Genomic DNA, 56401 nt, shown 5'->3' on the forward strand with positions numbered 1-56401 from the left:
GTCTATCGATGTGGAGCGCGACAGGCCCCCTCTCCTGGAAGGAGAGGGTTGGGGTGAGGTGTGGGACCTGTCCGGAGATGTCACACACCTCACCCTGTCCCTCTCCTTCCAGGAGAGGGGACCCGCGGGTACGGGATGAGGGGTAGCGATTAGGCCCCGGTCGAGCGTCCGTCGACAGTGCGAAGGTGTCGGCGTGGAGCGCAACAGGCTCCCTCTCCTGGAAGGAGAGGGTTGGGGTGAGGTGTGGGACATCTCTGGAGAGTTCGCACACCTCACCCTGTCTCTCTCCTTCCAGGAGAGGGGACCCGCGGGTACGGGATGAGGGGTAGCGACTAGGCCCCGGTCGAGCGTCCGTCGACAGTGCGAAGGTGTCGGCGTGGAGCGCAACAGGCTCCCTCTCCTGGAAGGAGAGGGTTGGGGTGAGGTGTGGGACATCGCTGGAGAGTTCGCACACCTCACCCTGTCCCTCTCCTTCCAGGAGAGGGGACCCGCGCTGCCTGCGCGAAGCGTAAGAGTTGGCGCCTTCATCACGGCAGCGCCTCGACGCTGCCGGCGCCTCCCGTGCGCCGACCGGTGATCCGCCGCTCGAGGCGGTCGAACGCCAGATAGATCACCGGCGTGGTGAACAGCGTCAGCACCTGGGAGACGATGAGGCCGCCCGCGATGACGATGCCGAGGGGCTGGCGCAGCTCCGCGCCGACGCCGGTGCCGACGATGAGGGGCACCGCCGCGAACAGGGCGGCGAGCGTCGTCATCAGGATCGGCCGGAAGCGCAGGAGGCAGGCCTCGTAGATGGCGTCGCGGGGACTCAATCCCTCCTCGCGCTCGGCCTGGAGCGCGAAGTCGATCATCATGATGGCGTTCTTCTTCACGATGCCGATGAGCAGCACGATGCCGATCACCGCGATGATGTCGAGGGGCATGCCGAACAGCATCAGGCCGAGCAGCGCGCCGATCCCCGCCGAGGGCAGCGTCGACAGGATCGTGATCGGGTGGATGAAGCTCTCGTAGAGCACGCCGAGCACGATGTAGACGGTAACGATGGCGGCGATGACCAGGAACAGCTGGTTCGACAGGGCCGACTGGAACGCGAACACCGAGCCCTGCGGCACCACGCGAAAGCTCGGGGGCAGGTCGATGGCCTTCCCCGCCGCGTCCACCGCCGCCACGGCGTCGCCGAGCGCCGCGCCGGGCGCGAGGTTGAACGACACGGTGGTGGCCGGAAACTGGCCGAGATGGGAGATGAGCAGGGGTGCGCGCCGCTCGCTGACCCGGGCCACGGCCGAGAGCGGCACCTGACCGGACGCCACCGTGGAGGACGGCAGGTAGATGTGGTCGAGGCTCTCGATGGTGGTGTGGAGCGCCGGATCGGCCTCCAGGATCACCCGGTACTGGTTCGACTGGGTGAAGATCGTCGAGATGATGCGCTGGCCGAAGGCGTCGTAGAGGGCGTTGTCGACGGTGGCCGGCGTGATGCCGTAGCGCCCCGCCGTCGCCCGGTCGATGGTGATGTAGGCCGCCAACCCGCTGGCCTGGAGATCGCTCGCCACATCCATCAGCAGCGGCGAGGTCTGGAGCTGTCGCACGAAGCGCGGCACCCAGGTCTCGAACTCCGTGAGGTTCGGGTTCTCGAGGATCACCTGATACTGGGTCGCGCTCACCGCCGTGTCGATGGTGAGATCCTGCACCGATTGCAGGTAGAGGCGGATGCCGGCGACGCCCGTGGTCGCGGCCTTGATCCGCGCGATGATCTCGCTCGCCGTGGCCGTCCGCGCGTCGTGGGCTTTGAGGTTGATGAGGAACCGGCCGGAATTCAGGGTCACGTTCTGGCCGTCGACGCCGATGAACGACGACAGGCTCGCCACGTCCGGGTCTTGCAGGATCAGGCTCGCCAGCTTCTGCTGGCGCTCGGCCATGGCCGCGTAGGACACGGTCTGGTCGGCCTGGGTGATGCCCTGCACGACGCCGGTGTCCTGCACGGGGAAGAACCCCTTGGGTATCACCACGAACAGGTAGGCGGTGAGCGCCACCGTGCCCAGCGTCACCACCAGGGTCAGCCCCTGGTGGCGCAGGACCACCCGGAGCATCCGGCCGTACCCCGCGATGATTCCGTCCATGGAGCGGCGCGCCGCACGACTGATGAAGCCCTCGCGGCGGGCCGCCTGCCCGGCCGGCTCGTGCTTCAGGAGGCGCGCGCACAGCATCGGCACCAGGGTCAGCGACACCACCGCCGAGATCACGATGGTGGCCGCCAGCGTGATGGCGAATTCGTGGAACAGGCGCCCGACGACGTCGCCCATGAACAGGAGCGGGATGAGGACGGCGATGAGCGAGACGGTGAGCGAGATGATGGTGAAGCCGATCTCGCGGCTGCCCTTGAGGGCGGCTTCGAGTGGCGAATCCCCCTCCTCCACATGGCGGGCGATGTTCTCGATGACCACGATGGCGTCGTCCACCACGAAGCCCGTCGCGATGGTGAGCGCCATGAGGGAGAGGTTGTCCAGCGAGAACCCGTAGAGGTCCATGATGGCGAGCGCCCCGATGAGGGAGAGCGGCACCGACAGGCTCGGGATCAGGGTGGCGGAGACGCTGCGCAGGAACAGGAAGATCACCAGCACCACGAGGCCGATGGCGAGCGCCAGCTCCACCTGCACGTCGTGGACGGAGGCCCGGATGGTGACCGTGCGGTCGGTGAGCAGGCCGACCGAAATGGCGGCCGGGAGCGTCGCCTGGAGCTGGGGCAGCAGCTTCTTGATCTTGTCCACCGTCGCGATGACGTTGGCGCCGGGCTGGCGCTGGATGTTGAGGATGACCGCCGGGGTCTCGTCGGCCCAGGCGCCGAGCTTGGTGTTCTCCGGGCCGGCGACCACGTCGGCCACGTCCGAGAGCCGCACCGGGGCGCCGTTCTTGTAGGCGATGATGGCGTCGTCGTAGGCCTTCGGGTCGCGGATCTGGTCGTTGGCGTTGATGGCGTAGGACTGGGTCGGCCCGTCGATGGTGCCTTTGGGCGTGTTGACGTTGAGGTTGGTGATGGTGGTGCGCAGGTCGTCGATGTTGAGGCCGTAGGCCGCGAGCGCCCTTGCGTTGAACCGCACCCGGATGGCGGGCCGCTGGCCGCCGCCGGTGCTGACGAGGCCGACGCCCGCCACTTGGCTGATCTTTTGCGCGAGCCGCGTCTCGGCCAAGTCGCGCACCTCCGTGAGCGGCATGGTCTTCGAGGTCAGCGCCAGGGTCAGGATCGGCGCGTCGGCCGGATTTACTTTGGCGTAGATCGGCGGGGCCGGCAGGTCGGCGGGCAGGAGGTTGCCGGCGGCGTTGATGGCCGCCTGGACCTGCTGCTCGGCGATGTCGAGGGGCAGATCGAGGCTGAACTGCAGGGTGACGACGGAGGCCCCGGCAGAACTCTGCGACGTCATCTGGTTGAGGTTGGCGAGCTGCCCGAACTGGCGCTCCAGGGGTGCGGTGACCGCCGAAGTCATCACCTCGGGGCTGGCGCCCGGATAGAACGTCTGGATCTGGATCGTCGGGTAATCCACCGACGGCAGGGCCGAGACCGGCAGGTTCAGGTACGACACCATCCCGACCATGAGGATCGCCAGCATGAACAGCGTGGTGGCGACGGGGCGCAGGATGAAGAGGCGGGACGGGTTCATGGGGTGCGACCCATGCCGTGGATGGCGACCGCGACAGGCCCCCTTTCCTGGAAGGAGAGGGTTGGGGTGAGGTGTGGGACCTTTTCGGAGAATCCGCACACCTCACCCTGTCCCTCTCCTGCGAGGAGAGGGGACCCGCGCTTACCCAAGCGTCGTGTGAATGCCGGAGCCGACGGCAGGACTCCGCACCTGCTCAGGGGTGGCGAGCTGGGGGGAAAACTCATTGCGCGGCCGGGCGCTGGCGGCGGCGTTCGCGCTTCTGGGCGTCGGGGGCGACGGCATCCGCCTTCGCCGCCTCGGCTTTGGAATTCTCCGGCTTCGTGGCCGGACCGGCCGCGCCCGGCGGGCGGGTGCCGTCGTCGGTGATGCGGACGGGAGCGCCATCACGAAGACGGTCGGTGCCGTCGACCACGACGCGGTCGCCGACAGCGAGCCCGGCCGTCACCACCGTGCGGGGGCCGTCGGCCTCGCCCAGGGTGATGGGACGGACCACGACCTTGTCGTCGCCCTGCAGCAGGTAGACGTAGGTACCGGGCGTGCCGCGCAGGATCGCGGCCGTGGGGACGATGGGGGCTTGGCGCACGGTGTCGACGGTGAGCTTGGCGTTGACGAACTGGTTCGGGAACAGGGCGTCGTCGGCATTGTCGAACAGGGCGCGCAGCTTCACCGTGCCGGTGGTGGTGTCGATCTGGTTGTCCACGGTGTCGAGGGTGCCGGTGGCGAGCACGTTGGCGTCGCCCCGGTCGTAGGCCGAGACCGCGAGCTTGGCGCCCGCGCGCAGGCGCTTCATCACCTTCGCCACATCGTCCTCGGGCAGGGTGAACACCACCGAGATCGGGTGCAGCTGCGTCACCACCACGAGGCTCGTCGAAGCGGCGGTGATGTAATTGCCCTGATCGACCTGGCGCAGGCCGACGCGGCCCTCCACCGGCGAGACGATGCGGGTGTAGGTGATGTTGAGCTTCTGCTGGTCGACGAGGGCCTGATCGGCCGCCACCGTGCCCTCGTTCTGCTTGACCAGGGCCGCTTGGGTGTCGACGTTCTGCTTCGAGATGGAATCCTGCTGGGACAGGCGCTGGAAGCGGGCGAGATCGAGCTTCGAGTTCTGCAGCAGGGCCTGATCGCGCATGAGCTGGCCCTGGTACTGGGCGAGCTGGGCCTCGTAGATCCGGGAATCGATCTGGGCGAGGAAGTCGCCCTTCTTCACGGTCTGGCCCTCGCGGAACCCCACCTCCATGAGGTAGCCGCTGATCTGCGAGCGGACCGTGACATTGGCGAGCGGCGTGACCGTGCCGAGGCCGGCGAGGACGATGGGCACGTCGCCGGCCGCGATGGTGGCGATGCCGACCGCCTGGGCCGGCTCGCCGTGGCGCCCGCCGCCGCGCCCGCCCTTGCCGCGCGGCCCGGCCGCCTCCGTCGCGCCCTCGGGCTTCGGCGCGAGATAGTGCCGGTAGCCGTAATACCCGCCGCCCGCCAGGATCAGCACGAGGACGAACCACAGCCAGCCGCGCCCGCCCCGGGTCGGCGCGGCGCGGGTCTCGGCCGGAGCGGTGTAGTCCCGCGCGGTCTCGGTACGGATCGGGGAGTTCTCGTTCATGGTGTCACAGCATCATCGGGCGGGGCGCCCTCGCGGACCGGCACTTCACGTCGAAGACGGCCACCGAAGATAGGCGCGCGCCGCCGCGCCCGACAGTTCGGGGCGACGTCGCACCCGGACGGGGGACGCGGACATCCCAAAACCTTTGGCAGCGCGGCATGGAGCCCCTTCTGGCGAGCCAATACGACGCCAGTACGGCACCCGCGTTTCCCCCGTGTTGCTGTCCGGCCCCGGGACAGAATTCAGGGCCGCGTCGCGGGATCGTAGGCGCGCACCACGGCGCGGTACTCCGCGTCCACGGGCGTCACGGGAACGAGGTGGCGCAGGCCCAGGCCCAGGAACGCCGTGGCGAGGGCGAGGAGGAAGCAGGTGCGGACTCGCATGGCGTCTCGTCCTGCCACAGGGACCGGGCGTCGGCACGCGAAAAAGGCCGTCGCTGGGGACGACGGCCTTCTCGGGAAGAAGAATCGGGACAATCGCGTCTTTGGGAAGACATCGGACCGGAGCGGTGATCACCCACCCGAAACGAGGGGGCGAAGTCCCAGGCGTGCCATCGCCGCTCCGGCCGTGATCCGAACGTAAATCACGGCTGATGAATGTCAACAATCGTCAGTCGAAAGGGCCCGGCCAGGGGATGTGCAGGTGCGCGGCCGCACATTTCTCGCAAGGCGGCCGTCGTGCTACGCATCCCGCCCTTCGCGCCCGCGCCCCCGATCCTTGCGTGACTCCGGACGATATGAACCCCGTCTTCGCGAACCTGCCGACGACCATCTTCACCGTCATGTCGGGCCTCGCCCGCGACCTCGGGGCGATCAACCTCGGCCAGGGCTTTCCCGACGATCCGGGCCCCGAGGACGTCCGCCGCAGGGCCGCCGAGGCCGTGCTCGACGGCGACAACCAGTACCCGCCGATGATGGGCCTGCCGGCCCTGCGCGGGGCCATCGCGGCGCATTACCGGCATCATCAGGCCCTCGACCTCGACCCGCAGACGGAGGTGATGGTGACCTCGGGCGCGACCGAGGCCCTGGCCTCCGCCCTGCTGTCGCTCATCGCGCCGGGCGACGAGGTCGTGCTGTTCGCCCCCCTGTACGACGCCTACCTGCCCCTGGTGCGGCAGGCCGGCGGCGTGCCGCGCATCGTCAACCTTCGGCCGCCGCACTTCCAGCTGGAGGAGGAGGCCCTGGCGGCTGTGTTCTCCGACCGCACGAAGCTCGTGGTGCTGAACAACCCCCTCAACCCGAGCGCCACGGTGTTCGCGCGCGAAAACCTCGCGCTCCTGGCGCGGTTCTGCACCCGCCACGACGTCACGGCCGTGTGCGACGAGGTGTGGGAGCACATCGTGTTCGACGGGGCGGCGCATGACCCGCTCATGGCGCTGCCGGGCATGCGCGAGCGGACGGTGAAGATCGGCTCGGCGGGCAAGATCTTCGGGCTCACGGGCTGGAAGGTCGGCTTCGTCATGGCCGCCCCGCCGCTCCTGCGCCGCGTGGCGAACGCCCATCAGTTCCTCACCTTCACCACGCCGCCCTGCCTGCAGGAGGCCGTGGCCTACGGGCTGGGGAAGTCCGATGCGTACTTTTCGGAGATGCGCGCCCGCTTCGCCCGCTCGCGGGATCGGCTGAGCGTCGGCCTCACCGCGCGCGGCTTCACGGTGCTGCCCTCGGCCGGGACCTACTTCCTCAACATCGACATCGCCCCCTTGGGGTTCGAGGACGACGTGGCCTTCTGCGAGGATCTGGTGCGGCGCCACGGCGTCGCCGCGATCCCCGTGAGCGCGTTCTACGACGCGGACCCCGTGCGCCACATCGTGCGCCTGTGCTTCGCCAAATCCGACGCGACCCTGGACGCCGCCCTCGACCGGCTCGGGCAGGCCGCCGGGGGAACCACCTGGAGGGCTGCGTGATGTGCGCCGGCATTGCGGGCGGACGCGGCCGGGGCCACATCCCGGGCCATGATCACACCGCGCATTCCCCGGAGCCCGGCCATGGATTTTTCGCAAGAGGCCGGAGTCGCGACACCGTTCCGGCCCAAGGCCGACGACCGCGAGGCGACGCTCCTGCGGCTCGAGGCCTTGGCGCACCTCATGGACTCGGCCTTCCTCATTCCGGGGATCAACCGCCGGGTCGGTCTCGACGCCGTTGTCGGCCTGGTGCCGATCATCGGCGATGTCGCCGGCATGCTCGTCGCGTCCTACGTGGTCAACGAGGCGCGCCGGCTCGGCGCCCCGCGCTGGCTCGTCGCCCGAATGATGGCGAACGTGGTGTTCGACGGGGCGCTCGGCATCGTGCCCATCGCCGGCGACCTGTTCGATGCGGCCTTCAAGGCCAACCGCCGCAACGTCGCCCTGCTGCGCCGCCACCTCGAGAAGACCGGCGGCCTGCGCCCCAACGAGATCGAGGGCACCGCCGTGCGCATCGACGGCTGACGAGGGGTCCGGCTCATCGGTTCGAGCGGGCGTGCATGACACATCTCACGGGAAGCACGGGTCCCCACACCTTCCAGGAGAGGGACAGGGTGAGGTGTGCGAGCTTTCCGGAGAATCCACACACCTCACCCCAACCCTCTCCTTCCAGGAGAGGAAGCCCGTCGCGCTCAACGCCGACGGCCCGTGGCTTTCGAGAACAGCCCTGGGGCGATGGGGCGACTCCGGCAGCCCTTCGCAAAGGTGAGAGCTTTTGCGGGCTGAAGCGAGCGAACGCATGCCATCTGACGCTTCGGCAGGCCGGGCAGGGCAACCGATGAACCAGGTCGCCCTGTCCCCCGTCGCGGCCCCCGTCCCGCCCATCCGCACCGGCTGGCTCTCGCCCCTGTCGCGGCGGCGCCTCGCCAACTTCCGGCGCAACCGCCTCGGCTTCTGGTCGTTCGTGATCTTCACCGCCCTGTTCGGCACGAGCCTGTTCGCCGAAGTCATCGCCAACGACCGGCCGCTGGTGGTGTCCTACAAGGGCGAGCTCCTGTTTCCCGTCCTCATCGACTACCCGGACGAGAAGTTCGGCGGGTTCTACGCCCGGCCGAACTACCGCTCGGCGGAAACGCGGGCCGAGATCGCCGAGAACGGCTGGGCGATCTGGCCGCCGATCCCGTATGCCTACGACACCATCATCGACGGGCTGCCGACCCCCTCGCCTTCGCCGCCGACCTGGATGCTGACGGAGGCGCAGTGCCAGTCCGTGGGCAAGCCCTGCCGCGATCTCGAGAAGCACTGGCTCGGCACCGACAACACCACCCGGGACGTGCTGGCGCGGATCATCTACGGCTTCCGCATCTCGGTGCTGTTCGGCCTCATCCTCGCGGTGATCTCCTCGGTGATCGGCGTGATCGCCGGGGCCGTGCAGGGCTATTTCGGCGGCTGGGTCGACCTCGCGCTGCAGCGCTTCATCGAGGTGTGGAGCGGGATTCCGACCCTCTACCTCATCATCATCATCTCGGCCTTCATCGAGCCGGGCTTCTTCGTGCTGCTCGGCATCCTGCTGCTGTTCTCGTGGGTGTCGCTCGTCGGCGTCGTGCGGGCCGAGTTCCTGCGCGCGCGCAACTTCGAGTACGTGCGCGCCGCCCGGGCCCTCGGGCTGTCGAACATCCGCATCATGAGCCGGCACCTCCTGCCCAACGCCATGGTGGCGACGCTGACGTTCCTGCCGTTCATCCTCAACGGCTCCATCGGCACGCTCACGTCCCTGGACTTCCTCGGCTTCGGCCTGCCGCCGGGCTCGGCGTCCCTCGGCGAATTGCTGGCGCAGGGCAAGGACAACATTCAGGCGCCCTGGCTCGGGCTGACGGGCTTCCTCGTCGTCGCCGTGATGCTGAGCCTTCTCGTCTTTGCCGGCGAAGCGGTGCGCGATGCTTTCGATCCGCGCAAATCCTTTCGATGAAATCCAGCCCCTCCGGGCAGGGTCCAGGCTTATTCTTCCGAACACTGCGAATTTTCGAATTCAAATGTGCGCGAATTCATGATGGACGAAAGCGTACCCTTCGTACAGCCCTGCAAGAAACCTGCCCGGCCGTCGGGATGCGAATCTATCCTTCGAGAAAAGAAACAAATCTCTAAGTATTCCGCGCGATCCTGACGGGGAATGTTAGCGACCGGTTTCGGTATCATGCTCCTGAAAACCCCCTCGGACGCGCCGAGCTTCGATGCCGCCGCCCGCGACGCGGCGTCCGAGGACGGGCTCGCGCGGATCACGGCCCTCGCCGCCGGGTGCCTCGGGATGCCGATGGCCTGGATCGCCGTCGGCACGGGGCGGACACGGACGGTCCGGGCCGCCTACGGGTTCGACGGCGACGCGGCCGGGCCCGGCACGGCGGCCCAGGACCCGTGCGCCACCGCGCCCCTCGTCGGTACCGGGGGACGACGGCTCGGCGACCTCTGCGTCATGAATCCCCGCGCCCGCGCGCCCCTCGACCCCGCGCGGACCGGCCGACTGGAGGCCTTTGCCGGCCTCGTCGTCGATCACCTCGAACGGGAGGACCGGGCGGGAACGGACGGGATCGCCCGGGGCCTCGCGGGGGCGGCCGCCTACGCCTTCCTGGCGGTGGACACCGCCGGCACCATCACCTTCGTCAACCGCGCGGCCGAAATCCTGTTCGACTACGGACCGGGGACGATGATCGGGCAGGACGTCGAGATCATCATCCCCCCGTCGTTCCGGAAGATGCACGGCGAGCGCTTCGCCGGGTTCGTCGCCCGCGCGCCGTCCCGCCTCGTCGGACGGACCATCGAGATCACCGCGCAGCGCCGCGACGGCGCGACCTTCCCCATCGAGTTCTGCCTGTCCACGTGGCACGAGGACGGGCGGGTCGGGATCGGCGCGATGATGCGCGACATCAGCGAATGGCGCGCCCGCGACGAACAGCTCCTGCGCATGGCTCACCACGACAGCCTCACGGGCCTCGCCAACCGGGCCCGGTTCGCCGAACGCCTGAAGGCCGTTCTGGCGGAGGGCCATTCGGCTACGGTGATGCTGCTGGACCTCGACGGCTTCAAGGAGGTCAACGACAGCCTCGGCCACGCCACCGGCGACGCCCTGCTCCAATCGGTCGCCGTGCGCCTGCCCCTCTGCGTCGCGGCGGACGTGACCGTGGCCCGGATGGGCGGCGACGAGTTCGCGATCCTGCTCGGCCCCTGCGGCGACCCGCGCGTGGCGGCCGCGACCGCCGCGCGAATCCTCGACGTCTTCCAGGCGACGTTCCAGGTCTCCGGACACACCTTCCATGTCGGCCTCAGCCTCGGCGCCGCCGTCGGGCACGGGCCCGAGACCGACGCGGAGACGCTGATCGCCGATGCGGACCTGGCTCTCTATCAGGCCAAGCGCGACGGGCGGCGGTGTTTCCGCCTGTTCGAGCCGGCCATGCGCGCCGCCGTCATCGCCCGCCGGACCCTGCACGACGAACTGAGCCACGCCCTGGCGGCGGGCGAACTCGTGCTGCACTACCAGCCCCAGGTGGCCTTCGACACCGGCCGGGTGGTGGGCGCCGAGGCGCTGCTGCGCTGGGTGCATCCCCGGCGCGGCCTGCTGCTGCCGGGCGCGTTCCTGTCCGCCCTCGAGGCCCACCCGATGGCGGCCGGCATCGGCCGCTGGATCATCGAGGAAGCCTGCCGGCAGGCGGCGCAATGGCGGGCGGCGGGCCATCCGCCGCTCCGGGTCGCCGTCAACCTCTTCGCCGCCCACCTGCAGGCCGGGACCCTCGCGGAGGACGTGATGCGGTCGCTCGCGCGCTACCGGCTGGCGCCCGCCACCCTCGAACTCGAGGTCACCGAGCGGATCGCCCTCCAGGCCGACGACGCGGTGCTGGAACCGATCCGGGCCCTGCACGCCCACGGGGTCGCGGTGGCGTTCGACGATTTCGGCACGGGCTACGCCTCCCTCTCCTCCCTCAAGCGCTTCCCCCTCACCCGCCTCAAGATCGACCGCAGCTTCGTGCGCGACGTGCTCACCGACCGGCACGACGCCGAGATCATCCGCGCCATCCTGGGCATGGCCCAGAGCTTCGGCCTCGAGGTCATCGCCGAAGGCATCGAGGGACCAGACCAGGAGGCGATCCTCCGGGCCATGGGCTGCCACGAGGGCCAGGGCTACCTCTACGGCAAGGCCATGCCGCCCAACGCCCTGGCCGCCCTGATCCGCGCGCGCGGCGCTTCGGGACGGTGCGCGAACGTGGCCTGAGGCCGGACGGCGACGGGTTCACCTCATGCCCCGCCCGCGTGGCGGCGCGGCGGCGAAGGCAGGCTGAGCTGCGGCCCCTTGCGTGCTCCCTTGCGGTTTCCCCTTGCAGAGGCCCCTTGCAAAAGCCGATCGTCCCCTGTTTGGACAGGTGCGGCCTCCCACGATGCGATCGGACCCTGCCCGGATGACACACAGCGTCAGTGATCCTCCGGTCCGGGCGGTCACCGCAGCGGCGCGGGCCCGGTCCGCGAGCACCGGTCGAACACCGGGTCCGGCGGCGCCCGCCCGCAGCGACGCGCAATGATCGTCCTCCGCGCCGCCGGCTTGCCCGGGCGCCTCGCCCATCGGCTGGTCCTCGCCCTCGCGCTCCTCGGGCCCCTGCTCCTGGCCGCCCTCGGGGGCGCGACGGCGCAGGACCGCCCGCGCACCGACCTTCGCCGGGCCCTGGCCGAGATCGCGACCGAACTGCCCCTTCGGCAAGCCGACTTCAACGGACTCTCGACGCTCCGCGACCGGGCCGAGGCCCTCATGGCGGAGAGCCGGGAGGTCCAGGCGCAGGGCGCGGCGGCCCTGGAGCAGGCGCGGGCGGCGCGGCTCGACGCCGGCAAGGTCGAAGCGGAGCGGGACGCCGCCATCCGCGCGGCGGATGCCGCCCTCGGGGTCGTCGAAGGGCAGGTTCAGGACGACGCGAAGGTCGCCGCCGAGATCGAGGCGGTCTGGAACAGGATCACGGAGGCGCGGCGCACGCTGTTCTCGAAGCGACTGCTGGCGCACAGCGCGAGTCCGCTCGCGCCGGCCTTCTGGAACGAACTCGTCAACCGGGCGCTGCCGCAGGTCGGCGGCAAGCTCGGCGCCCTCGGCGCCGCCATGGCGGCGGAGGGCGAGGACGACCTCGCGGTCAACGTCGTCATCGTCCTCATCCTGATCCTCGCCGGGCTGCTGCTGACCTGGGTCACCCGCAGGGTGAGCCGGCACGTCCTCGCCCGCTGGCAGCGTTTCGCCGTGGCGGCGGATGTCAGCCCCCGCCGCCGGGCCGCCGTGCACGCGCTCATCGACGTGACGCTCACCGTCTTCACGATCCCCCTCGCGATCGTGCTGCTGATCGTCCTCAACGACGGCATCGACTTCACCCCCGGCAGCCTCGATTCCATCGCCTTCCGGGTGCTCGGCGCCATCGCCGGCATCCTCATCGGATCGGGCGTGCTGCGGGCCATGGTGGCGCCGCGCGACCCGGCCCACCGGCTGCTCGCCGTCAGCGACAGGACGGCCGAGATCGTCGCGCGCACGGGGCATGCGCTGATCCTCGTCTACGCGGCCGACCTCATCTTCGGCGAGTTCGCCATCGCGGCCCATTTCCGGGTCGTCCTCAGCGAGGCCTCGACCATGGTCATGGTCACGGTGTGCGGCGCGCTCCTGGCGCTGGCCCTCCTGCGCCTGAGCCAGGTCGAACCGCCCGTCGCGGCGGAGGCGATGCCGGCGGCGACCTCCGCCGCCACCCTGACCGTGCTGACGCCCCTCGTCTGGGCCGCCGTGGCGGCCTCCGTGGCGGCGATGCTCGCCGGCTTCACCGCGCTCGGCGGCTTCCTCATCGGCCGGCTGATCGTCACCGGCCTGCTCCTCGCCCTCGGCTGGGTCGTGCTGATCTGCGTCGACGCGCTGTTCGTGACCCGCGGCGACATCGAGGGCAGCCCCCGGCTCGCGCGCCTGAGCCGGGCCCTGGCGGTGCAGCCGGATACCCTGGCGCTGGGCTCCGTCGTGATCTCGGGTGTGCTCAACATCGTCGTCGTGACCGCGATGGTCTTCGTCGTCATCGGGCCCTGGAACCTCGCCTACGGCGAGTTCAACCCGTTCCGGGACGCCTTCCTCGGCTACAAGCTCACGGATGTCCGAAACCTCGTCGGCGCGGCGGGCTTCGCGGCCCTGACCGCCGTCGTGGGCGTGGTTCTGACCCGGGTCGGGACCGGATGGCTTGATCGCAAGGTGCTGCCGCAGACGCGCCTCGACGCGGGCGCGCGCTACTCCGTCATCACGGTGGTCGGCTATGGCGGCCTCGTGCTGACGCTGCTGCTGGCGCTCGGCCAGCTCGGCGTGAACCCGCAGAGCCTCACGGTGATCGCCGGCGCGCTCTCCGTCGGCGTGGGATTCGGGCTTCAGAGCATCGTCTCGAACTTCGTCTCGGGGCTGATCGTGCTCGCCGAGCGCCCGATCCGGGTCGGCGACATCGTCTCGGTCAAGGGCGAGGAGGGCCGGGTCAAGAAGATCAGCGTCCGCTCGACCCTCATCGCCACCGGCGACCGGACCGACCTCATCGTGCCGAACACCGACATCATCACCTCCATCGTCCGCAACAAGACGCTGACGGACGTGTCGCAGCGCCTGCGCCTGCCGATGGTGTTCGACCGGGACACGGATCTGGGGCTCGTGCGCGACATCCTCATCGCGGTCGCCGCGCGGCACCCCAACGTGGCGGACGAGCCCGCGCCGGTCCTGCTCCTGATGAAGCTCGGCGAGACCCTGGAGGTCGAAGCGCGCCTGTTCCTCCACGACGTCGCCCTCGGCGACGCGACCCGCAGCGAGGTGAACCTCGTCCTGCTCGAGTTCTTCCGCCGCTCCGGCATCACCCTCGGCGCCGGCCCGAGCCCCTGAGGTTTGCGCTCCCGGCCCTGCTTCCAGCGCGCGGGGGCCGTCTCACAGGGGCCGGGTGCCGCCGGCGAGCAGCCAGCCCCTGGCCCGCTGGAGCAGGGCCGGGCGGACCCGGGCGACGTCGTCGCCATCGACGAGGGGCGAGGTCGAGAGGGCGGTGAGGTAGGCCGCCTCGCGGTCCTGGCAGGCGTGCAGGGACGCCTCGGCCGCGCGGGCGCGCGAGGTGAGCGCGGCCTGCAGGGTGAAGGTGCGGTGGAGGCAGCCCCGCCAGGCGGCGTGCCGGTCGGCGACCGCGCCGGCCTGGGCCGGGGCCACACCCGGAAGTCCGAGCGAAACCGCGAGGAGAAGCACGCGCGCGGCGCCGGACCGGGTCGTCATGGAAATCGCTCTCCGAGTGGCGGCCAGTCTCGCGGACGATGCTGAATCAATCGTCACAGCGGCCGTGGACGGGGCGTGCCGTTTCGGGACGGCCTCCGGGTGGCTCGCTGAAGGCCGGGCCGACGGCGCGGGTTGCCAACGGAGCCCCGACGCGCCAAGGAGGCCGCCGCGAGGCCACCTCCTCCCCCGATCACGGGGCACAGGTCCGGGACGGCCCGGCGGCACGCACCCCGCGTCTTCCGGGACAATGCCGCCGCGCGGCGGGGGGCGGGACAGGAAGCGGAGCGCCGCCATGGCCTGGATCGTTCTCGTCGCCGCCGGCCTCCTCGAAGTCGTGTGGTCCTTCGCGATGAAGCAGTCGGACGGGTTCTCGCGGCCCTGGCCGACGGCGATCATGGTGGTGACCATGGTGGGCAGCGTCGGCCTCCTGGCCCTCGCCATGCGCACCCTGCCGCTGGGCACCGCCTACACCATCTGGACCGGGATCGGCGCGGTCGGCGCCTTCGTCGTCGGCATCGTGGTCCTCGGCGAGGACGCCAGCCCGGCCCGCATCGTCGCGGCGGTGCTCATCGTGTCGGGCCTCGTGACGATGAAGCTCGCGAGCCCGCAGTGACCGCCCGGGGGCATCGGCTTGTCCGAAGGCCGGTGTCCACCTTTCGGGCCGATGCCTCAGCGGTTGGCGGTGGTGACCGGCGAGGTGGCGCGGCCGAGGGACACCCAGGACTGGGTCTCCTGGCTCTCGCGCTTGATGAAGGTGTAGCCGGTCTGGCGCCAGGACTGGACGGCGCTGGTCTTGTTGTCGAGGATGAAGTCGCCCCGATCGGTGATCAGGGTGAGGACCGCATGCCCCTCGCCCTTCTCGTCGATGACCACGGTCATCCGCATGGCCCGGCGCGGCAGGCCGGCCTCGGCCAGCAGCTTGCGCTTCAAGAGCTGGAAATCCTCGCAATCGCCCGAGCCGTCCTCGGCGAGATCCCAGCGGTCGGCGACGTGGAGGTGCTCCATGTCGGTCACCGCGCGCAGGGACTTGTTCACCCGGCGGTTGATGGAGACGATGGTGTTCCAGGTGCCCGCATCGAGGGCGATGGTGGCGGGCTCGGTGCGGTCGACCGCGCACTCGGCGGCGTAGGTCTCGCAGAACGTGACCCAGGCGGCGATGGGGCGGGCGGCGGGGCCGCTGACGAGGACGCTCGGGCTGGCGGGCAGGGAGGCGAAGGTCTGGGCTGGGGCGGCGACGGGGGCTGCCAGCAGACCGGCGAAGAGCGCCGCACGGCCGAGGGCACCACCCGTAACCGCTTGCAGGCACTTCGAAATCGCGATCCGCATGGCCGGCCCGTTCCCGTTAATCTTCCGTTAATGAAAGGTCTCACGGCGGCCCGGACGCGGCAATCGCCGGGTTAATAAAGGGTTAACGGTGTGGATAGTTGCACCCGGGGTGAAAGAAGCGCGACCGTGCCGAACGAAAAAACGCCCCGCCGGAGGACCGGCGAGGCGCTTGGCGCAGGGATGTCATTTGGCATCCCTTCGATCGGTACGGATTCGAACGGGCGCGACGGACCTCCCTCTCCTGGAAGGAGAGGGGACCCGCGCGTCACCGCTTTCATGCGCGATCCGCGCAATGGATCCGGTGCGGCTGAAAGCCGGATCAGGCCTGGGGCAGATCCGGGGTGATGCCGAGGTTGGCCATGCCCTCCGAGAGCAGGTCGGCGGCGTTGGGCGTGCCGAGCAACTCGCGGGCGGCGCCCTCGCCGACGGATTCGCGCTCGCGGGCGAAGCGGACGGCGTCGGTCCATTCCTCCGCCTCCATGTCGCCGCGCCCGACATAGATCAGGGCCAAGAGGTCGGCGCGCTCGTCGTCGTTGAGGGCGCCGATCATCGCCCGCACCTCTTCCTCCGTGGCGTCGTCGGTGCCGGAGGTGAGCACGTCGGTGGCGCCGTCATCGATGGCGTTGGAGCCGGAATCCGGGTCCGTCGGCCCCTCCTTCACCTCGACGGCGCGCAGGCGCAGGATGATCTCGGTGACGGTGTCGACTGGAATGTCCATGCGCGTGTCCCAAACCTCGACCGCCGGGGGCGGCGGCCCTGAGCAGGCACAACCCGTCAGGGGGAGATGGGTTCGCGGATCACGCCGTCCCATCGACGAAGGCGCGCATGAGGCTGTGTGCGATGGCCATGGGCGGGGGCACCGTGAGGCCGTCGGCGTGCGTCCCGGCGATCATCGCGGCGATGTCCGCGCGGGTGAGCCAGCGCGCGTCGGTGAGCTCGACGGGATCGAGGGTGATCGCGTCGTCGAGGGCCTCGGCGACGCAGCCGATCATCAGGGAGGCGGGGAACGGCCAGGGCTGGGACGCGCGGTAGGTCACCGCGCCGACGCGCAGGCCGACCTCCTCGAAGGTCTCGCGCCGCACGGCGTCCTCGATGGTCTCGCCGGGCTCGAGGAAGCCGGCGAGGCAGGAATACATCGCCTCCTTGAAGCGCGGCGAGCGGCCGAGGAGGCAGCGTTCCCCCTTCGTGATCAGCATGATCACCACCGGGTCCGTGCGCGGGAAGTGGTGGGTCTCGCAGGCGGTGCAATCGCGCCGGTAGCCGCCGGCGCCGGGCTCGGTCGGGGCGCCGCAATTGGCGCAGAAGCGGTTGCGCGCGTGCCAGGACAGCAGGGATTTCGCCGTCGCCAGCAGCCCGAGCTCGTGGGGGGCGACCCTGCCCTCGGCGGCGAGGCTGCGGAGGTCGTTGGTCTGGACATCCGGGTCGGCGTCGAAGGTCTCGGCCCGCTCCGCCGCCACGGCGGTGGCGAAGACCGGGTCGCCGTCGAGGCGGCCGAGGAAGAGCGTGACGCCGGGCTCGGCCCCGATGCGGTCGGGGGCGAGCAGGGCCGAGCCGTCCATCAACACGATCCGGTCGCCGGCGATCACCACGCGGCGGGTACCGGGCGCGGTGAGCGACGGCACCGCCGCGAGGCTCTCGGCGGAATGGCGCACGAGGCGGTTGTGGACGTAGCCAAGGCCATCGCGAAAATCGGTCATGCTCAGGCCGCCGCGAACAGGGCGCCGATGCGCTCGATCATCTGGGCGCGGGCGTGGGCCGGATAGGGCTTGGCGTCCCCCACGCCCCAGACCGGACGCGGCCAGGCGGGATCGGACAGGAACCGCCCGATGACGTGGACGTGGAGCTGGGGCACGACGTTGCCCAACGCCGCGACGTTGACCTTGTCGGGCTTGGCCAGCGCCAGCATCACGCCGCTGGCGAGGCGCATCTCGTCCATGAGGCTTCTCGCGTCGTCCGGGGACAGGTCGGTGATCTCGCTGACGTCGGGGCGGCGCGGCACCAGGATCAGCCAGGGAAACCGGGCGTCGTCCATCAGCAGCACGCGGCACAGGGCGAGGTCGCCGGCATGGACGGTGTCGGCGGCAAGACGCGGGTCGAGGGTGAAGTCGGCGGTGGTGCTCATGGGGGAGCGATGTAGGGCGGATTTCGCGCCGATGCGAGATGGTGGGCACTGCCGTCGAGACAGGCTTGGCAACCCTCCCCCGCCCCGGCGGGAATCGTGAGGCCCCGCGCCACGAGCGTCATGACATCCCGTCGAACACGCACGCGCGCCATCACCGCAAGCGGGGGAAGGGCCTGCGTTCAGCGTCGCTCCCCAGCCCGGTGGGGGAGAATCCGATGGATGGTCCCCATGCCTCGGGTCGGCTTGCGACCCTTTGCAGGGCCTGAAGAGGTTCGCTTGTGGGCTGCTCGGTCAGGCAGACGCCTACGGCCGGGACAAGTGGAAAGCCGACGGTACCGAATGGTGGAGAAGTCGTCGTCCTTCTGACGGCGCTCACTCTCCAGAGGCGTGATCACTGTACCTTCGCACCAGCGGCTTCACAGACAATTTCGAGGCAGCGTAGGCGGGCTTGCGGGTCCCGGATCTTTGCGAAAGCTTTGACCAAGTCCAAGCACTCCTGGATGAGGACTAGCTCGTCTTGCCGCACAAGAGCGATTGCGGGCTGGATCGCGTTTGTGGGGGCAGGATGGCCGCCCAACTCTGCAGCGGTCATCCCAAGCGTGAGTGCGATCCGCTTGAGATACTGCTGCTGGAGTTGAGCTTGGGCTCTTTGCTGATCCACCTCAGGCTCCACGAGCGCGGTCTGCACCTCCTCGAGGGTATTCAACTTGCGGCCCATCGCCGATCTCCGAAGTCGCTTAGTTGTCGCTCGTATCACATTCGGAACGTGCGTTTGGCCACCACATTTAGTGTATACTAATCGTACGCTTACGTACACAGGTTGCATTTATCGATGCGGAACCTTTATGTTCGTCTCAAAGTCAGATACCTGTCAAATAGTAGCGATTGGAATGAGGTTTGAGAGGGCAGATGGGGCATCGCGCATCACAGACAGCGGTCGCTGCCCAGATCCTGTTGCAGGACGCCCTTGATTCTTCCGAGACGATCGGCCGGTGGGAGTACGACGTACCCAACGACCGGGTGTATGCCGATGCGCTCGTGGCTCTGGTGTTCAATCTCGATCCCGTGCGGGCAGAGGCAGGTGCCCCGCTGAGCGCGTTCCTCGACGGCATTCATCCCGACGATCGCGAACGGGCTGCGCGGACGATTGCGCAAAGTGCCGAGGACGGCCTCTCCTGCACCCTGGAGTACCGGGTCTGCTCCGCCGATGGTGTAACCCGCTGGATACTGGATCGCGGCCGTATCGCCCATGATCGTACAGGCCGCCCGACCCGTGGCAGCGGCATCCTCGTTGACATCACCCAGACGAAGCAGGACGCGGCCGATATTTGTACGTCCCCCTTTGATCCTCGGTCCTCATTGGAACGCGCGGCCGAGCATAGCCTCGCCGCTCGTGACGCCATCCATGAGCTTCCGGACTCGGTACTCCATCTCATGAGCAACATGCTCCTGCTGGAGATCGGACGGCAACTCTCCGACATCTCCGACGTCAGGCGACAAGGTGGAACGAACTGATCTTGGTCCTACCGATCACGTTTCGAACGGCCGATTTGGGTCGGAGCCGAAAGGCCAGAGTCCAGGTGCCGCGCCACCCGGACGTCCTGAGCAGGCGCCAAACCTCTGATCTCCCTGCTAAATCCCGCTGAACCAGTTGTAGCCCTGGTCTTCCCAATATCCGCCCGGATAGTCGTTGGTGACGAACACGCTGCCGATGTATTTCGGGCTCTTGAAGCCGAGCTTCGTCGGCACGCGCACCCGCAGGGGGTAGCCGTATTCGGGGGCGAGCTCCTTGCCGGCGAAGTCCAGCGCCAGGACCGTCTGGGGGTGGAGCGCGCTCGGCATGTCGAGGCTGCCGTAATAGCGGTCGGCGCATTTGAAGCCGACATACTTCGCCGTGAGATCGGCGCCGACCCGCTCCAAAAACGCCCGCAAGGGCACGCCGCTCCACTGGCCGATCTGGCTCCAGCCCTCGATGCAGACGTGGCGGGTGATCTGGCTCTCCTGCGGCAGGGCGCGGAGTTTCTCCAGGGTCCAGGGGGTCTTGTCGGCGACGAGGCCGGTGACCTCGAGCTTCCAGTCCACGCCCTCGACCTCGGGGATGTTGTCGGGCGGATAGTAGGCGTTGAACCGGAACGGGGTGTCGATCATCGAGGCCGGATAGGTCGGCACCAACGTGTTCGGGTCGAACAGCCAACCCTGGACCCGGTCGTTGAATTTCGACATGGCCCACAGCACCCGGTCGGCCACGGTGCCGTTGGAGCCGGTGGAAAGGTCGCAGCCCGTGAGCAGCGTCAGGGCGCCGAGCGACAGGCCGGAGCGCAGGAGCGCCCGGCGCTCGAGCTTGACCAGCTCCGGCTGGAGGTCGGCGCGCAGGCCTTTGAGGCGGGCGGCGGAGTCGGGGTCGCGGGTCATGCTTGCGTTTCCGAGGGTGTCACGCGGGCGCGGCCGGTGATCATCGCCTTGAGGGTGCTGGGCACCACCAAAACCAGTGCGAGGTGCAGGACGATGAAGCCGACGAGGCCCGCCATGGCGCCGAAATGCACGCGGCGCGCCCACTCGTAGCCGCCGAACACGGACGCCAAGCCCTGGAGCTGCACCGGCTTCCACAGGGCGAGGCCCGAGGCGAGGAGGAGCGCGCCGAGAAGAAACGCCACCGCGTAGGCGAGGCGCTGCACGGCGTTGTACTGGCCCAGCCGATGAACCAGGCGGAAGGCGAGCGCGGCCTTCGCGTCGCGCCAGACGGCGCCGACGCTCAGGGGCAGGAACGTGCGGGTCACGTGCCGGCTGACGAGCCCGTAGACGAGGTAGACGAGGCCGTTCACCGCGAACAGCCACATGGCGGCGAAGTGCCAGGCGATGGCCCCGCCGAGCCAGCCGCCGAGCGTCGCCCATTTCGGGAAGGTGAAGGGGAAGAGCGGCGAGGCGTTGTAGATCGCCCAGCCGGAAAACAGCATGCAGAACACCGCGACCGCGTTGATCCAGTGGGTGAGGCGCACCACGAGGGGGTGGATCACCACGAGGCGGGCGGGGAGTTCGGGGACGATGGTCATGATGCCTTCAATCTTCGAGGACTCCCGCCTTTGCGATGAACGGCGCGCGGACGTGCGGGATGGTCGTGCGAATTCCCCCCCCCCCCCGCTTGCGAGGAGAGGGCCGGAGGCACCCCGCCGTGCCTCCGGCGAGCGGAGGCGTAAGCCGAAGCGACGGTGAGGGGGCGCGTCCGAAAGAGGCTCCTTCGGATACGCCCCCTCACCTTCGGCTGCCGCCTCGCTTTGCCGACGACAAGGTCGGCAAAGCCCTCTCCCCGCAGGCGGGGAGAGGGTTAACAGCGGCCTCACATGGACGGCACGGTGCCGTTGCGGCCGACGATGAGGATCGGGGCGGTGAGCGTGCCGTCGGCGCCCTTCTTGGTGAAGGCGACGAGCTTGGAGCCCGGCACGAGGACGCTCTTCTCGCCCGGATCGACCAGGGTCACCGGCACGTCGTCCGGCACCACGACCTTCTTCTCTCCGCCCTGGTACTTGACCAGCAGGGTGCGGCCGTCCGTGCCCGAGAGGGTGCCGACGGCGCCGTTGGTCATGGTGGAGTTCGTGCCGAGATCCCAGGGGTAGTGGCCGTCGGCGGTGCCGCGGAGCGAAGAGGCGAACACCGTCACCTGCAGGGCCTTCTGCGTGCCATCGGGCTGCGGGATCGCGGCGGTGCCGATGTAGCTCTCCGACTTGATGTCGGCGAGCTTGCCCGTGGTGGCGGCGAGGATCTTGGTGTCGTTCGAGAACTGGACGGTGATCGAGTCGCCCGTGCGCGGCTTGATGGTGAGGGTCGATCCGTCGACCTTCTCGAGGGTGCCGCGGTAGCGCACGATGTCGTCGGCGCGGGCGGTGGTCACGGCCACCGTCAGGGTCAGGGCGAGGCCGGTCAGCAGGCTCTTCATCATGGCGTGTCTCTCCTTCGGGGTTTCGTTTTCTGGATAGAACGGACGCGCCCGTCTGCGCGCCCGCAGCAATCCCAATCGTCACAATCCCAATCGTCACATGGGCGGAACGGTGCCGTTCTGGCCGACCACCATGCGGTCGACGACGGCCGTGCCGGAGGCGTCGGCGCGGGTGAAGGCGACAACGCGGGCACCCGGCTTGATCAGGCTGGCATCGGCGGGGGCGAGGGCCACCACGGGCACGTCGTCCGGCACGGTGATGGTCTTCTGGCCGCCGGCATACGTCACCGTGATGGTGCGGTTGGCCGTGCCCGTCACGGCGCCGACGGCGCCGTTGGTCATGGTGTTCTCCTTCTCGAGATCCCACGGGTAGTGGCCGTCGCCGGAGCCGCGCATGCTGGGCGCGAACACCGCGACCTCGAGGGCCTTCAGGGTGCCATCGGGTTGGGGCGTGGCGGCGGTGCCGACGTAGCTGTCGGGCTGGATGTCGGTGATCTTGGCGGCACTCGCGCCGGCGACCCGGACGGCGTCGCCGAGCCGGACGGTGACGGCCTCGCCGACACGCGGCTTGATGGTGACGGCGCTGCCCTCCACCGACGCGATGGTGCCGCGGATGCGCACGACGGGCGCCTCCGCCCGGGCCGGGAGCGCCGCGGCGAGGCCGAGGCAGGTGGTGGCGAGACCCGCGGTGGCGAGGAGCGTGGCGAGACGGGCGGCTCTGATCATGGGGGTCCTTCCATCGGCGATGAGCCGATCCGGCGGGACCCTGCCCGGCATCAAAGTCGCGCGCAAGTCAATTGTGCGCGATGCGGTTACGCTTGGTGTCCGGTGACGCTCGGGGATTCGGCGGCCTCAATGGGCCATCAGCATCGGGATGTTGGCATGGGCCAGGAGGTGGCTCGTCGGGCCGCCGAAGATCATCTGGCGCAGGCGGCTCTGGGTGTAGGCGCCCTTGATGAGCAGGTCGCAGCCGAACGACTCGGCCTCGGCGAGGAACACCTCGCCGGGGGTGCGCCGCCCGGCCGAATGGGCGCGGTGATCGGCGGCGATGCCCTCGCAGGCCAGCGCCCGGGCGAGTTCCTCCGCGCTCGGCCCCGGCACGGTGCCGCCCTCGACGCTGATGACGCGGATGCGCTGGGCCCGGCGCAGGAACGGCATGGCGAAGGCCACGGCGCGGGCGGTCTCGGTCGAGCCGTTCCAGGCGATGAGGATCGCGTCGCCGAGCGTCGCGGGGGCGATGGGGGGCGCGAGCAGGATCGGCCGCCCGCCCTCGAACAGGGCGGTCTCGAAGGTGGTCATGCGCGGCGAGCCGTCCTCGGTGCCGGGCCGACCCACCACTGTAGCGGTGAACAGGCGGGCATACTGGCCGAGGAAGGCGTCGCCCGCCGGCACGTCGGGGCGCCAGCGGTAGCGCGGACCGGCCGCCGCGACGGCGGCCGGGGTGCAGGGTCCATCGTCCATCAGCGGCACGCCGGCCTGCTGCATGAAGGCGACGAAGCGGCCGCCGGCGGCCTCGGCCTCGGCCTTGTCGGCCTCCTCGTCGCGCAGCCAGGTCATGCCGCCGACCATGTCGACGGGGACGTACTCGGCGAGCGCCGGGCGCAGGGACACGCCCTCGACGAGGCTGCCGAAGCGACGGGCGGCGAGGATCGCCGTCTCGAACACCGAGGGCAGGCTGTCGTGGAGGGCGACGGGAACGAGGAGCGTCTTCATGGCAGGCTGCCTTCGATGGCGCGGACCGCCGGAGGCTAGTGCGATTTTCGCCGCCGGCAAACTCCGACCGGCGCGGAGTCACACGGTTTTCGGGCTCACGCGGTTTTCGGCGGAACACCCGGATCGAGCCGGCGCCGGACCGCCCGCGTCAGCGGCGCCTCGACGAACCGGGCGACCACCAGGGCGGCGGCCACCGACAGGACGAGCATGAGGCCGAGCGCGCCCCACGGGCCGACGGAACCCGCGAGACCGAGGCGGTCGAGGGCCTCGCGGGTGCCGCGCAGGACGAAGGGGTGGATGAGGTAGAGGGCGTAGGACGCGTCCCCGAGGGCGACGACGGCGGCGACCATTCCGCCCTGCGATGCGGTCGAATGCCCAAGTTCTCGCTCGCGTTCTCGTCCGAGCGCGGCGGCGGCCACGAGGAGGAGCGCCGGCCCGCCATAGGCCAGGGGCCGCCACAGGGCGTCCGGCTCGCCGGCTCCGGCGAGACAGGCGAAGCCGAGGCCGGCCAGGGCGAGGCGGGAGGGGGCGGACAGGCGCAGGCCGTGCGCGCGGGCGAGCGCCAGCCCGGCGCCGAGGGCGAATTCGAGGATGATGGGACTGCTCCAGAACGCCAGCGGCGTCGGCAGGTCGGGCACCGTCAAGCCCACGGCGACGAGGCCGACGAGCGCCGCGCCGAGCCACGCCACCGCCCTGCCCCGCCCCCAACCGAGGCCGAGGGCGAAGACCGCGTAGAAGAACATCTCGCAGTTCAGGGTCCAGCCGAGGCCGTAGAGGGGCTGGGGAATCCCGTCCGGGCGTAGGGCCGGCCAGAACAGGAGCGAGGCGGCGACGTAGCCCGGCGCCAGGGATTCCCCGCCGTTGAGGAGGCTCGGCACGGCCAGCGCCAGGGCGAGGTAGAGCCCCGTCACCAGCCAGTAGAGCGGCACCAGCCGGGCGACCCGGTGGGCGAGGAAGCGGGCCCGTCCGCCCGTCCGCCCGTAAAGCGGCGCCGACGCGTGGACGATGATGAAGCCCGAGATGACGAAGAACACGTCGACTCCGGCCGACCACGGCAGCCACGGGCTCGGGGTGAAGGCGAGCCCGGCGCGCCGGGCCAGGGCCGCCGCCTCGAACTGCCCGTGATGGATCACCACGAGCCCGGCCGCGACCGCGCGCAGGCCCTGGATCGCCTGGAGCTTCACGCCGCGCCGCCCCCCGCCAGGCGCCGTCCCCGGCGGAGTTTGCTGCCCGGGATCGGCAGCACACGAGCCTTGTCCCGCGAAAACAGGTTGGAACAGAACAGTTCTTCCCCCGTTGACCGGCCGAAGGCGAAAGTCACGGACCCGGGCGGGCACAATGGCCCCCAGGTCCGTTCTTTGATGTCGCCGCAGCCATATTGAGGACAACGATGATCAACAAGACCATTGCCATGACCGCCGTGATCACGGCCCTCGCGACCCCCGCCTTTGCGCAGGACATGGGCGATTTTCGCCTTGCGGCGATGCAGGCCAATGCCTTCGAGGTCCAGTCGAGCCAGATCGCCCTGTCGAAGAGCCGCAACTCGCAGGTCGTCCGCTTCGCCAAGGAGACCCTGCGCGACCACCGCGCCGCCAACGTCGCCCTCGCGGGCGGTGAGGGCAACGTGATGGCCCGCAACGACGGCATCGGCGGTCTCGTCACCGCGCCGATCGCCATCGCGGGCGGCGCCGTTGGTGCGGCCACGGGCGCGGCCACCGGCGTCGTCGGCGGAACCCTGAGCGGCGGCCCCGTCGGCGGTCTCGAGGGTCTCGGTTCGGGTGCGCGCCGCGGCGCCGCCGCCGGCTCGATGATGGGCGATGTCGACACCACGGCCGGCACGACCCTGGTCCAGCCGAACCCGCAGCAGCAGGCGATGCTCGCCGAGCTGTCGCAGACCCCGTCCGGCCAGCGCTTCGACCGTCTCTACGGCTCGATGCAGGTGAAGTCGCACGAGATGGCCATCGGCATGTACCAGTCCTACGCGTCGAACGGCCCGAACCCGGCCCTGCGCGCCCACGTCCAGCAGGCTCTGCCGGTTCTCGAGCACCATTACCAGATGGCCCAGCGCCTGCCCGGCGCCCGCTGAACGGATTTTTCGTCCCGGACGCGTTCGTCCTGGGCATTCATGTCCGAGGCATGATCGCCCTGGAAACATGAGCAAAAGGGCGTCGCGCGCAAGCGCGGCGCCCTTTCGTTTGGGCGATCGTCGGCGACCGACGGGACGCTCGAAAATTTCCCGTCCGCGCTCCCCCTGCCGCATCGGTTCGCCATCGTGGCGGTTCCCTCCCGACGGGGCATCTCAGCCGTTGCCTGCGGGCACCACGGCGGAGCGGGAAGTCCGTGACCGACGCTCAGAAGTCCATGGAGGCCGACAGCAGGTAGGTGCGCGGCGCGCCCTGGGCGAGGATGCCACGGCCGGTGGACGCCCAGTAATTGTTGCCCGTCACGTTCACGACGTTGGCGCGCAGGGTCAGGGGGCGATTCTCGAAGGTGGTGGCGTAGCGCAGGCCGAGATCGAGGGTCGCCCAGTCGGGGATCTTCTGGGTGTTGGCCAGATCGTAGTATTGCGACGCGGTGTAGATCACGCGCCCGGTGAGGCTGAGGCCCGCCAGCAGGGTCGGCGGGAGATCGTATTCGCCGTAGAGATTGAGCTGCACATCCGGCACGCCGACCGCGACCTTTCCGACATTGGCCGCCGCCTGCGCCCGCACCTGCACGCCGTCGAGCAGGCTGACGCCGCCGAGGAGCCGGATGCCCGGCACGGGCTCGCCGAACACCGTGAGTTCGACGCCGCTGTTGCGCTGGCGTCCGTCGACGGAGAAGACCAGCGTCGACGGGTCGGTGAAGCCGAAGGGCTGCTCGATCTCGAAGGCGGCGAACCCGACGCCGACACTGCCGAAATCGTACTTGGCGCCGACCTCCGTCTGACGCGAGACCGCGGCCGGGAAGGCGGCGGTGGCGTTGACGGCGTTGACCGGGGGAGCCGGCGAGGTCAGGCCCTCGATGTAATTGGCGTACAGCGACAGGCGCTCGACCGGCTTCACCACCAGGCCGAGGCCCGGGGAGAAGGCACCGCTGTCGCTGGAGCCGGTCCGGAATCCGGTGACGGCGTTGTAGGAGTTCACGTCGAGGCTCTGCCAGCGGCCCCCGAGGGTGAGCAGCACCCTGTCGTCGAAGGCCGACAGGGTGTCGGCGATGGCGATGCTGCGGTTGAGGCGGCTCGAGGTGCGGGGGGTCGCGTTCGACAGGCCGGCGGTGGCGCGCGGTGCCACGGAGACCGGATCGTAGAGGTTCGACACGATGGTCGGGCCGACACTCTGCGCCGGCGGCTGGGCGAGGTCCTGCCAGAATCCCACCGCCGCGAGGCCGAAGCTGTGCTTGATCGGACCGGTCTCCACCGTGCCGCGAAGGCCCGCCTCGGCGGTCCGGTTGACGATGTGGAACGGAAGGTAGCTGATGGGATCGCGGTAATCGCCGCGGGCGTTGAAGATCGCCAGCACGCCGCCGAAATACTCCTGGCGGAAGTTCGAGCGGCCATAGGCCCCGTAGACGGTCAGGTCCGGCGTGAGATCGTACTCGATCCGGGTCGCCACCTGCTGGTTGGCGCTGTCGCGATACTCCCAGCTTTGGTGCTGGTTCAACGTCAGGTCCGGCGCGCGCGGGATGCGCACGCCGGCGGCCACCGAGCGGTTGCGCAGGGGCGCGGTGAAGTCGAGTTCCTGATAGCCGAGATCGACGCTCGCCCGCAGGCGTTCGCCGCGATAGTCGAGCGCCAGCGACGCGACGCCGAGATGCAGGCTCTGATGGTCGATCGGTGTGCTGCCGTTGTTGAAGGCACCGTTGAAGCGGATGCCCCATTCCTTGGCCTCGCCGAAGCGCCGGCCGATATCGACCGCCTTGTAGATCTGCGTGTCCGAGGCGTAGCCGAGGGTGACGCGGTTGAGGGGCACGTCGTCGGCGCGCTTCGGAATCAGGTTGATCACGCCGCCGATGTTGCCGAAGGGCGGGATGCCTGAGAGCAGGGTCGAGGGTCCGCGCAGCACCTCCACCCGCTCGATCGGCTCGATGGCGGGGTTGAAGGCATCGGCCACGCCGTAGAGGCCGTTGAAGGCGATGTCCTGCGCGAAGACCGGAAAACCGCGAATGAAGAAGCCGAGGATACCGGAAAAGGCCGGCACGTTGGTGCGGATCGACGGATCGTTGTTGACCACGTCCTGCACGTTGCGCGCCTGCTGGTCGCGCACCAGCTTCTCGGTGTAGCTCGTCGCGCTGAAGGGCTGGTCGAAGACGTTGCGGTTGCCCAGGAACCCGAGGCGCGAGCCGGTGGCGACGGCGCCGCCGGCATAGGGCGCGGGCGGCGGTCCCACCACCGCATTGGGGTTCACCGGCGCCCTGGGGCTGCCCGATGCGCGCCCCGCGGCGCCGGAGCCCTGCACCGACAATTCGTCGAGTTGCACCGCCGTTTCCCCCTGCGCCGTTTCCCCCTGCGCGAGGACCGGAGCGGCCGCCGCCACGGCGGCGACGATCACGCCGAGGCCCCAGCCCTGCCGCAGGGCCGGGCGATGCCGCCCGACGTTTCGGAACCCGCCCATGGGAAACTCCAGCACACTTGAGAACACCGGCTTCTGGCCCGGGCGCGAGGAAGCAGGCCAGCGCCTCGTCGAAGCACAGCCAACCCCCGTGGCGCAGGGTTTTATCCAGCGAGCCTCTCAAGCCTGTCAACGAGTCCAGACTTGCAGGGATAAATTGAATCAATGCTGTGACCTGTCCGGCACACACTCATCTTAGAACCATTACAGTTCAAGTATTACGGTTGACACATGTGATTTTGCGGGATGATTTCCTTCTCTAAAGCGTTCGCTCCGCGACGGCAGCGTTCATACCGTCGCCCCTGCGATCCTCGGGCGGCAAAGCACCGCTGGTGGCGCGCGCTCGGAGCGCTTCCGCCAGCGATCGTGCCGGCCGCGCGCAACGAAGCAATGATTGCCTGAAGCACATGGTTGATAGCAACGAACCGCATCATGCTTCAAACGCAGACAAGGCATGTCAATCTGAAGAATTGAGATAGCGTTCTTGATGTTTTCGATCAAAGCAGCAATTTGCGTTGAAGAGGGGCCTTAACTGTGAACGGTGACATGAACGAAGACAGCAATTTCCAGGAAACGGCTTTGATCGATCTGGCCGGCGATATCGTTTCGGCCTTCGTGTCGAACAACTCAGTGCCGGTGGCGGACCTGCCGGTGCTGATCCGCAACGTCCACGCGGCGCTGAGTGGTCTCGCCACCGGCACCGCACAGCCGGCATCGCAGTCTGCGCAGGATGAGGCGATCGAAAAGCCTACCGCCGCGCAGATCCGCAAATCCCTGACGCCGGACGGCATCGTCAGCTTCGTGGACGGCAAGACCTACAAGACCATGAAGCGGCACCTGACCACGAACGGCTTCGATCCGCAGAGTTACCGCCAGCGCTTCGGCCTGCCCGCCGACTATCCGATGGTCGCACCGAACTACGCGGCGCAGCGCTCGGCCCTGGCCAAGTCCATCGGCCTCGGCCGCCCCGGCGGCCGCAGCGAGGCTGCACAGACGGCGAAGGCCCCCGACCGCAAGCAGGCTGCCTGAGTCCTCCACTGTCACCTGAGCGACCGAAGTCCCGCAGCCTCCCAGGCGCGGGGCTTCGCCTTCCTCAACGCACGTCGTTCCCTACGCGTTGAGGCGTGCCGCGACGAGATCGATCTCCCGGGCGAGCCGTCGCAAGACCACATCGTCGAGGGCGCTCGAGCGCCGCAAGCCCCAGAGGGCCTACCGCTCGGCGACGGATACGCGGCCCTGGACATTACGCCGAAGCCACGGCTTCTAGGACAGGAAGCAGGGGTGGGACACCGGGGGGAACGCCTTGTCGAAGACAATCAGCTTCTGGACGACGGCGCTCTGCCTGCTGGCGCCCTTCTCGGTCTCCGCGCAATCTGCGACCAACCTCACGGCCTTGCGCGGCCTCGCACCCGTGAGCGCGCTCGCGGGAACTGAGGAAGGCCGTGCCGCGCTCACCGCCAACCTGCGGGTCACGGGCGAGATTCAGTCCGGCGTCGCCAAGCCGCCGCTGCTGCTCGACCCGGACGCGCAGCGCCAGCTCGCCCTGCGCGATGCCTTCATCACCGACGGGAATGCAGCGGAGCTCGCCGATGGGCTCGGCAGCAGGCTCGGCGAGCTCTACCAGACCCGGGCCCGCTACACCGACCACGCGACGTTCACGAACGTCGCGCCGTCCGTCGCCGACCTGATCGGCTACACCAACAACGTCGCCAAGTCCGACTCGAATGCCGGCAAGTACTTCTTCGCCAACGCGACGACGAACGGCAAGACGCCTGTCTCCGACGCCGCGCGCGCCATCCTGGCCGAACGCGGCGGCACCGTCGACGTGTTCGGGAAGGCCTATGGTCGCCCGGCCGGGGCCCAGGGCGCAGACGCCTACGGCAATTCGCGTCCGTTCCAGACCCTGCCACAGCTGTTCGTCTACCGCGGCGGCGACTATTTCGGGCGGGCGTCGCACAGCCTCGATTGGCTGCGGGGACCGGGTCAGAACCTGACCGACAGCCCCTCCTATCCGAGCGGGCACACCACCTACGGCTACACCGAGTCCTTGATCCTCGCGATCCTGGTCCCGGAGCGCTACCAGCAGATGGTCGCGCGCGCCGCCGAATACGGGACCAACCGCATCGTCGTCGGGGCCCACTACGCGATGGACGTGCTCGGCGGCCGGGCGGTCGCCCTGCACGCGGTCGCGCACCTTCTCGCCAACGATCCCGCCTATGTGGGCCAGGTTCGCCAGAATCCGGCGGTGGTCAACGAGATGAACCGCGCGACGGACGCAGCGGTGGCCGTCACCGATTATCGAGCCGCGCTCGCAGCGGCCCGCTCCGATCTCGGCGCATTCCTGCGGGACGGGTGCGGCGAGTCCATCGCGGCCTGCGCCGCCACCGACACCGGCCGCTTCCGCGATCCCGCAGCCAACGAAGCCCTCTACGCCGCCACGCAGACCTACGGCTTGCCCGTCGTGCACCGGCAGACCGCGAACGCGATCGAGGACGTCGAGAAGCTCGCCCCGGAGGCCGGGCACCTTCTCACGGCCGCGTTCCCATCGTTGAGTCTGAAGGAGGCCAACGCGATTCTCACGGAGACGCAGGGTCCCGGTGGTGGCTTCCTGAACGATGGCTCGGCCTTCGGGGTGTATGTCCGCCTGAACCTGTACGCGGCTGCCGGGAAGGCGGCGGCTCTGGCGGCCGAGAAGCAGGCGCGTCACCCACCGGCTCGCTGACCCCGGTTCAATAGCCGCGGTCTCGGCTCACACCTCGCGGGATGCAGCCGGTCAGCCGGTACGTGCGCACCGTGGCGGCCACGATCTCGGCAGCCGACACCAGGTTCGTCGGTGCCGCCACGTGTGGGAGGATTGTCACGCCAGGGGTGGTCCAGAAACGGTGATTCTCGGGTAGGGGCTCGGTCTCGAACACGTCGAGGACGGCATGACCGATCGCGCCCGTCCCGAGCGCTTCCAGCAAGTCCGCGTCGATGACGTGGGCACCACGACCGTAGTTCACGAAGCCAGCCCCCGGCGGCAGACGCTGGAAGACATCCCGGTTCAGCAGGCCCCGGGTGGTCGGCGTGAGCGGAAGCAGGTTCACGAGGATGTCGGTCTCAGCCAACGCGGTCCGCAAGCCCTCCAATCCCGATCGAACGGGAAAACCATCACACTCGGCGCCGGAGCGATTCCAGCCCTGCACGGGAAAGCCGATGGCCTTGAGCACGGCTGCCGAGGCGCGGCCCATCTCGCCCATGCCCAGGATCGTGATCCTGCGGCGATCCGCCGACCGGACCGCGTGCGGGCGCCATTCTCCGCGCCGCTGCTGCGCCGCATAGAAGGGGAGATCACGGTGGAGATACAGTACCGCCGCCGCCACGGCTTCGGCCATGGCGCGAGCGAGGGACGGATCGACGAGCCGCACCAGCGGGACATCCGGAACGGTCGCATCCGCCAAAACGGCATCGACGCCGGCCCATAGGCTCTGCACCCACTGGAGGCGTGGAAGGTCGCGTATCGATCCTGGGGACGGATTGGCCACGATGGCAATTTCGACGGCGCGGCGGATTTCGGCCCGCTCGCTGTCGATCCCAAGGTCGGTCGCGATGACTTCGTCGGGCATGGCGGCGGCAAGTGCGGCGCGCCACTTCGCCTCCTCGTCCGGTCCGAGGCTGGTGACGAGGAGAAGCGGGGCGGGCATCGGTGTCGGATCCCTGGATTCCTGCCGTCGCGCGCTCCGGCAGCGATCGTGCATTCGACCGCGGCGAGGCCGGCCTGCGCTGAGAGCGAAAACCGCCCGGCCGACGGACATTCTCTTCTTTGCGGCAGCGGGGAAACGCAAGATGTCGATTCGACCGAAGGTGGCGTTCATCGGTACGGGCGGCACGATCTCGTCCCTCGGCACCGACAGCCTCGATATCCTCGACGACACGGCCACGGGCCTGCGACTGACGGCCGACGCGATCCTCGACCGGGTTCCCGATCCCTTCCGTGCCTAGAGCATTTTCCGCCGAAGTGGTTGCCGGTTCGGCGCAAGAAAATGCGCTACACAACAAGGTGATAGAGTGTTTTCTGCGATCCAAGGATCACAGAAAACACTCTAGCGCGGCGATCGCGCGGACGATCATCGCCGGGTCTCGCACGTTCCGAGGCCCGTGAACGCGCGCCGGCGTCCAAATCGCTCGGCGATCGTCACCCGGCCCTGTGATTCGGAAACCAGTTCCCGTGGAAGCCCGGCGGAATCCGGTGCCCGAGGCGGACCGTGGCGACGGGCGGCGCCTCGACCGCGCGCGCGTCGAGGACGGTGAAGTCCGTCGTGTCGTGCGCCGTGTCGATGACGAGCCCGACGAGCCAGCCCTCGTCCTCGCCGGCTTCCGGCCCCGCCGGCACGAACACGAACTCCCCCGGGACACGGTCGGCGCCGAATTCGTGGACGCGCCGCGCCCCCGTCGCCACGTCGTGCTTGTAGATCTGCGTCGCGCCGACGAGCTGCGTGTTGCCGTCGGCGGGGACCGAGCCCGCGTAGACGTAGCGGTGGCGTCGCCCGAAGCGGCGCTCGTCGATCCGGGGGAATTCCTGCGCTGCGGGGTCGATCACCCGCCGGTCGACCCGCCCCGTCGCGGGGTCGGCGGTCCAGCGCTCCAGCCGGCCCGGCGCGTCGAGGCCGCCGCCGCCGGATGCGAACACCGTCTCGTAGGCGACGACGTCGAGGACCACCCGCCCCTCCGCGTCGTCGTAGGCGTTGGCGACGTGGAAGACGAAGCACGGCTCGACCGCGCACCACAGGATGTCGGCGGCCGTGCCGTGCCGGGGGAGCAGGCCGACGCGGGCGCGGTGGGCCGGGTTCCAGCGGAACGGGAAGCGGTGCCCGGCCAGCACCGCCCGCATCGAGAAGGTGACGGGCAGGTCCAGCACCACCGCGAAGCGCGCCGTGATCGCGCAGTCGTGGATGCAGGGGCCATGCTCGACCGGGATCGATACGTCGCGCACGACGCGGCCGGCGGGCGAGACGACGACGTGGCGCACGCTGTCCCAGACGCGGCCGTCGTAGGCGATGGCATGGGTCTCTCCGGTCTCCGGGTCGCGGTGCGGGTGCCCGGTGAAGGAGCCGGTGAGCGTGCCGTCGAACGGATCGTAGCGCTGCGTCTCCAGGTCCTCGGACAGCACGACGGGGTAGCTGCCGGCCTCGACCACGGCGAAGGTGCTGCCGCCGATCGCGACGACGTTGGTGTTGACGGTGTCGTCGCCCCGGCGCGGCCCTGGGGCGGCGGGCCGGCCGAGCGCCGCGGATGCCGCACGCGAGCCGATCCAGCGGTTGCGGTACCACAGGGCCTTGCCGCCCTCGATGCAGAGACCGTGCACCATGCCGTCGCCCAGGAACCAGTCGTGGCCGCGCGTTGTCGGGCGAGCGGGGTTGGCGCCCATCTTGAGGTAGCGGCCGTCGAGCCCCGCCGGGATCGTCCCGGTCACGGGTAGGTCCCGCAGCGTCAGTTCCTCGCGCATCGGCGCGTGGACACCGACCACGAAAGGGTGCTGCGTTCGCGGCAGGCGGAGCCGGTTGCAGGCCGCCACCATCGCGACGAGGCCCTCGGCGGCGGTGCGCAGGCCAGATTCAACGGGATTCGGCATCGGTTGCGGTCTCGGGGCGGTGCGGGGCGAGGGCCTACCTGACGCGGGGCGTTCCCCCCTTACCGGACGAGGACGACGGCCCGGCCCGCGTGGGACGGCTCGGCGATCTGGCCGACGATGTATCCCGCCACGTCCGCCCGGGCGATCAAGCCGTTGCGCCACGTCGACGGCTCGGTCAGCACCCGGTAGCGGCCCGTGGCGGCGCCGTTCGTCAGGATGCCGGGCCGCACCAGCGTCCAGGCGAGGCCGCTGCGGCGGATGCGCATCTCCTGGGCGTCCTTGTCGTCGTAGGCGCGCCCGAGCATCAGGCGGAACGGCAGACGCTGCAGCGGGCCGATCGCGTCGCGGCTGTCCCCCGCCCCGAAGCCCGTCACCGCGATGAGCCGGTCCACCCCGGCCCGCTCCATCGCGGGGACGAGCAGGCTGGTGGCGTCCGAGAACAGGCGCACGGGACCGAGCAAGTCCCGCGTCGAGACGCCGAGCGCCTGCACCACGACGTCGACGCCGTCGAGGGCGCGGGCGACGTCGCCCGCGTCCAGCGCGTCGCCCGTGAACCGCTCCAATACCTTCCCCGACAGGTCGATGCCGGAGGCCGAGCGAGCGAAAGCGCGAACCCGGTGCCCCGCAGCCAAGGCCGCCTTGGCGGTTTCCAAACCGACACCCTTGCTGGCGCCAAGGACGAGGACATGGGCCATGCGCGCTCCCTCACCATCGTGGACAAGACCCTAACGCGGACCCACGCGCCTTGTGTCCGCTTGAGCGGGTGCGTCCCCTCGACCGTCCCCTTCGAGTCGCATCGGGCGCGCGGCCTGGAACGTTGCGCGGCCGTGGGCCTTGAGCAGGCGGACCCGCCCTCCCGGACCCGCCGCCATGGACAAATTCTCCTACTACGCCCTCACCGTCATCGAGTCGGTCCTCGGCATCTTCGGGATCCGGGCGCTGTACGAGCAGCCACGCTACACGGTGAGCGAGCGGCTCGACCGCGGGGTCGAGATCCGGATCTACGAGGCACGCTTGGCCGTGGAGACCGACGCCCGGGGACAGGGCGACGGCGAGGCGTTCGGTCGACTGTTCCGCTACATCACCGGCGCGAACCGCGGCGGCAGCCGCATCGCGATGACGGCGCCGGTGGAGGTCGGCAAGCGGCGCATCGCGATGACGATGCCGGTCGAGCAGGGCGCGGGGGACACGATGCGATTCTATCTACCGCGCGCTGTCGCTGCAGCGGGCGCGCCCGAGCCGACGGAAGCGGGGGTGCGGCTGGTCCACATTCCGGCCAAGCGGATGGCGGCGCTGCGCTTCCCGGGCCGCGCCACGTCCAAAGCGAGGACAGAGCAGGGGCGCATCCTGGGCGAGGTGCTGGCTGCGTCCCGCAAGGCCACCGGTCCCGTCGGCTTCCTCGGCTACGACCCGCCGTTCGCGATCCCGTTCCTGCGGCGCAACGAGGTCGCGGTGCGGTTGCCGCCCGACTGACGGTCGGCCGCCCCTTTATGCCACGGCTCCAGCGAATTCCGGCTCGTCGGATGCGTGCGGATGGACCCCTCGGCGCCCGGATCGGTCGTTCAGCCCGTCCGAGCATGATCTTAGGGGCCGATATCCCGCAGCGACGTTCGTTCCGGTCCAGAGTGCGCAGCGGCGGGAGCCGGTCGCTTTCCAAAGCACCCGGCGCGTGACACTCACGTCCCATGAGCAGCTTGCACAAACTGATCGGGACCGTCGCCCTGCGACGTCCTTCGCCGGTCACCGACTACGGTGTCACGCTGCTGCTGGTCGGAGCCATGACGTTCGTCCGGTTCCTGGCTCCGGCCTATGTCGCACCGTTCCTGTTGTACATCCCGGTCCTCCTGATCGTGAGCCTGGCTTTCGGCTGGCGTGCGGGGACGCTGGCGCTTTCGTTGTCCACCCTGATCGCCGCGTGGTTCTACACGCGGGACGGGATCCTCAACGGCGTCGACGTCGCCCTGCTGTGTCAGTACGTGACGGTCGGCGCGACCATGGTGTGGATCTGCCACGCCCTGCGGCGGTCCGTCGTGCAGAACGAAGCCACGCTGGAGCGGCTCAACGCTGCGAACCACATCCTCGTCGACAGGGAGGCGGCGTTGACCAGTGCCAACGCCGCGGCGGAAGCCGCCAAGGAAGCGGCCGAGCTGGCCAACACGGCGAAGAGCGATTTCCTGGCCAATATGAGCCACGAACTCCGCACCCCGCTTTCCGCCATCATCGGCTACAGCGAGATGATGGGGGAGGAGATCACGGACGGCTGCGCGGCGTCGGACCTCGTGGCCGATATCGGCAAGGTCGAGCGCAACGCCCGTCACCTGCTCGGACTCATCAACGACGTGCTGGACCTGTCAAAGGTCGAGAGCGGCAAGATGGAGGTCTACACCGAGGATTTCGCGGTGGAGGACATGCTGCGCGACGTGGCGGGTTCGGTCGCGACGCTGGTCGGCAAGAAGGGCAACACCCTTGAGATGCGGCTCGCGCCCGAACTGGGCCGGATGCAGTCCGACCTGACCAAGACGCGGCAGGTGCTCTTCAATTTCCTCAGCAACGCGGCCAAGTTCACGGAAAGCGGAACGATCACCCTGGCCGCCTCACGCATGACCGACGCCTCGGGTGTCGACCGGCTTTCGTTCTCCGTCTCGGATTCCGGGATCGGGATGACGGTCGAGCAGGTGTCGCGCCTGTTCCGGCGTTTCGAGCAGGCCGATGCGTCCACGACGCGCAATTTCGGGGGGACCGGGCTCGGACTGTCGCTCACCCGTGCCTTCGCCGACATGCTCGCGGGGACCATCACGGTGTCCAGCGTCCCCGGCCAGGGCAGCACCTTCACCTTCTCCGTGCCGGCGACCTTCGTTCCACCCGTCGACGAGCAGGCCTTGCCCGATCCCGACCTCATCGCCGCCGACGAGGAGGGAGGCGATGTGATCCTGGTCATCGACGACGATACGGACCAACTCGCGCTCACCACCCGATTCCTGCATCGCGAGGGTTTTCGGGTGCAGACGGTCACGAGCGGCAGGATGGGGCTCGACCTCGCCCGGAGGCTGCGGCCGCGGGCCATCCTGCTCGACGTGATGATGCCGGGCGTCGACGGATGGTCGGTGCTGAGTCAGATCAAGGCGGACGAGACGCTGGCGCCGATCCCGGTCGTGATGGTGACGTCCGTCGACCAGCGCAATCTCGCGGCGTCGCTCGGCGCCGCGGACTACATGCTGAAGCCGGTCGACTGGTCGCGGTTCGGCAAGATCGTGAATCAGTTCCGGCTGGCGGAGACGGACAGGCGCGGCACCGTGCTCCTGGTCGAGGACGAGGCCGTGACCCGCATGGCGATGCGCTCCACCCTGGAGGACGACGGCTGGTCGGTCGTGGAAGCCGCGAACGGCGAGGAAGGCCTGCAGCACGCGGGCGAGACCAGGCCCGACGTCGTCATCGTGGACCTGAACATGCCCATCCTGGACGGTTTCGGCTTCCTGGAGGGCGTTCGAGCCCTGCCCGGCTGCTCGGACATCCCGGTGATCGTCCTGACGGGTCGAGAATTCTCGGCCGAGGACCGGAGCAAGCTTCGCGGCGCGAGCCAGATCCTCCATCGCGGCGACTTCGCGTCGGCGAGTTTGGCGGAAAGGCTGAAGCGCCTCTCGGCCTGAAAAGGGCGGGGACGGCTCAGCAGCATCGGTGTCGCGCCCTCTTCGAGGACCGCTTCGAAAAATCAGACCCGGAAGCCTGAACGACCGAGTCGGGTGGGGACCCGCCGGTCCGCTCTACGACCGACTGAGGGTTTCTGCCTGTCCGCTTCCAGGAAGCTTAGTCAGAAAGCAGACGGCTTTTCGGGGAACGCGAGGGGTCTCCGTCACGCCCAGCTCCATCGCCGCGCTCAACGCACATGCCCGTCCCGTGCGGGGGCGAGCCGCCTGCGGTTCGGCCCGATGGTCTTCCGATCTCATTGTGCGCCTGTGGCGACGAGCCAATCCACGAATGCCGTCAGGGTTGACGTCTTGTCCGCGTCATTCGGGACGAGGGCCACGTAGCCGGGGCGCGGGACGACGATCTCCGGGAACGGGGCGACGAGCCGTCCGGACGCCAGGTCGCGGGACAGCACGGGCAAGGGCCCGAGGCCGTAGCCGAGACCGTCCGCCGTCGCCTGCCGGGCAACGAAGTAGTGGTCGAACGTCCGGCGACGGCCCGTATCAGGGGGGAGACCGGCGGCGGCGAGCCAGTCGCTCCAATCGCCCGGACGCGTCTCGCTCGACAGCAACGTAGCGCCTTCGAGGTCATGCGGGGTGCGCAGGGGGTGGGCCGCGAGCAGGGACGGGCTCGCCATCAGAGTGTTGGCTTCTCGCAGGAAGGGAACCGCGCGGTAGGCGCCCCAGGGATGGTTCGCCCCCGTTCCAATGCGTGGCTCGCGGCGAACCGCGAGGTCGAAGCCGCCGCGCAGTGCATTGTGCAGGGTCGTGGTCGTCGTGACGACCACCTCCGCCTCCGGCCGCGCGGCGTGGAAGCTGTCCAGGCGCGGGATCAGCCAGCGCATCGCGAAGGTCGTGGGCGTGCTGACCCGAAGGGTCCGCGGCGCAAGGGGCCGACCGCAGATCTCGGCCGCCGCGTCGAGCCTGTCGAAGGTGAGGCTCACCGCTTCCGCGAAGGCGCGGGCCGCGGGCGTCGGGACGACGCTCCGTCCGACCCGCACGAACAGGCGCTGGCCGAACCACGCCTCCAGCACGGCGACCTGACGGCTGACGGCCCCGTGGGTCAGCCCGAGTTCGCCCGCGGCGGCGGCATGGCTGCCGGCCCGGGCGGCGACCTCGAAGACGCGAAGTGCGTGAAGGGGCGGAAGACGGCGCATCGGACCTCCGAACTCACAATCCGTGAGTTTAGCGCACGCGTAGCGTGAGTCGAACGTCCCTCATCGCCGAAGGCTCACGGGTGTAGCCGTCATGGCCCTGGCTGCTGGCGGCCGTGGAACACGGCCCTGGCTGCTGGCGGCCGTGGAAGGAGGATCGATGCCGACGACCATTGCGAGGACCGACGGGCGGGCCTTAAGTCCAAGGGATGGGGCAGGCGACATCCGTGCGCCACAGCGGCGGACGCGGACCCTCGCCACGATCGGCGTCAACCACGCCCTGCACGACGGCTACACCGACCTGATCTACGTGCTGCTGCCGGTCTGGCAGGCAGAGTTCGGCCTCGGCTACGTCGCGCTCGCGCTGCTGCGCTCGCTCTATGTCGGCGCACTGGCCGGCCTACAGATGCCCGCCACGGCCCTGGCACGGGTGCTCGGCGCGCGTATCGTCCTGGTTCTCGGCACGTTGCTCGGTGCGGGGGGCTATGCCCTGGCCGGCACCTCGGGCGGTCTCGTCGGCCTCTGCGTCGCCCTGGTGCTCTCCGGCGCGGGCAGCAGCACCCAGCATCCCCTCGCCTCAGCGGTGATCGCCCGGACCTACGGGACGGGAGCAAGGGGGCCGCTCGGCACCTACAACTTCGCCGGCGATCTTGGAAAGGCGGCGCTACCCGCGCTTGCCGGGCTTCTCCTCACCCATGCCGACTGGCGCTTCGTGCTTTGGCTCGCCGCTGGCCTCGGGGGTGTCGTCGCGTTCGGGGTCGCCACCCTGCTGCCCCGCGAACCCCTCCCGCGCGAGGAGCCGCCGGCGCGCGCGCAAGCGGTCGCGCCCGGCGGCCCGTCGACGGGCCGGAGCGGCTTCGGGCTCCTGGTCGCGGTCGGCATGCTCGACAACGCGGCGCGGCCGGCCTTTCTCGTCTACCTCCCGTTCCTGCTGCAAGAGAAGGGGGCGGCCCTCACCACGGTGGGCGTCGCGTTCGGCCTTGCCGCCGTGGGCGGTGCGCTGGGCAAGGCGGTCTTCGGCCGGCTCGGCGAACGCTTCGGGGTGACGCGCTGCGTGATTCTCAGCGAAATGGGCACGGCGGTCGCGATCCTGCTCGTCATCGCGCTCCCGCTCGCCCCCGCGCTCGCGGTGCTGCCGCTCCTGGGCGTGATGCTGAACGGAACGTCGTCCGTGCTCTACGGCACCGTGCCGGAACTCGCGCCGCACGGTCGCGTCGAGCGGGCCTTCGCCGTCTTCTACACCTGGACGCTCGGCGGCAGCGCCCTCGCGACGCCCCTGCTCTACGGCCCGCTGGGCGATGTGCTCGGACCGAAAGGGGCGGCCGTTGCCGCGGCGGCCACGGCCCTGGCCGTCGTTCCGATCATGCTGCGCCTGTCGCCGCATCTCGCGCGAGCGCGATGACGGTCTCCCGGCAACGCGATGCCTTCCATGGCGACCGGGCATATCCGTCCGGTGCTCCGAGCGATGCCCCGCCTCGACAGCCGCTTCGTGGCGGCCATCTACGCAGGATGCCCGAAGCGAGCGAACATCCGCCACGATGCGTCCACTATGTCGGCTTCAGGGATGACCGCTACTGGAATGCCTTGCGCGTGTTCGGCGGCCCGCGCGTCATCCACCGCCGGTGGGACTTCTACGCGACCCGAGACGTCGGGCCGAACGACGTGGTCATCTTCGCCGAGGGCGATGAAACCCAACCCGTGGCGGACCGAAACGCCACCGACCTCGACGAGCGGTGGCTGTAGGCCGAGCAGCAAACGGCATCCGCAACGCAATCAGATCCCTGCCCACGCCGCCCGGACCGGCCCCGTCGCGGCGTCCGGCTTCGCGTCACCGATGAAGATCACCACCGGGCCATGCTCGGCCCGGCGCGGATCGTAGAAGTCGAGCAGGTCCGGGTGGCGGTGCTGGATGAAATCCGGCCGCAGGCCCTCCCGGCGCAGCAGGTGGTCGATGACGACCTGATCGCCGTGCACGGCGTTCGGCACCGGGCCGCAGGAGCCGGCCTCCATCCAGCGCCGGGGCTCGGCCGCGAAGGCGGCGTGGAGGAAATCCAGCGCGCCCCCGTGCCAGCGCAGCAGGGCGCTGGAGAGCCGGCCCTTGTGGAAGTAGTCCTCCATCGCGGCGAGGCCCGGCTCGGCCAGGGCGTCGGCCGGCCCGGTGAGGACGGTGTCGAGGTCGCAGAGCAGCGTCGGGCCCCGTGTGAGCCCGGGGCGGAACGCCTCCATCTTCGCCCACCAGGCCGGCCAGTCGTGCCGGAGCGGCACCCGCTCGACGCCGGCCACCGCGAGGGGAAGGTCCGTGAGACAGAGGATCCGGTCGAAGGCCGGGGCGTGGCGGCGCACGCCGCGGGCGAGGCGCTCGACCCAGACGGCATCGTAGCGGCCGCCGCCCTTCAGGACGGTGATGAGAGTCGTCATGGATGGGTGTTCCTGGTCAGGCGGGACAGGGGTGCAGGCGCAGGTGCCCGGCCGCCTCGGCCTGCCGGAACCAGGCGCGCTCGGCCGCCCAGGGATGGCCGGGCCAGCCGGCGAAGCCGAAACCGTGGACCTCCGCCGGGCCGTATCGCGGCGGCCGGCCGAGGAGGAGCGCCAATGTCACGAGGAAGCCGGTGCTCGGGTTCGGCCACCCTGTGGTGCCGGGCGCGAGGCGCAGGCGCGCCTCCCGGTGCAGATCTTCGGGCAGGACGTGGATGGGCTTCCCGAGGGGGCGCAGCAGGGCCAGCGCCTCGCGCGTCCAGCACACCTGCTCGGGGCCGTTCTCCTCCGCCGGCAACATCGGGAACGGCAGGATGAACGCCTCGGTGCGCCGGATCGCCGGGCGGTCGAGGAAGCGTCGGTCGGCGAGCCATTCGCGCATCTGCCCGCCCCGGTTGACCAGGGCGAGGTGGGTGACCCGCGAGCCGGTGCGGCCGCCGAAACCCGGCGCATTGTTGAAGCGCACGACGCAGGCTGCCGCATCGATCGCCGCGGCGGCGTCGATCCCCGGGGCGTTGCCGACGATGGCGAGCGGTCCGCGTCCGGACGGAGGCAGGTCGAGCATGGGGAGTCGACCGGGGCGTCCACTTGCGGCAGGAATTCGCGGAGCAGCGGAGGTATGGCGCCGGCCCCGCGCGGCAAGATCCCTGCGGCGCGACAGACCCTCGAAGCAAGAGACCTTCGAAGCAAGAGCCCCCGCGAAGCAAGAGCCCCTCGGAGAAGGACGGACCCTGGAAGCGATGATGCGCCGATGCTTCGTCTGCGCTGCCGACATGCTGGAGCCGGCCGAGCGCTCCCTCGCGTATCCGGACGGGCGCGTGCGGGCCTTCCCGATCGCCTGCGGCTCCTGCGGCCTCCTGCTGGAGGGGGGCGCCGAGCCCGTGGCGTGCCGTGCGCACTTGGCCGGGCAGCTGGCCGGCCCGGTCTTCAGCCCCGACTCGGACGCACCCTACGGCCTCGACCTCTACACCCTGCGCAGCGCCGCGACGGGCGTCGGCCTCGGTGTCCGGCCCTGCGATGACGCCGGGCGCGCGGCCCTGCGCCGTCCCCACGACCGGCACGCCGCTCGGGCGCAGCTCTACGCGCTCGCCGGGACGGAGGGGCGGCCCGTCTCCCTCGGCCTGCTCTGCCGCCCCGACGCGCTGGCGGCCGTCATGGCGGTCCTCGCGGGCCATGCCGCCTGGACCGACGACGTCGTCATCCTGCTCGACGCGGCGGCCCAGCCGCCACGGGCCGTGCCGGCCGCCGGGTTTCCGCCCGGTGCGGTGCGGGTGGGCGCCCGGCCCCTGGCGGGCGACTTCGCCGCCCAGCGCAACGTCCTCCAGGACCTCGCCCGCCATCCCTGGATGCTGCAGCTCGATGCCGACGAGACCCTGAGCGCCGATGCCGGCCGGCTCCTGCCGGCCCTGGCGGCCCTGGCCGAGGCGGGCGACGTCGTCTCGGTCGGACTGGCGCGCCGGAATCGCGTCGACGGCCTCCTCTCGGACGTCTACCCGGACGTCCAGTACCGGCTGAACCGCAGCTCCGTGCGCTATGCCGGCCGCGTGCACGAGCGGCCGGTCCTCGACGGCGGCTGGCCGCGCAGCCTCATCACCCTTCACGGGGCGATCGACCACCATCTCGACCGGGCCCATGTGCTGGCGCGCTCGGCGCGCTACGAGCGCCTCGCGCCCGGGCGCGGGCGCCCCGAGGAGGAAGCCGCGTTGCTGCGTCCCTATCGGGACTAAGGAGTCGGGCTCGCACCGGATCGCGCCGCCGCGATGGCCCGGGCGTAGAGATCGAGCGTCTCGCCCGCCAGCGCCGCCCGGGTGAAGCGGCCGGCCGCCGCCAGCGCCCGGCTCCGATAGGCCCGGCGCAGGGCCGGATCGACCAGGAGCGGGCGCAGGGCGTCCGCGAGCGCCGGCCCGCTGGCCTCCCGCGCCAGGGGGCCCGCACCCGGCGCACCCACGAAGGCGCGCGCGCTCGCATCCTGCGCGCAAGCCACCACCGGTCGGCCATAGGCGAGGGCCTCCTGGTAGACGAGGCCGAAGCTCTCGTAGCGGGAGGGGGCGAGCACCACGTGCGCCTCGGCATAGGCCTGCGCCAGCGCATCGGCGGGGACCCGGTTGAGCGCATGGAGGCGGGCGCGCGCCGCCTCCGGCAGGCCCGCGGGCAGGTCCGCCGGGGGGACGCCGATCAGGTCCAGCCGGAAGTGTGGAACCGCGCCGCGTTCCGCGTCGTCCGCCAGGATCGCGACCGCCCCGAGGAGCGCGTCGAAGCCCTTGCGCGCCTCCGCCCGGCCAACGAACAGAAGGCGGACCGGCCCCGCATCCTCCGGGTAGGACGCGCCGCGCGCCGCCGCCAGGATCTCGAGCGGGAGGCTGAGGCCGATCACGGCCTCCGGCTGCCGGCCGGACAGGCCGTAGACCCGGGCGATCACCGCCCCGTGCTCGGCGGTGTTGGCGATGAGCCCGGCGCTGCCCCGGGCCTGGGCGCGCTCGAGGGCCTCGGCGGCCCAGCCGTCGAGGCGGTCGCGCAGGGTGGCGGGGGCGTCGCGGGTGAAGGCGGCGGGGGTCGAGCTTCGCGTCACCAGCGGCAGGTCCCGGCGCCCGGCCAGCAGCACGGCGGGGGCGTACCAGTTCGTCGCCTCCACGACGTCGAACGGCGCACGGGCATGGGTCGCGAGCACGGCGCGGCGGAAGGCGAGCGGCGCAGCGAGGTGTCCGGCCGCGCCCCAGCGGCGCAGGCGCGCCAGCCCGCCGCCGGGCGGCAGGGCGAATCCCGCCACCGTCACGCCGCCGGCGCGGTCGCGGCCCGTGCGGTCGAGGGTGAAGACCGTGACGTCGGCGTCCAGGCCGGCGAGGCTCTCGGCGATCTCGCGCGCGGCGGTCGAAAGGCCGCTGGGGGAAGGCGGATAGTCCCAGGCGAGGAGGGCGACGCGCATCAGGCGGCGAGCAGGCGATGATAGAGGGCGAGGTAGTCGGCCGCCATGCGGTCGGCGGTGAAACGCGCCTCGAAGCGGCGGCGGATTCGGGCGCGGTCGAGGTGTTCGATCCGGGCCAGCGCCGCCACCGCCTCGGCCTCGGAGGAGACGATGAAGCCGGTGACCCCGTCCTCGACGATCTCCGGCACCGAACCCCGGTTCCAGGCCACCACGGGCGTGCCGCAGGCCATCGCCTCGATCATCACGAGGCCGAAGGGCTCCGGCCAGTCGATGGGAAAGAGGAGCGCCCGCGCGCTCCCCAGGAGGTCGGCCTTGCGGGCATCGTCCACGGGTCCGAGGTAGACCGCGTCGTCCCCCAGCAGGGGGCGCACCCGGCGCTCGAAATAGTCCGGGTTGCCGACATCGATGGTGCCGCCCAGCCGGATCGGCAGGCCGGCAGCGCGCGCGACGCGGATCGCGGTGTCGGGCCGCTTCTGGTCGGTCATCCGGCCCACGAAGGCGACGTGCGCGCCGGGCTGGGTGCTGAGCGCATAGCGGTCCCGCGCGAGGCCGTGATGCACGGTTCCGGCCCGGTTCGCGGCCGGAAGACCGGCCGCCTGCGCCGCCGAGATCGCCGCCACCGGCAGGTCGGGAAAGCCCGCGAAGAACAGCGCCCGGTCGAGTTCGTCCACCCGCCAGTGCACGGTCGTCAGGCTGTGGCGCCGGCGCGCGCCGAGAAGCGCCGCGTGCGCGAACTCGCCGTGGCAATGCACGATGTCGAACTGGTCCAGCCGCTGCCGCAGCGCCTCCAGCTGCAGGGCGTCCAAGGCCGCCGGGACACCGGGCGCAACCCGCCCGTGGCGGCGCTCCAGGGCGGAGAGGCTCGGGTGGTCACCGATGCGCGGCAAGTCTGTCGCACTGTCGGACGACGCGAACAGTGTTACCTGCGCACCCAGGCTTCGTAGTGCCGTGCTGAGGTCGTGAATGACCCGCTCCGTACCGCCGTGATGCTCAGGGGGAACGGGGAAGATGTTGGGGGCGACTTGGGCGACGCGGATCACGGACTGTACCTTATCTGCAACGTTTCTTCGTCGAAGCGCGCCTGAGACGCTGGCGGCCTGATGTTCATCCTGCATGTTGCCTTGCAAGGCTGCCTGCGCGGCGGCGCGGTCGTGTTCGGCCTCACCGCCGATACGGGGGGCCACATCCGCTACCTGCTCGATCTCGTGGCCGCCTCGTCCCAGGATGCCGGGATCGACCGGATCGTGATCGCGACGCGCCTGTTCCACGGCACGCCCGGCCCCGACTACGCCGTGCCCGAAGAGCCGATCTCCGACAAGGTCACCCTCGTGCGGCTCGCGAGCGCGTCTTCGGACTACCGCTCGAAGGAGGAGATGCACGCGGAAGTGGGCAGCTTCGCCGAAAACCTCATAGCCTGGATCGCGGCGCAACCGCGCGCGCCCGACCTCATCCACGCCCACTACGCCGACGCCGCCTGCGTGGCGGGACTCGTCGAAGACGCGCTCGGCATCCCGTTCGTCTTCACGGCGCATTCGCTCGGACAGGTGAAGAAAGCGATGCTGGGCCCGGGCGCCGAAGGCAGCCCCGACCTCGCGCGCCGGATCGCCGCCGAGGAGGGCGCGCTGACCCGTGCGAGCCTCGTCATCGCCTCCTCCCGCGACGAGGCGGAGGTGCAGTACGCCGGCTACGCGGCCTACGAGCCGGGGCGCATCCGCATCCTGCCGCCGGGCAGCGATCTCGCCCGCTTCGCTTCCGCCGAGTCCCTCCCGCACGTCGAGGCCACCATCGATCGGTTCCTGCACGATCCGGGCAAGCCGGCGCTCCTGGCCCTCGCCCGGCCGGTGGCGCGCAAGAATCTCGGCGCCCTCGTGCGGGCCTATGGCGAGAGCCCGGCCCTGCAGGCGCGGACCAACCTCGTGCTGATGGCCGGAACGCGCCAGGACATCGACGCCCTCGACGGCGACATGGCCGACACCATGCGCGAGATCCTGGTGCTGATCGACCGCTACGACCTCTACGGACGGGTCGCCTACCCCAAGACCCACGGCCCGGAGGACGTTCCGGCGCTCTACGCCTATGCCCGCGAGCGGGGCGGCCTCTTCGTCAATCCCGCCCTCAACGAGCCCTTCGGACTGACCCTCCTGGAGGCCTCGGCCGCGGGCCTTCCGCTCGTGGCGACCGACAGCGGCGGCCCCAACGACATCGTCGAGACCTGCGGCAACGGGCTCCTCGTCGATCCGCGCGACCCCGGCGCGATCGCGGCGGCGTGCCTGCGCATCCTGGACGATCCCGACCTCTACGCCGGTTGCGTGGCGGGAGGCGCCCGGGCGGCCGGCGCCTACGACTGGGACCGGCACGCGGCGCGCTATCACGACCTGCTGCGGGCGCTCCTCGCCCCCGATCCACCCCTGTCGGCGCCGCGCCAGCTTCTCGTCTGCGACATCGACAACACGTTGGTGGGCTGCGAGGCGGCGCTCGGCATCTTCCGACGCTGGCGCAGCCGGCAGGCGGCCCTGGCCTTCGGGGTCGCCACCGGCCGCTCCTTCCACAGCGCCATGGCGATCCTGGAGCAGCAGGCCAGCCCGCGCCCCCAGGTCATGATCACCTCGGTGGGGTCTGAGATCTACCACCTCGATCCCAACGGCGTGACCTACACGGCGGATGCCGCTTGGCGCGCCACCGTCTCGGCCGGCTGGGACCGGGCGGGCGTGCTGGCGCGCCTCGCCGGCCTCGATGGGCTCGTGCCCCAGGGGCCCCTGGAACAGCGCGGGCACAAGCTCAGCTATTTCGGGGATGCCGCGACCGCCGAGCGGGTCCGCACCCGCCTCGCGCGATCGGGCCGGCGCGCCAACGTGATCCACAGCCACGGCCGCTACCTCGACATCCTGCCGGAGGCGGCCTCGAAGGGCACGGCGGTGGGCCATGTCCGGGCCCTGTACGGCCTGCCGGAGCGAGCCGTGTTCGTGGCCGGCGATTCCGGAAACGATGTCGAGATGCTGCGGACCCGGGCGCAGGCGATCATCGTGGCCAACTACTCGGACGATCTCGCCAGCAACGGCGCCCTGCAGCACTCCTACGTGGCGCGCGCCTCGCACGCCCGCGGCATCATCGAGGGCGTCGGCCATTTCCGCCGGATGCTGGCCGATGCCGGCTGACGAAGCCGATGGTCCCTCCGCGAGCGTGCTCACCCTGGTGCGCGGCCGGGCCGACCGCCTGCGCAACCTCATGGCCGGGCTGGCGCGCCAGTCCGTGCGCCCGGGCGAACTGGTGATCGCCTGGATGCAGCCGGACCGCGCCCCGGACCTGCCGGACCCGGGCTGTCCCGTGCGCCACCACCACGTGACCGGCGAGGCGATGCCCCTCGCCGCCGCCCGCAACCGCGCGGCCGAGGCCGCCACGGGGGACCTGCTCATCTTCCTCGACGTGGACTGCATCCCGTCCCCCGGCCTCGTAGGAGCGTATCGGGGGGCGGCGGCGCGGACCGAGGGCCTGTTCCTCGGCGAGGTCCTGTACCTGCCGCCGGGGCTGGATCCCGCCGCCGCCACCGACGACGCGGCGCTCGCCAGCCTCGGCCGGGCGCACCCGGCACGCCCCGAGGTCCCGCCGGTGGGCTTGCGTCGGGAGGCCGATCCCGGCCAGCTCTGGGGCCTGTCCTTCGCGCTGCCGGCCCGGTCCTGGCGCGCCGCCGGCGGCATGGACGAGACTTACGTCGGCTATGGCGGGGAGGAAACGGACCTCGCCGCGCGCCTCGCGGCGTCCGGGTTGCCGACCTTCTGGGTTGGCGGTGCGCGTGCCTATCACCAGCACCATCCGGTCCACGTGCCGCCGCTGCAGCACTTCGACGCCATCCTGGCCAACGCGACCCGCTTCCGGGGCACGCACGGGCGCTGGTGCATGGCCTACTGGCTTGGCCAGTTCCGGACCGCCGGGCTGATCGCGTGGGACGACGACGCGCCCGCGATCCGGGTCCTGCGCCGGCCGGGCGCACCCGAGATTGCCGCCGCCCTGCGGCCCGACGCCCTGTTCTCCTGACGGATCGCGAATTCCACAGCCATGAAGAAACCCATCGCGTTCTTCGTCCACCACCAGGGACGGGGCCACGCCCACCGCACGATGGCGGTGGCGGCCGAGTTCGCCCGGGACCGGCCCGTCTCCGTGCTCACCGCGGGCCCGCAGCTCTTCGACGGGTTCTCCCGCGACATCGAGATCGTGACGCTGCCGAACATGATCGGCGCAGGCGTGCCGACGCCGCGCCTCTACGCGGAGCCGACGCCGCAGGTGATGCACTGCGTGCCCCTCGGCCTCACCGCGATGCGCCGGACCATGCGGGCGATCCTCGACCACCTCGACGCGCGCGACGTCGGCCTGTTCGTGGTCGACGTCTCGGCGGAGATCGCGCTGCTCGCGCGCATCGCCAGCGTGCCGGCGGTGCAGATCCGCATGCACGGCGACCGCTCCGACATCGGCCATGTCGGGGCCTACGAGGCCTGCGTCGGCATGCTGGCTCCGTTCGACGCGCGCCTGGAGCAGGACGATTACCCGGCGGCGCTTCGGGCCAAGACCTTCTACAGCGGCGGCCTCTGCACCAGCGTCGACGCGATCCCGGGCCGGACCGAGGCGCGGGCGAAGCTCGGCCTCGACCCCGAGCGGGAGATCGTCGTCGCGGTCACCGGCGGCGGGGGCAGCGGCACGCCCTACGCGCCCCTGACGGTGGCGGCGCGCGCCGCGCCCGACACCCTGTGGCTGACCCTCGGGCCGACCCATCGCGAGGGCCACGAAACCGATTTCGCCAACCTGCGCGAACTCGGCTGGGTGCCCGGGGTGACCGACTACCTCGCCGCCGCCGACATCGTGGTGGCGTCCGCCGGCGACAACACGGTCCACGAGGTCGCCCGCGTCGGCGGGCGCCTGATCGTGATGCCGGAATGGCGCTACTTCGGCGAGCAGACCCGCAAGGCCGAGGCCCTGGTCCGGCTCGGGGCCGCCGTCCAGGCCCCGGCCTGGCCCGGCGACCTCCAGGGCTGGCGCGACCTCCTCGCCCGCGCCCGAATCCTCGACGCCGCCCCGCTGCGCAGCCTCTACGAACCGGAGGCCGCCGCCCGCGCCGCCGGCTGGCTCGAAGGCCTGACCGATGAACTCTGGCGCGGCGCGGCGGAGCCCCCCGCGCTCACGGTCGTTGCCGCCGGCCGACCGCCCGCATCCCTCAGCGCTTGATCCTCCCGGAGCCAGACCGCCCCATGTCCACCGTTTCCGTCGTGACCCTGGCCAAGGGACGGCCGGCACATCTGCGCAACGTGCTCCTCGGCCTGGAGCGCCAGACGCACGCGCCCGCCGAGTTCATCGTCGCGGTGATGCAGGATTCGCCCTACGACCTGCCCGAGGTGGCCTTCCCCGTCCGCCAGATCCTGGTGCCGGGCGCCGCGCTGCCGCTGGCGGCGGCCCGCAACCGGGGTGTCGCGGCCGCCACCGGCGACGCCGTGGTCTTCCTCGACGTCGACTGCATCCCGGCCCCCGGGCTTGTCGCCGACTACGCGCGCGGGCTCGCCGAGCTCGACGGCCTGCTGATGGGCGAGGTCCTCCACCTGCCCGAACGCGCCACGGCCGGCGCCTGGACCTGCGAGGCCTTCGCGGAGGTCGCCGAGCGCCATTCCGATCGCCGGGGTCCCCCCGCCGCCGGCATCGAGATCTGCCACGATTACCGCTGCTTCTGGTCCCTCAACTTCGCCATCCGGCGCACGACCTTTCTGGCGACCGGCGGCTTCGACGAGCGCTATACCGGCTACGGCGGCGAGGACACGGATTTCGGCAAGATCCTCGATCAGGCAGGGATTCCCATCGCCTGGATGAAGGGCGGGCTCGCCTATCACCAGTACCACCCCCACCACATGCCCCCCGTGCACCACCTCGACAGCGTGGTGCGCAACGCCGAGCTGTTCGAGGCCAAGTGGGGCTACCGCACGATGGGCCACTGGCTCTACGCGTTCAAGGCGATGGGGCTGATCGACGACACGCCCCACCGGCCGATCCGCATCCTGCGCCGCCCCGAGGCCGGCGACTTCGCGCTGACCGGCCAGCAGAGCCATCAGCCCTACAGCAATTCGGCCTCCGTCATCCGCTTCCTCGAAGCGCAAGGCTCTGCAGCGGCGACCGCGTGAGGATCGCGCTCCTCGCCCATCTGCGCCACCCGGTGGCGCCGCCCTTCGCGGGCGGCATGGAGGCCCATGCCTGGGCGTTGGCCGAGGGCCTGACGGCGCGCGGACACGAGGTCGTCCTCTTCGCCGCCGGGGACAGCGACCCGCGCTTCACCATCGATCCGGTGATCCCGCTGCATCACGAGCGCAGCTTCCCCGGCCTGGAGCACCGGGGCGACGCCGGCCTCGTCGCCCACCTGGATGCGGGCTACGCGGCCGCCTGCGACCGGATCGCGGCCGGCGGCTTCGACGTGCTGCACAACAACAGCCTGAGCCGCCTGCCCCTGGGGCGCCGGCGCCTCGTGTCGGTGCCGACCGTCACCTCGCTCCATGTGCCGCCCTACGACGCCCTGCGCTGGTTCGTGCAGGACAGCCTCGTCCCCGGTCACCGGATCACCGTGACGTCGCGGTCCCAGCGCACGGCCTGGTGGCCCGAGGACGTTCCGCCCGAGGTGTCCGTGCTCCACAACGGCGTCGATCCGGCGGCCTGGCCCTTTCGGGATCACGGAGACGGCAGCGCCGCCTGGTCCGGGCGCATCGCCCCCATCAAGGGCACGCATCTAGCCATCGCGGCGGCCCGGCGCGCCGGCCTCCCCCTGACGCTGTTCGGCCCGATCGAGGACCGGGACTACTGGGACACGCGGATCGCCCCGCAGCTCGGCGGCCCCATCCGCTACGGCGGACACCTCTCCGGCGACGTCCTGGCCGGCGAGATCGGCCGCGCCTCCGTCTTCCTGTTCACGCCCTGCTGGGACGAGCCCTTCGGCCTCGTGGCGATCGAGGCCATGGCCTGCGGCGTCCCCGTCGCCGGCATCGCCCTGGGGGCCGCCCGGGAGGTCGTCGGCGAGGCCGGACACCTCGCGCCCCCGGACGACGTGCCCGCGCTCGCCCGGGCGATCGGCGAGGCTCTCGCCATCCCGCGTGCGGTCCCCCGCGCGCGGGTGATGCGCCGGTTCACCCGGGATCTCTGGCTGGAGCGCTGCGAAGCCCTCTACGTGCAAGCGAAGCGCGCCGTCGGCGGCTGATCTGCGCCGCCTGCGCCGATCCCTGGAGCATTTTCCGCCGAAGTGGTTTCCGGTGCGATCGGCCGAGACGCCGAAGGATTCCCGGATCTCGGCCCGGGACGTCACGCGGCCGTCGAGGTCGCACATCCCGGCTCCATTCTGTCGCAGCCACGAACCCGCGTCTGCCACGTTGGCCAAGGCTTCAGGAAAGACAGACGATGACCACTGACCCTCGCACCACCGGCCCGCGGCCGCCCTTCCCGGGCGACCAGCAGCAGGAGCGTCCAGGCCTGACCTCCAAGATGACGCCCGCCCCGGATCACGGCGAGGACAGTTACATCGGCAAGGGCCTGCTGGAAGGAAAGGTCGCGCTGATCACGGGAGGCGATAGCGGGATCGGCCGGGCCGTGGCCATCGCCTATGCGCGCGAGGGCGCCGACGTTGCGATCTCGTACCTGCCCGTGGAGCAGTCCGACGCCGAGGCGACCGCTCGTTGGATCGAGAAGGCCGGCCGCCGAGCGGTGTTGTTGCCGGGCGATCTGCGGGACGAAGCGCATTGCCGCGATCTGGTCGCGCAGACCGTGAAGGCCCTCGGTGGCATCGATATCCTCGTCAACAACGCGGCGGCGCAGACGGTCAACGAGGGCCTGGACGACGTGACGGCGGAGGATCTCGAGGGATCGTTTCGGGCCAACGTGTTCGCCATGTACTATCTCTGCCAGGCGGCGGTTCCGCACATGAAACCGGGCTCGGCGATCGTCAATTCGACGAGCCAGCAGGCCAAGATCGCCGACAGCACGATGCTGATCTACGCCGCGACGAAGGGTGCGATCGCCAGCCTCACGATCGGACTGTCGAACCTTCTCGCGCCAAAAGGCATCCGGGTGAATTGCGTCGCGCCCGGCCCGATCTGGACGCCCATACAACCGATCGTGAAGAGCCCGGAGCAGATCGCGAAGCTCGGGGAGGACACGCCCCTGGGGCGTGCCGGGCAGCCGGCGGAACTCGCACCGGCCTATGTGCTTCTGGCGTCGCGCGAGGGCAGCTACATGTCCGGTGCACTGGTGCCGGTCACCGGTGGCACGCCGATGTATTAGGCGGGCGACGGGTGCCCCGGCTCTGTCGGCACCATCTTAGCGTACGGCCTCCGAACGGGCAGCGGCGATCATACGGTCGCCGTCCTCGCGGAGCAGAAGCCGGTCTGACACAAGAGCGTCGACGGACTTCGTGACGGCCGCGATATAGGCGGCCGGATCCGCGTAGCGCTCCTCGAGCGAGGCGCGCGGATCGCCGGCCGCCTCGCGTTCGGCCCGCGTGCGCGCGAAGGCAAGCTCGCTGCCCTCGCGGTCGCAGAGGGCACCGGCCGGGAACGGATCGGCATACAGGTTCCACCCGGTGAAGGTCGCGCGCGGTGCCGCCACGGCGGGCAGGCGGATGCCCGCAGCATCGTTGCCGTCCGCATCGACGCGCGGGACCAGGGTACGGTACTGCGGCCCGCTCTCGGGCCGCGGATCGACGTAGGTGTCGAACCGCGCGATGGCGTTCGGCGCGGTCGGGACCGGAACACCGATGAGGAACGGAAAACCGATCTCGGCGGCCTCGACCAGGGTGCCGTCCGACAGGCGGGGGACGCGGCTGTCCGGCGGAGCTCGTCCCGACGTCACCCAATCTTCCAGGGCGACCAGCAATGCCCGAACGGCCGGCGCCGGATTCAGGGTGCTGCGCATGTTGGCGCATGCCCCCTTGGTCGAGGTCAGGCCGGCGCGCCCGTAGTGGAAGCCGCTGGAGACCAGGAAGGCGCGCGCCGTGTCCGGCAGCGGCAGGTCGGCGCGCCCGAGGGGATCGGTCGTCAGCAGCGAGGCGCCCTTCTGCCAGTACTCGGTGCCGGTGTTCACCTCGATCAGGAGCGGATCGAATCCATCGCGGCGCAGCAATGTGCCCGTCCGTCCCGTGACGGGGTCGTGCTGAGGGGCGGCCGAGAACGGGAAGGTATTCTCCGGGTAGAGATGGTCTTCGTGCTGCGTGTTGGTGCGCGAGGGCTGGCCGAAGCGGGCATTCAGAAAGATGCCGCCGACGCCCGCGATGTGCGACAGCACGCCATCGAAGACCCGGCGGCCGGCCTCGTCGCGGTTGAAGCCCTGATGGATGAAGTCGCGCAGGTAACGTCCGCTCTGCGACACGCCGAGGGCGACGGCATGGTGGATCGCGCCGGCGGCCGGGTTGGCCCTGCCGTCGGCGTCGCCGCGCAGGTAGGCCACCACGTCGCGGGTCGCGGCGAAGCCGATGCCGAGCACCTTCGGTTCCGTGGCCTCGTAGGTGAACTGATAGATCGATCCCGGCAGCGGCTTCGTGCCCTTCGGCAGAAGCTCGAGCTGGCGCGGCGTGGCGTAGTGCCAGGCCTCGGCCGGCACCGGGCGAGGCGGATCGCTCTCCCGGCGGCGGACGGTGAGCTGCGCCTGGGCCTTGTCCGAGCTGGCGGTTTTGAACGTGAGGTAGAACGGCGCCTCGGCCGGCCCCCGCGTCGCGCTGACGAGTTCGTCGCGGACCGTCTCGACGATGGGCTTGCCGTTGCGCGTCGCCACCGGAACGTCGATGGCCATGCCGCCCTGCTGGCGCAGGGCGTCCGCCTCCCAGCCCGACCAGACGATGGTATCGCCCCGGCGCAGGACCAAGCCGGTCCCGGCATCGGCGGCGGTCCGTGGATCGTTGACGGCCTGCACCGCCTGGGCGGGCGCGTCGAGCACCCAGTTGAACAGGAACTTGCGGCCGCGGTTCAGCACCTCGAACAGCAGCGTGCCGCTGCCGCGGGCGGGATCCTGGGGGCGCAGGATGAAGAGATCGGTCTTGTACTCGACCATGCCCCGGGCGTTTCGCGGCGCGAGCGCTAGGTCGACGATGCCGGCATTCGCCGGGTCCGCCGGGTCGAGCTCACCCCGGGCCGATCCAACGAGGCGCTCGTAGGCGCCGGCTGCACCGAACTCCACCCCATCCGCGAACGGTTCGACCGTGGCGATGTCGATGCCGACGATGCGGGCTTGCGCCGGCGCGATGCAGAGCGCGCAGCCGAGCGTGACGGCGATGGCGCGGCCAATCAGCATGTCCCCTCCCAAGTCCGGCTCTGTCACGGCCGGTCCCCGCAGGAACCACGGCTCGGCCTCGACGTCGAGGGGTAAGGATCAGGTGCGGCGCGCTTCCGGCCGTCTATGGGCTGTGGGGCGCTTTGTGAGGCCGCGGCCTGAGACGAGCGACCTGCGGGGCTACCACTCGGCCCACATACCCACGGTCGCTCGCGCGAGCGGTGATCGTCGAACCGCCGTCGCAGACCTTCGGTGGGTCGACGCCGCGGCGCTCGCCTGGATCGCCCATGACGACGAACCGCGCCGACCAGTCGTCGAAGGGGCGCTCCATCTCGAGGGCGTTCGGTCGGCGCAACGCCGGAGAGGAAGCGGACGTAGGCTTGCGCATTTGCCTGGGCTCAGTTGCCGCATATCGGCCGGATGAGGACCGTAAGAAGGTGCTGCCCAGGTGCCGCCCAACAAAGAAGCGCCGTCAGCTCGAAAGCTGCGGCGCCATCCGACGCATTGAGATCGTTAGAAATTCATGGTGCTGCTGGACAGGACTGAACTGTCGACCTCCTCATTACCAAAACTGAGCTACATACGCTCATAGGCGTTCGGGGTGCAGTTTCAGTGCTGATTTCCTTCGACAGTCTTGCTGTAGCTCCTCATTGATCTCTTCACGAATGGTCACTGGCGGTCGCCTCTTTGCACCCCTGGAGGGATGGATCGATGGCGAGACGCGCTACTCCGGACAACGTCCTGAAGCTGACCAAGACCGTGCTTGCCTCCCTCGCCGCTGAAGAAGGCAAGGACGAGCGCGTCGGTTGGGATTCGGAGGTCCATGGGCTCGGCCTCCGATTGCGAGCGAGCGGCAGTCGCGCCTGGGTGATTCGCCCCCCTCGCGCCGGCAGTGGGCAATCGCGGCTGGTGACACTCGGGCCGGGCGACACCCTCGATCTCGGAACCGCCCGCCGTGTCGCCATCGAGAAGCTTGCCGAGGTCGCGTTAGGCGGCGATCCGACCAAGGCCAGGAAGGAAGCGCGCACCCAGGCGGCTCTCACATTCGCCAGCCTCTTGCCGACCTACTTCGCCGACAAGGAGAAGAAGGGCCGCCGCGCCTCCACCATCGGCAACATGAAGAACCACCTGAACGACCATTGGCAGCCGCTTCACAGTAGGCCGTTGAACGGCATCACGCGGGCCGAGATAGCAGCGCGTCACCGGAACCTCTCCGAAGAATGCGGCCCACACGCCGCCGATCGGGCTCGCTCCATCCTCTCCACCTTCTTCGTATGGGCGATCCGTGAAGGCCTCGCCGAGGCAAACCCCGTCGCGAACACGAACACCGCAACTGTGCCGACACGACGTGAGAGGGTGTTGCAGGACACCGAACTTAGCGCCGTGTGGAAGGCATGCAGGGAGGACGATTTTGGGCGGATCGTCCGCCTGTTGATCCTCACGGGTCTACGTCGCAAGGAAGTCCCAGGCCTGCGGTGGAGCGAGATCGACTTGCAGGCCGCCCTGTGGACTATCCCAGCCGATCGGATGAAGAACAAGCGCCCCCACGAAATGCCGTTGTCATCGGAAGTTATCGCTATTCTGTCCGCTGCCCCAGCCCGCTTGGGTCGTGACCTCGTGTTCGGAGATGGAGCCGCCCCCTTTACCGGATTCAGCAAGGCTAAAGCGTCGCTGGACATACGGATCGGCGATGAGGCTGGAAAATGGATTATTCATGACCTCAGACGCACCGCTTCTACCGGCATGAACACGCTCGGCATCCTACCCCACGTTGTCGAGGCCGTTTTGAGTCACGTCTCGGGGCACAAGGCAGGCGTTGCCGGTACCTACAACCGCGCATCCTACAGGGCAGAGAAGCGCGAAGCCGTGGACCGTTGGGCCGATGAGGTCAAACGCGTCGTCAGCATAGCGCCGACCCAGCCGAACTCGAGTTCTTGATTTGTTCTTGACAGTTTTCTTTCGAGTCTGACAGTGGGTGTTCCACGAGACCGTGGAGCCCAAATGAACGCCCTGTGGACCCTACCCCCGGACATCGCCCGACGCTAGGTGATCGGGACAGAAGCCGCCGCCGTATTCTGTGGCGTGTCCGTTTCGACATTCCGCCGCTTGCGTGAGTCGGGCTCGATCCCACCGCCGATCCGGGTATCCCAGCGCAAGCTCGGCTGGCGGA

The 56401-nt window shown here is 70.1% G+C and carries 49 protein-coding genes; 23 read left to right on the forward strand and 26 right to left on the reverse strand.

What is annotated here, in order from left to right; genetic code table 11:
• From MKK49_RS03100 to MKK49_RS03115, 4 genes are all read right to left on the reverse strand, one after another.
• Positions 1–454, reverse strand: a 454-nt coding sequence (locus tag MKK49_RS03100) for a hypothetical protein (RefSeq protein WP_244026599.1), incomplete at its 3' end; no start/stop codon positions are given.
• A gap of 73 nt (positions 455–527) precedes the next feature.
• Positions 528–3653, reverse strand: coding sequence for an MdtB/MuxB family multidrug efflux RND transporter permease subunit (locus MKK49_RS03105; protein WP_244026600.1), 3126 nt, complete (start codon positions 3651–3653; stop codon positions 528–530).
• A 220-nt stretch (positions 3654–3873) separates the two neighbouring features.
• Positions 3874–5250, reverse strand: a complete 1377-nt coding sequence (locus MKK49_RS03110; RefSeq protein WP_244026601.1) for an MdtA/MuxA family multidrug efflux RND transporter periplasmic adaptor subunit — start codon at positions 5248–5250, stop codon at positions 3874–3876.
• A gap of 242 nt (positions 5251–5492) precedes the next feature.
• The gene (locus MKK49_RS03115; protein WP_244026602.1) at positions 5493–5633 is read right to left on the reverse strand and encodes a hypothetical protein; all 141 of its coding nucleotides are present in this window, start codon (positions 5631–5633) and stop codon (positions 5493–5495) included.
• Between the two features lie 353 nt (positions 5634–5986).
• Between MKK49_RS03115 and MKK49_RS03120 the strand changes: the two genes are divergently transcribed.
• The 5 genes from MKK49_RS03120 (at position 5987) to MKK49_RS03140 (ending at position 14057) form a co-directional block, all read left to right on the forward strand.
• Positions 5987–7153, forward strand: coding sequence for an aminotransferase (locus tag MKK49_RS03120; RefSeq protein WP_244026661.1), 1167 nt, complete (start codon positions 5987–5989; stop codon positions 7151–7153).
• Positions 7154–7234: 81 nt separating this feature from the next.
• Positions 7235–7675: a DUF4112 domain-containing protein gene (locus MKK49_RS03125; RefSeq protein ID WP_244026603.1), complete on the forward strand. Its 441-nt coding sequence runs from the start codon at positions 7235–7237 to the stop codon at positions 7673–7675.
• A gap of 313 nt (positions 7676–7988) precedes the next feature.
• Positions 7989–9119: an ABC transporter permease gene (locus tag MKK49_RS03130; RefSeq protein WP_244026604.1), complete on the forward strand. Its 1131-nt coding sequence runs from the start codon at positions 7989–7991 to the stop codon at positions 9117–9119.
• A gap of 225 nt (positions 9120–9344) precedes the next feature.
• Positions 9345–11411 (forward strand): putative bifunctional diguanylate cyclase/phosphodiesterase, encoded by a 2067-nt coding sequence (locus tag MKK49_RS03135; RefSeq protein WP_244026605.1) that lies wholly within the window; start codon positions 9345–9347, stop codon positions 11409–11411.
• Between the two features lie 300 nt (positions 11412–11711).
• On the forward strand, positions 11712–14057 hold the full coding sequence (locus MKK49_RS03140) for a DUF3772 domain-containing protein (RefSeq protein ID WP_244026606.1): 2346 nt from the start codon (positions 11712–11714) through the stop codon (positions 14055–14057).
• 42 nt (positions 14058–14099) lie between these two features.
• On the opposite strand, the gene MKK49_RS03145 is transcribed toward MKK49_RS03140, so the two are convergent.
• Complete coding sequence (locus MKK49_RS03145; protein ID WP_244026607.1) at positions 14100–14432, reverse strand: hypothetical protein; 333 nt, start codon at positions 14430–14432, stop codon at positions 14100–14102.
• 292 nt (positions 14433–14724) lie between these two features.
• Between MKK49_RS03145 and MKK49_RS03150 the strand changes: the two genes are divergently transcribed.
• Positions 14725–15045, forward strand: coding sequence for a DMT family transporter (locus tag MKK49_RS03150; RefSeq protein ID WP_244026608.1), 321 nt, complete (start codon positions 14725–14727; stop codon positions 15043–15045).
• Between the two features lie 56 nt (positions 15046–15101).
• Here the strand turns inward: MKK49_RS03150 and MKK49_RS03155 are convergent, their stop codons facing one another.
• The 5 genes from MKK49_RS03155 to MKK49_RS03175 all read right to left on the reverse strand — a co-directional run bounded on the left by MKK49_RS03155 (position 15102) and on the right by MKK49_RS03175 (position 18598).
• Positions 15102–15758 carry a transglutaminase-like cysteine peptidase gene (locus MKK49_RS03155; RefSeq protein WP_244026609.1) on the reverse strand — a complete coding sequence of 219 codons (657 nt, stop codon included), beginning with the start codon at positions 15756–15758 and terminating at the stop codon, positions 15102–15104.
• 319 nt (positions 15759–16077) lie between these two features.
• Complete coding sequence (locus MKK49_RS03160; protein WP_056088449.1) at positions 16078–16476, reverse strand: DUF3775 domain-containing protein; 399 nt, start codon at positions 16474–16476, stop codon at positions 16078–16080.
• Positions 16477–16555: 79 nt separating this feature from the next.
• Entirely contained in the window at positions 16556–17455 is a 900-nt protein-coding gene (gene nudC, locus MKK49_RS03165) for an NAD(+) diphosphatase (RefSeq protein ID WP_244026610.1), read from the reverse strand.
• A gap of 2 nt (positions 17456–17457) precedes the next feature.
• Entirely contained in the window at positions 17458–17880 is a 423-nt protein-coding gene (locus MKK49_RS03170; protein WP_244026611.1) for an HIT domain-containing protein, read from the reverse strand.
• 391 nt (positions 17881–18271) lie between these two features.
• Positions 18272–18598, reverse strand: coding sequence for a hypothetical protein (locus MKK49_RS03175; protein WP_244026612.1), 327 nt, complete (start codon positions 18596–18598; stop codon positions 18272–18274).
• Between the two features lie 191 nt (positions 18599–18789).
• Here MKK49_RS03175 and MKK49_RS03180 point away from each other — a divergent pair, with 191 nt between their 5' ends.
• On the forward strand, positions 18790–19395 hold the full coding sequence (locus MKK49_RS03180) for a PAS domain-containing protein (RefSeq protein WP_244026613.1): 606 nt from the start codon (positions 18790–18792) through the stop codon (positions 19393–19395).
• Positions 19396–19512: 117 nt separating this feature from the next.
• On the opposite strand, the gene MKK49_RS03185 is transcribed toward MKK49_RS03180, so the two are convergent.
• From MKK49_RS03185 to MKK49_RS03210, 6 genes are all read right to left on the reverse strand, one after another.
• Positions 19513–20292, reverse strand: a complete 780-nt coding sequence (locus tag MKK49_RS03185) for a molybdopterin-dependent oxidoreductase (protein WP_244026614.1) — start codon at positions 20290–20292, stop codon at positions 19513–19515.
• Complete coding sequence (locus MKK49_RS03190; RefSeq protein WP_244026615.1) at positions 20289–20930, reverse strand: cytochrome b/b6 domain-containing protein; 642 nt, start codon at positions 20928–20930, stop codon at positions 20289–20291. The genes MKK49_RS03185 and MKK49_RS03190 overlap by 4 nt, the downstream gene beginning before the upstream one ends.
• Positions 20931–21214: 284 nt before the next feature.
• Entirely contained in the window at positions 21215–21814 is a 600-nt protein-coding gene (locus tag MKK49_RS03195) for a hypothetical protein (protein WP_244026616.1), read from the reverse strand.
• A gap of 93 nt (positions 21815–21907) precedes the next feature.
• The gene (locus MKK49_RS03200) at positions 21908–22537 is read right to left on the reverse strand and encodes a hypothetical protein (protein WP_244026617.1); all 630 of its coding nucleotides are present in this window, start codon (positions 22535–22537) and stop codon (positions 21908–21910) included.
• Positions 22538–22663: 126 nt separating this feature from the next.
• Positions 22664–23524: a universal stress protein gene (locus MKK49_RS03205; protein ID WP_244026618.1), complete on the reverse strand. Its 861-nt coding sequence runs from the start codon at positions 23522–23524 to the stop codon at positions 22664–22666.
• Positions 23525–23619: 95 nt separating this feature from the next.
• Positions 23620–24708 (reverse strand): acyltransferase family protein, encoded by a 1089-nt coding sequence (locus MKK49_RS03210; RefSeq protein ID WP_244026619.1) that lies wholly within the window; start codon positions 24706–24708, stop codon positions 23620–23622.
• Positions 24709–24914: 206 nt separating this feature from the next.
• Between MKK49_RS03210 and MKK49_RS03215 the strand changes: the two genes are divergently transcribed.
• Positions 24915–25610, forward strand: a complete 696-nt coding sequence (locus MKK49_RS03215) for a DUF4142 domain-containing protein (RefSeq protein WP_244026620.1) — start codon at positions 24915–24917, stop codon at positions 25608–25610.
• Positions 25611–25875: 265 nt separating this feature from the next.
• Here MKK49_RS03215 and MKK49_RS03220 read toward each other — a convergent pair whose 3' ends face one another.
• Complete coding sequence (locus tag MKK49_RS03220; protein ID WP_244026621.1) at positions 25876–28116, reverse strand: TonB-dependent receptor; 2241 nt, start codon at positions 28114–28116, stop codon at positions 25876–25878.
• 543 nt (positions 28117–28659) lie between these two features.
• Between MKK49_RS03220 and MKK49_RS03225 the strand changes: the two genes are divergently transcribed.
• Entirely contained in the window at positions 28660–29142 is a 483-nt protein-coding gene (locus MKK49_RS03225; protein ID WP_244026622.1) for a MucR family transcriptional regulator, read from the forward strand.
• A gap of 274 nt (positions 29143–29416) precedes the next feature.
• Positions 29417–30835, forward strand: coding sequence for a phosphatase PAP2 family protein (locus MKK49_RS03230; RefSeq protein WP_409565011.1), 1419 nt, complete (start codon positions 29417–29419; stop codon positions 30833–30835).
• A gap of 7 nt (positions 30836–30842) precedes the next feature.
• Here MKK49_RS03230 and MKK49_RS03235 read toward each other — a convergent pair whose 3' ends face one another.
• Entirely contained in the window at positions 30843–31796 is a 954-nt protein-coding gene (locus MKK49_RS03235; RefSeq protein WP_244026623.1) for a 2-hydroxyacid dehydrogenase, read from the reverse strand.
• A 142-nt stretch (positions 31797–31938) separates the two neighbouring features.
• Here MKK49_RS03235 and MKK49_RS03240 point away from each other — a divergent pair, with 142 nt between their 5' ends.
• Positions 31939–32094 carry a hypothetical protein gene (locus MKK49_RS03240; RefSeq protein WP_244026624.1) on the forward strand — a complete coding sequence of 52 codons (156 nt, stop codon included), beginning with the start codon at positions 31939–31941 and terminating at the stop codon, positions 32092–32094.
• A gap of 193 nt (positions 32095–32287) precedes the next feature.
• Here MKK49_RS03240 and MKK49_RS03245 read toward each other — a convergent pair whose 3' ends face one another.
• Positions 32288–33724 carry a carotenoid oxygenase family protein gene (locus MKK49_RS03245; protein WP_244026625.1) on the reverse strand — a complete coding sequence of 479 codons (1437 nt, stop codon included), beginning with the start codon at positions 33722–33724 and terminating at the stop codon, positions 32288–32290.
• A gap of 59 nt (positions 33725–33783) precedes the next feature.
• Positions 33784–34419 (reverse strand): NAD(P)-dependent oxidoreductase, encoded by a 636-nt coding sequence (locus MKK49_RS03250; protein WP_244026626.1) that lies wholly within the window; start codon positions 34417–34419, stop codon positions 33784–33786.
• A gap of 175 nt (positions 34420–34594) precedes the next feature.
• Here MKK49_RS03250 and MKK49_RS03255 point away from each other — a divergent pair, with 175 nt between their 5' ends.
• Positions 34595–35197, forward strand: a complete 603-nt coding sequence (locus MKK49_RS03255; RefSeq protein WP_244026627.1) for an SOUL family heme-binding protein — start codon at positions 34595–34597, stop codon at positions 35195–35197.
• Positions 35198–35409: 212 nt separating this feature from the next.
• Positions 35410–37371 (forward strand): response regulator, encoded by a 1962-nt coding sequence (locus MKK49_RS03260; RefSeq protein ID WP_244026628.1) that lies wholly within the window; start codon positions 35410–35412, stop codon positions 37369–37371.
• Between the two features lie 293 nt (positions 37372–37664).
• Here the strand turns inward: MKK49_RS03260 and MKK49_RS03265 are convergent, their stop codons facing one another.
• Positions 37665–38564, reverse strand: a complete 900-nt coding sequence (locus tag MKK49_RS03265) for a LysR substrate-binding domain-containing protein (RefSeq protein ID WP_244026629.1) — start codon at positions 38562–38564, stop codon at positions 37665–37667.
• A 157-nt stretch (positions 38565–38721) separates the two neighbouring features.
• On the opposite strand from MKK49_RS03265, the gene MKK49_RS03270 reads away from it, so the two are divergent.
• Both MKK49_RS03270 and MKK49_RS03275 read left to right on the forward strand, forming a co-directional pair.
• The gene (locus MKK49_RS03270; protein ID WP_244026630.1) at positions 38722–39963 is read left to right on the forward strand and encodes an MFS transporter; all 1242 of its coding nucleotides are present in this window, start codon (positions 38722–38724) and stop codon (positions 39961–39963) included.
• A 107-nt stretch (positions 39964–40070) separates the two neighbouring features.
• Positions 40071–40304, forward strand: a complete 234-nt coding sequence (locus MKK49_RS03275; protein ID WP_244026631.1) for a hypothetical protein — start codon at positions 40071–40073, stop codon at positions 40302–40304.
• A gap of 30 nt (positions 40305–40334) precedes the next feature.
• Here the strand turns inward: MKK49_RS03275 and MKK49_RS03280 are convergent, their stop codons facing one another.
• Together MKK49_RS03280 and MKK49_RS03285 are read right to left on the reverse strand one after the other, a co-directional pair.
• Positions 40335–40979, reverse strand: a complete 645-nt coding sequence (locus MKK49_RS03280; protein ID WP_244026632.1) for a hypothetical protein — start codon at positions 40977–40979, stop codon at positions 40335–40337.
• A gap of 16 nt (positions 40980–40995) precedes the next feature.
• Positions 40996–41601, reverse strand: a complete 606-nt coding sequence (locus tag MKK49_RS03285; protein ID WP_244026633.1) for a hypothetical protein — start codon at positions 41599–41601, stop codon at positions 40996–40998.
• Positions 41602–41779: 178 nt separating this feature from the next.
• Here MKK49_RS03285 and MKK49_RS03290 point away from each other — a divergent pair, with 178 nt between their 5' ends.
• A complete protein-coding gene (locus tag MKK49_RS03290) occupies positions 41780–42763 on the forward strand; it encodes a hypothetical protein (RefSeq protein WP_244026663.1) in 984 nt (327 codons plus the stop codon).
• Here MKK49_RS03290 and MKK49_RS03295 read toward each other — a convergent pair.
• Both MKK49_RS03295 and MKK49_RS03300 read right to left on the reverse strand, forming a co-directional pair.
• Positions 42760–43959, reverse strand: a complete 1200-nt coding sequence (locus MKK49_RS03295; protein WP_244026634.1) for a glycosyltransferase family 4 protein — start codon at positions 43957–43959, stop codon at positions 42760–42762. The genes MKK49_RS03290 and MKK49_RS03295 overlap by 4 nt on opposite strands.
• Entirely contained in the window at positions 43959–44999 is a 1041-nt protein-coding gene (locus MKK49_RS03300) for a glycosyltransferase family 4 protein (protein WP_244026635.1), read from the reverse strand. Before MKK49_RS03300 ends, MKK49_RS03295 begins: the two co-directional genes overlap by 1 nt.
• 60 nt (positions 45000–45059) lie before the next feature.
• On the opposite strand from MKK49_RS03300, the gene MKK49_RS03305 reads away from it, so the two are divergent.
• From MKK49_RS03305 to MKK49_RS03330, 6 genes are all read left to right on the forward strand, one after another.
• Positions 45060–47114, forward strand: coding sequence for an HAD-IIB family hydrolase (locus tag MKK49_RS03305; protein ID WP_244026636.1), 2055 nt, complete (start codon positions 45060–45062; stop codon positions 47112–47114).
• Complete coding sequence (locus tag MKK49_RS03310; RefSeq protein WP_244026637.1) at positions 47104–47991, forward strand: glycosyltransferase family 2 protein; 888 nt, start codon at positions 47104–47106, stop codon at positions 47989–47991. The genes MKK49_RS03305 and MKK49_RS03310 overlap by 11 nt, the downstream gene beginning before the upstream one ends.
• 21 nt (positions 47992–48012) lie before the next feature.
• A complete protein-coding gene (locus MKK49_RS03315) occupies positions 48013–49173 on the forward strand; it encodes a glycosyltransferase (protein WP_244026638.1) in 1161 nt (386 codons plus the stop codon).
• Between the two features lie 23 nt (positions 49174–49196).
• The gene (locus MKK49_RS03320; protein WP_244026639.1) at positions 49197–50114 is read left to right on the forward strand and encodes a glycosyltransferase family 2 protein; all 918 of its coding nucleotides are present in this window, start codon (positions 49197–49199) and stop codon (positions 50112–50114) included.
• On the forward strand, positions 50111–51175 hold the full coding sequence (locus MKK49_RS03325) for a glycosyltransferase family 4 protein (protein WP_244026640.1): 1065 nt from the start codon (positions 50111–50113) through the stop codon (positions 51173–51175). Before MKK49_RS03320 ends, MKK49_RS03325 begins: the two co-directional genes overlap by 4 nt.
• Positions 51176–51372: 197 nt before the next feature.
• A complete protein-coding gene (locus MKK49_RS03330) occupies positions 51373–52251 on the forward strand; it encodes an SDR family oxidoreductase (protein WP_244026641.1) in 879 nt (292 codons plus the stop codon).
• A 36-nt stretch (positions 52252–52287) separates the two neighbouring features.
• On the opposite strand, the gene MKK49_RS03335 is transcribed toward MKK49_RS03330, so the two are convergent.
• A complete protein-coding gene (locus MKK49_RS03335) occupies positions 52288–54252 on the reverse strand; it encodes an alpha/beta hydrolase domain-containing protein (RefSeq protein ID WP_244026642.1) in 1965 nt (654 codons plus the stop codon).
• Positions 54253–54942: 690 nt separating this feature from the next.
• Here MKK49_RS03335 and MKK49_RS03340 point away from each other — a divergent pair.
• Positions 54943–56169: a tyrosine-type recombinase/integrase gene (locus MKK49_RS03340; protein WP_244026643.1), complete on the forward strand. Its 1227-nt coding sequence runs from the start codon at positions 54943–54945 to the stop codon at positions 56167–56169.
• Positions 56170–56401: the final 232 nt, after the last annotated feature.

The organism is Methylobacterium sp. J-090 (assembly GCF_022829345.1).
Lineage (GTDB): Bacteria > Pseudomonadota > Alphaproteobacteria > Rhizobiales > Beijerinckiaceae > Methylobacterium.

Bases quoted from the DNA above. Each gene is read 5' to 3' on its own strand.
- MKK49_RS03130 (WP_244026604.1), top strand. From the start codon at position 7,989: ATGAACCAGGTCGCCCTGTCCCCCGTCGCGGCCCCCGTCCCGCCCATC.
- MKK49_RS03250 (WP_244026626.1), bottom strand. From the start codon at position 34,419: ATGGCCCATGTCCTCGTCCTTGGCGCCAGCAAGGGTGTCGGTTTGGAA.
- MKK49_RS03150 (WP_244026608.1), top strand. From the start codon at position 14,725: ATGGCCTGGATCGTTCTCGTCGCCGCCGGCCTCCTCGAAGTCGTGTGG.
- MKK49_RS03160 (WP_056088449.1), bottom strand. From the start codon at position 16,476: ATGGACATTCCAGTCGACACCGTCACCGAGATCATCCTGCGCCTGCGC.
- MKK49_RS03235 (WP_244026623.1), bottom strand. From the start codon at position 31,796: ATGCCCGCCCCGCTTCTCCTCGTCACCAGCCTCGGACCGGACGAGGAG.
- MKK49_RS03180 (WP_244026613.1), top strand. From the start codon at position 18,790: ATGGGGCATCGCGCATCACAGACAGCGGTCGCTGCCCAGATCCTGTTG.
- MKK49_RS03175 (WP_244026612.1), bottom strand. From the start codon at position 18,598: ATGGGCCGCAAGTTGAATACCCTCGAGGAGGTGCAGACCGCGCTCGTG.
- MKK49_RS03105 (WP_244026600.1), bottom strand. From the start codon at position 3,653: ATGAACCCGTCCCGCCTCTTCATCCTGCGCCCCGTCGCCACCACGCTG.
- MKK49_RS03285 (WP_244026633.1), bottom strand. From the start codon at position 41,601: ATGCTCGACCTGCCTCCGTCCGGACGCGGACCGCTCGCCATCGTCGGC.
- MKK49_RS03240 (WP_244026624.1), top strand. From the start codon at position 31,939: ATGTCGATTCGACCGAAGGTGGCGTTCATCGGTACGGGCGGCACGATC.
- MKK49_RS03120 (WP_244026661.1), top strand. From the start codon at position 5,987: ATGAACCCCGTCTTCGCGAACCTGCCGACGACCATCTTCACCGTCATG.
- MKK49_RS03170 (WP_244026611.1), bottom strand. From the start codon at position 17,880: ATGAGCACCACCGCCGACTTCACCCTCGACCCGCGTCTTGCCGCCGAC.
- MKK49_RS03155 (WP_244026609.1), bottom strand. From the start codon at position 15,758: ATGCGGATCGCGATTTCGAAGTGCCTGCAAGCGGTTACGGGTGGTGCC.
- MKK49_RS03215 (WP_244026620.1), top strand. From the start codon at position 24,915: ATGATCAACAAGACCATTGCCATGACCGCCGTGATCACGGCCCTCGCG.
- MKK49_RS03220 (WP_244026621.1), bottom strand. From the start codon at position 28,116: ATGGGCGGGTTCCGAAACGTCGGGCGGCATCGCCCGGCCCTGCGGCAG.
- MKK49_RS03260 (WP_244026628.1), top strand. From the start codon at position 35,410: ATGAGCAGCTTGCACAAACTGATCGGGACCGTCGCCCTGCGACGTCCT.
- MKK49_RS03135 (WP_244026605.1), top strand. From the start codon at position 9,345: ATGCTCCTGAAAACCCCCTCGGACGCGCCGAGCTTCGATGCCGCCGCC.
- MKK49_RS03295 (WP_244026634.1), bottom strand. From the start codon at position 43,959: ATGCGCGTCGCCCTCCTCGCCTGGGACTATCCGCCTTCCCCCAGCGGC.
- MKK49_RS03330 (WP_244026641.1), top strand. From the start codon at position 51,373: ATGACCACTGACCCTCGCACCACCGGCCCGCGGCCGCCCTTCCCGGGC.
- MKK49_RS03110 (WP_244026601.1), bottom strand. From the start codon at position 5,250: ATGAACGAGAACTCCCCGATCCGTACCGAGACCGCGCGGGACTACACC.
- MKK49_RS03125 (WP_244026603.1), top strand. From the start codon at position 7,235: ATGGATTTTTCGCAAGAGGCCGGAGTCGCGACACCGTTCCGGCCCAAG.
- MKK49_RS03245 (WP_244026625.1), bottom strand. From the start codon at position 33,724: ATGCCGAATCCCGTTGAATCTGGCCTGCGCACCGCCGCCGAGGGCCTC.
- MKK49_RS03265 (WP_244026629.1), bottom strand. From the start codon at position 38,564: ATGCGCCGTCTTCCGCCCCTTCACGCACTTCGCGTCTTCGAGGTCGCC.
- MKK49_RS03270 (WP_244026630.1), top strand. From the start codon at position 38,722: ATGCCGACGACCATTGCGAGGACCGACGGGCGGGCCTTAAGTCCAAGG.
- MKK49_RS03275 (WP_244026631.1), top strand. From the start codon at position 40,071: ATGCCCGAAGCGAGCGAACATCCGCCACGATGCGTCCACTATGTCGGC.
- MKK49_RS03315 (WP_244026638.1), top strand. From the start codon at position 48,013: ATGAAGAAACCCATCGCGTTCTTCGTCCACCACCAGGGACGGGGCCAC.
- MKK49_RS03115 (WP_244026602.1), bottom strand. From the start codon at position 5,633: ATGCGAGTCCGCACCTGCTTCCTCCTCGCCCTCGCCACGGCGTTCCTG.
- MKK49_RS03280 (WP_244026632.1), bottom strand. From the start codon at position 40,979: ATGACGACTCTCATCACCGTCCTGAAGGGCGGCGGCCGCTACGATGCC.
- MKK49_RS03335 (WP_244026642.1), bottom strand. From the start codon at position 54,252: ATGCTGATTGGCCGCGCCATCGCCGTCACGCTCGGCTGCGCGCTCTGC.
- MKK49_RS03310 (WP_244026637.1), top strand. From the start codon at position 47,104: ATGCCGGCTGACGAAGCCGATGGTCCCTCCGCGAGCGTGCTCACCCTG.
- MKK49_RS03145 (WP_244026607.1), bottom strand. From the start codon at position 14,432: ATGACGACCCGGTCCGGCGCCGCGCGCGTGCTTCTCCTCGCGGTTTCG.
- MKK49_RS03190 (WP_244026615.1), bottom strand. From the start codon at position 20,930: ATGACCATCGTCCCCGAACTCCCCGCCCGCCTCGTGGTGATCCACCCC.
- nudC (WP_244026610.1), bottom strand. From the start codon at position 17,455: ATGACCGATTTTCGCGATGGCCTTGGCTACGTCCACAACCGCCTCGTG.
- MKK49_RS03205 (WP_244026618.1), bottom strand. From the start codon at position 23,524: ATGAAGACGCTCCTCGTTCCCGTCGCCCTCCACGACAGCCTGCCCTCG.
- MKK49_RS03225 (WP_244026622.1), top strand. From the start codon at position 28,660: ATGAACGAAGACAGCAATTTCCAGGAAACGGCTTTGATCGATCTGGCC.
- MKK49_RS03200 (WP_244026617.1), bottom strand. From the start codon at position 22,537: ATGATCAGAGCCGCCCGTCTCGCCACGCTCCTCGCCACCGCGGGTCTC.
- MKK49_RS03195 (WP_244026616.1), bottom strand. From the start codon at position 21,814: ATGATGAAGAGCCTGCTGACCGGCCTCGCCCTGACCCTGACGGTGGCC.
- MKK49_RS03140 (WP_244026606.1), top strand. From the start codon at position 11,712: ATGATCGTCCTCCGCGCCGCCGGCTTGCCCGGGCGCCTCGCCCATCGG.
- MKK49_RS03185 (WP_244026614.1), bottom strand. From the start codon at position 20,292: ATGACCCGCGACCCCGACTCCGCCGCCCGCCTCAAAGGCCTGCGCGCC.
- MKK49_RS03320 (WP_244026639.1), top strand. From the start codon at position 49,197: ATGTCCACCGTTTCCGTCGTGACCCTGGCCAAGGGACGGCCGGCACAT.
- MKK49_RS03290 (WP_244026663.1), top strand. From the start codon at position 41,780: ATGCGCCGATGCTTCGTCTGCGCTGCCGACATGCTGGAGCCGGCCGAG.
- MKK49_RS03305 (WP_244026636.1), top strand. From the start codon at position 45,060: ATGTTCATCCTGCATGTTGCCTTGCAAGGCTGCCTGCGCGGCGGCGCG.
- MKK49_RS03340 (WP_244026643.1), top strand. From the start codon at position 54,943: ATGGCGAGACGCGCTACTCCGGACAACGTCCTGAAGCTGACCAAGACC.
- MKK49_RS03255 (WP_244026627.1), top strand. From the start codon at position 34,595: ATGGACAAATTCTCCTACTACGCCCTCACCGTCATCGAGTCGGTCCTC.